Below are 41,540 nucleotides of genomic sequence, written 5' to 3'. Positions count from 1 at the left end.
CTTGCGGGCAGCGGCAAGGATGTGGCGCGCGCGCGAATAGTAGCCCAAGCCTTCCCATAAAAGCAGCACGTCTTCTTCATGCGCCGCTGCCAGCGTGGCGACATCGGGGAAGCGTTGCATCCAGCGCAAAAAATAGCTGACCCCGCGCTCCATTTGCGTTTGCTGCAACATGACTTCTGAAATCCATACTTCATATGGCGTATAGCTGGCGCGCCAGGGCAGGGCGCGCTGGTGAACAGCAAACCAGTCGAGCAGGGCTTGTTGCAGGCCAGGGATGTGTTCTTCAGGCGTCAGGTGGCGCACCGTGCCAGACGAAGATGGCAGGCAGGACTCTTCAAATCCCGGCAGAAAGCTGGCCGTCTGGCCAGTGTCTGCGTCTTTTTTGGGGACGGCCTTGGGGAGTTTTTTGCGTGTTTGGGGCATGAAGGGTAATCTATACCCAGCGGCAGGCATTGTCATCTTTCGGGGCATACCCTATATTCCGGCTCAGGACGCGTCTCCGGCTTTTTCCGGGGCGCGGGCCATCACCACTAAAGGAGCTATCATGGCTGAAAATCCCACGGTTTTGCTGGAAACCACGTCCGGCGACATTTTGATCGAGCTCTTCACCGACAAGGCCCCGAAAACCGTTGCCAATTTTTTGCAATATGTGGATGAGGGTTTTTACAACAACACCATCTTCCACCGCGTGATCCCCGGTTTCATGATTCAGGGCGGCGGTCTTGGCGCGCGTATGGACGAAAAAGCCACTCGCGAACCTGTCACCAATGAGGCTGACAACGGCGTGAAAAACGAACGCGGCACCATCGCAATGGCCCGCACCCGTGACCCGCACAGCGCCACGGCACAGTTTTTCATCAACCTGGTGGACAACGCTTTTCTTGACCACAGTTCCCCCACACTTGACGGATGGGGCTATTGCGCCTTTGGTCGCGTGACCGAAGGTATGGACATAGTGGACAAGATCGCCAAGGTGAAAACCAAGAGCATGGGCATGCACGAAAACGTGCCCGTGGATATGGTGCTCATCACTGGCTCCAGCCGTTTCGAATAAATCTGGAGCAGATAAAAGACGAAAATTTTCGTAACTATCTGTTGCAAATCAGCAATTAGCTGATTTGTTCTCAAGCCCCCGCTTTGCACAAGGCGGGGGCTTTGGTTATGCTGAAGCAGAGCGGAGCGCTGCCCCGTGCTTGTTCAGCAGCGAAAACGCAGCAGACTTCGCCAGCGCATTGAAGATACACATTTTCAATGGGAACCTGCCCAAAGGAGAACTGCATGTCTCGCGACATTACAAATGCGATTCAAGGGCCCTATCGCCATTCCTGGAGTCTTTTGACCCAGCTTGTCGATACGTGCCCCGACAAAATCTGGAACGAAACACGCGGTGGCTGGCCCTTCTGGCAGCAGGTCGCGCATACCCTTGCGGTACTGAATTTTTTTACGCTTGCCGAAAATGAAGCGCCGTTGTCAGCCCCTTGCGACATGGCCACGCTTATGCTCAAGGTGCAGGGGGCCTGCGCCATCGGCAAGGACGCCATGCGGGACTATGCAGAAGCCGTGCGCATCAGCGTAGACGGATGGCTGGACGGTATTTCTGACAGCGACCTTGTTAAGGTTCATACGGTACTGAGCAAAAAAATCGGGCGCGATGTGACGTTTGGCGCGGCAATAGCCATGCTGGCCAGCCACACCTGCTACCACGTCGGCTCCTGTGATGCCGCCCTGCGGGACAACGGGCTGCCCGGCGTATTTTAGAGCAGGGGAAATATGAAGTGCGCCGCATTTCAAAATTGGCGTTCTGCCGGAACCTGAGCTAGTCTTCAAATGACGCCGAGTTGTGGCGGCCGCACTGCTTGCCGCCCGATGGTCTCGTTATGAAATCGCTCAAAATCCTGATGCAACGCCGTAACACGCCTTTGTTTGAAAAAATTCTCTGGCAGATTGTCTCAAGGGCTTGCCCCGCATGAAAAGATAGCTATGTATTGTGCATAGAGACGGCTGAAAAACAAGGAGAATACCATGACCACATGGAATAATGATCCGGCCCATTCCCGCCTTGGTTTTGTAGTCAGACACATCACCATTACCGATGTGACTGGCAGGTTTGCCGACTTTGTGGTTACTGCCCAGATTGGCAAGGACGACCTTTCCGACGCCAAATTCAGCATGGCTGCCCAGGTTGCCAGCGTTGATACAGATGTGGACGCACGTGACGAACATCTGCGCAGCCCCGACTTTTTTGAGGCTGCCGTGCATCCCGTAATCACCTTTGAAAGCAGCCGGGTACACCTGGAAGCCAGCGGTGAGGGCAAGATCAGTGGCACCCTGACCATTCGTGGCGTGGCGAAAGAGGCTACCTTCAACTTCCGCGCCAGCGAAGTGGTGACCAATCCTATGAATGAAAAGCCCACACGCGCCTTCAAGGTGTGGGGCGACATAAAGAGAAGCGACTTCAATGTCGGCAAGGGCGTTCCCTCCCTCATCGTGGGAGAGACCGTACACGTGACCGCAGATATGGAATGCTCGCCCGCCTAGACAGCGTTGCCGCCAGAGCTCTTCCCGTTCTTCTGCATTGAGCCCCGGCTTTTATGCTGATGGAGTTACAAAGACTGTGCTCCCGCATAACTGCCCGTTCTTGCAAGGATAACAGGGATTTTGCCTCGAGACGGCATAGCCTGCTGATTGTAAATATGTTTTTTGACGTTCGCGAAAGCGGCCCTTTTCATGCATGAAAAGGGCCGCTTTGTTTGCCTTTGGGGTTCATTGACTTGGAAAAGATTGTTCTCAGGTTTTAAGGGGGGGCTCCATTGCCCCGGCAGAAGCCGGGCTGCCATTATGTATTCCGTAAAAATTGAGGCCCGCCCACAAGGGGCGGGCCTCTAACCGCGCTGCCAACCTGGGCTTAAGCCTTGCGGCGTCGGCGCCACAGCACGGAAATTGTTCCTATGTTCAGCAACAGGCTAACGCCCAGCAAGGCCCGCAAGGGGGTAGAAAAACCTCCCCACGCGTCTGCGGCGGCACCAGCCGTGGGTGCGGTGCCGCCGCTATGGGCCACAGTAATCTCGTGCTCAACCCTGTGGCCCATATTGTCGGCCATAATCACCCGCCATTGGCCTGGGGCATTAGGCACAAAGGCGAAGCGTCCCTGGGTGTCGGTTCGGCCGTTCTGGAATTCAAGCTTTGCATCAGCAGGGCTGTAAACTTCCACTTTTGCATAGGCGGGCACTTCACCCGTAGAGTAGGCAAACTGCACGACTATGGCATTGTCCTGTGGAATTTCCGCAGCCCGCAAAGCATGTGCCGAAACTTGTCCCACGCCTGCCAGCGAAAGGCAGGCGCAGAATAGAAAGACACAGCATGTTTTTGGGGGCACAATAAATCTCATTGGCGGTCTGCCTCGCTAGGGACTGTTTCTAAATAATTCTCTTGTCCCTGCCCTTGGCGCAAAATCATTTATTTAGGGAAACGCTGATTTATTCTGTTTGGCTGCGTTGCTTCACTTTTTTTGAGACAGTCGAGGACAGAAGAGTCCACTCCTGCTTCAAAAAAAATCGCGCCTTGCCAAACGAAATAACTGTGCGTTTCCAGGAGGCTCTTTAACCAGTGCTTCCTTGGAAGCAGCCCCTGGAGCAATTTACGTAATGAAATGAATCAATTGTTCTGCAAGGGTTTGCGTGCAAATTCTTGCCACGAAATAGGCCTGGGCGGTATTTGCTCACCGTAAAATGGCTATTTCAAGTGCAAAATGCTCTACCGGACAGGAAAAACGTAGGTTGCCCGCAGATGGTGTTCGTCTGCATCAGTTCCCGGAGTTTTTTCAACCGTGGCGGTGCGGACCATCCACAGGGCTGGTTTGTCCACCGCAAGAGCTGCTTTGCCCTGGGCGTCGGTGGTGGCCGTAACCTTATAGGTATCCTCTTCCTTGCTGAATTCATCGTGCGTCAGGCCCACTGCGGCGTCAGCCAGAGGCTTGCCGCGCAACAGAACCTGCACGTTCATTGTGCCGCCCGGCTTTATGGTTGCGGGGTTGTCCAGCAGAATGATTTCAAGCATCTGATCTTGAGGCGTCTTGTACAGGCTGTCATTGACCGCAGGATTGAGCAGGGTTTTGGCGAATTTTTCGTACTTGCCTACCGAGCGGACCTTCTTGCCCTGGGCTTCAAGCTGTGCGCGGTTGCCTTCAAGCACGCCTTCGGTGGTTTCACTCCATATCTGGGGCAGGCGGTGTCCCGCCAGCAGGGCGGGGGCAGTGTCTGCCAGCGTAATATCGCCCACAAGGGCGGCAAGGGCCGCGTCTTCACTCAGGTTCACAGCAGAAGCTTTGCCGTTTTGCAAAATTTGCAGGCGCACTGTTGCGGGATTTTCCGCTTCTTCGCTGATCATGAAAACGTGTGAAGCCTGCGCCTGCACACGGGTTTTCTGCCCGACGGGCGGCGTTGCAGTATCAGGCTTGAGAATGAATTCGTGCGCTGCGGCGGGCAAGGCCGCACCAAGAAGAGCCGTAAGAGCCAGACCGCCAAGAAAAGGTTTTGCCTTATGGCCTATCTGCTGCAAAAGGGTCATGGGGGGCACTCCGTGTTGAGGTTCGGCATAAAATATTGTGTTACGAACTTTAAAAAGATGCTACATGTGGCATGTGGTTTTGGCAAGCTGAAAAACACGATTTTTATAATCGTGTTACGATGAGATTAAAAAAAGCCCATAAAGAGCCTTAGAGTTGTGCCTTTAGCTTGATTCGTGAAGCAGTTGTTGGAATCGGCCTGCTTAGAGGCAGTGGGGAGTCTGAAAGCCGTTGCTTGTGACTCCCGTTTCAGACTGGAACATCACAGTGGCTTATTGGAGTAAAACAAGGATTTCAGGGCGTGGTCGTGGGGTGATTCTGTTTGCAACAGGGCCTTTTCCCGCAAGGCAGTTCAAAGTTTAAGTCCTGCCGCTGTACAAGAGGACCGCAGCGCAACGCAGTGTGTCAGCTGATCGTTACTTTTTTCGGCTGAATAACAGCTTTGAAATGTGAAAGCTGACAAAGCTCATCTGTCGTGGGGGGCGGCTACACAGATGGCAGTATTCAGTTCATGCTCAAAAGCTGAATGGCGGCCAGATGTTCCAGTTCTTCGGTCAGGCAAAGGGCTTCTGCCAGATGTTCTCCGGTACAGCACAGGCCATGTCCGGCCATCCAGATTGCCGGATGTTCCAGGCTAGCTTTGGCGACGGCATCGGCCAGCTCTGTGGTTCCGGGGGGCAGGGCAGGGGCAAAGCCCAGGCGGGCGCGCCATACGTCTGCCTCAAAGAGGGGAAGCCGCAAAAAGTCTTTCAGGCCGTCTGTCTGCTGCCCGTCATGCTGACCTGACTCAAGCCGCAGGCTGAGGGCCAGAAGGCGGCGCGGGTGTGTATGCAGAATGGCCTTGCAGTGGGGTTTTGCGCGGTAAATAGCCAGATGCATGCCGGATTCTGTGGATGCCGGGCCGCCATGCAGGGGCGCGGCGCTGTGCAGATCTACAAGGCAGCAGTCCTGCGGGGCGAGGCGGCCCTTGGCCGCACCGCTGCGGGTGAGGCATACAATAGTGTCATGCGGCGCGGGCAGGCGGCAACTGGCGTTGCCGTTACAGCCGGAGAGCAAACCCTGTTCCCACGCATCGCGGCAGACGCTGCGCATCTGTTCCGCATAAGGGGCCATAAGTTCCGGGGCCAGCGCCTGAAGGTCCTTGTGCATGTGTATTCCCTGCCAGTCAAAGGCCGCTATCTGTTCGTGAAAAATCCATTTCTGCGCCACAACGTGCCGGGTTACGGTGCTGACAAATCACAAAATGAAGCCAGCTCAGACCTCGAAGTGGTCAAAGCCGCCGCCAAGACTGTCCAGCGGGGCGTTGTTGCACTCTATGCCCCCGCCAGCCGTAACAACGCCAATACTGAACAGGCCGGGAATGGCCGCGTGCAGGGGCGGCAGCATGTCAGGCGCGCAGGATCCGAGCAGCGCGTAATCCTCACCGCCCAGCAAGGCTTCGTGAACGGGATTTTTGCCTGTTTCAGCAGCGTGGCGCAAAAGTTCGGGATGCAGGCGGCCCTGTGGCAGTACTATTTCTGCGCCAAGGCCCGTGCATTTTTCCGGGCAGGTGACGCTGAGTTCACCTGTAAGGCCCAGCAGGCGGGGCAGATCGCGCATGATGCCGTCTGAAAGGTCCATAAGGGCCGGGGGGCGTGCATTGTGACCTGCCCGCGCCAGCATGAGACCTGCATCCACCTGCGGCACAGGCCGCAAATGGGCCGCGCAGGCGGCGGGCCAATCGTTCAGGGCCTGGCGTCCTTGAGCTTCCAGCCGGGTGAGGCCCACGCGGGCCAGACCCAGAGAGCCGACCACAAAAAGAGTATCGCCGGGCATGCTGCCGCCGCGCACAAGAAAATGGCCGGGGTCAGCCGGCTCGCCCCAAACGGTTATGGAAACATGCAGTTTTTCACTGCGCGACAGGTCGCCGCCGGCCAGCGCCATGCGGTGCAGACCAGCCACTTCGGCCATGCCGCTGAAAAACCTGTTAAGCCACTTCATATCCGCCCATGCGGGCAGGCCGAGGCAAAGCGTAAAACCAAGGGGCCGCGCGCCGCACCCTGCAAGGTCGCTGACATTGACGGCCAGCGCCTTGTAGCCCATATCCTCGGGCGTGAAGTAGGATTGGCGAAAATGAATATCTTCCAGAAAAAGATCGCTGCTCACGCAGAGAGGCCGCCCGGCCTTGAGCACCGCGCAGTCGTCGCCCCTGCCCAGCAGCAGCGAGGGGTGCGTCTGGGGAAAATACTCTGCCAGACAGGCAAGAATGCGGTCTTCCGATAGCGGTGCAGCGGAGCCGCTGGTGGAGGAGGCCGAAACCATATCAATTCTCCATGAGCAGATATTCGCTCAAAATGACCTTGAGGCCGAAGCCGGGAAAGTTCACCTGTACCTTTTCGGGCGACAGGTGCTTGATAATCTTGCCACGCCCGAAGATGCGGTGGGTGCAGTAACAAAGCTGCCCCTGGGCGGCATCGCCTTTGGATTCACCGCCCAATCCCCCGGTTGGGGCTGCGCCACTGCCCGCGGCGGCAGCGGCTGGCGCGGGCGCAAAATTGCGTGATTGCGAGAAGCTCAGGCCCGGCGACGATTTTTCCTGTTCCGAGGGCAGCTGGCAGTCATCGTAGGCGGCATGATCTGGCGCGCTCTGCGGGCGGGCCAAAGGCCGGGCCTGAAAGCGTGCCTGATATGAAGGCTGCGCCCCGCCGAAGCTTCCTGCCGCACGGCGCGAAAGAATGCCGCCAAAGCCCTCTATCCATTCTTCCACAAGGCCCGGGGCCAGTTCGCGCACAAAGGGGCTCTGGTTCACGTGCTGGCTGCCGCGCTCTGCCCTGTTGTACAGTGATGCCGGGGCGTAAAGATCAAGGTTCTGGCGGGCACGGGTGCAGGCCACGTACATGAGGCGGCGTTCTTCTTCAAAATCTTCGGGCCTGGCCAGCGCGTGCCGTGAGGGAAAACGGTCCTCAACAAGATCAATGATGCACACGGCGTTCCACTCCAGCCCCTTGGCAGAATGCACGGTGGAAAGGGTGATCTTGCCTTCGGTGTCGTGTTCGTCTTCTTCGGGCGATTCCAGCGCCAGATCGGCCAGAAAAAGGTCAAGATGGATGTAGCCTGAAGCCATCTGTATGATTTCTTCAAGACCCTGCTGGCGGCGGGGCCAATCTTCGGGATACAGGGTTTCAAGACGCGGGCGGTAATGCTCCAGCACGGAGGCCAGCGTGGATGAAGGCGACATGGGGCGCGTGCGCAGGTCATTGATGAAGCGCATGTCTTCCAGAAAGCCCGTATGGCGGCCAAAGGCTTTTTCCGTGGCGGCAGCGTCGCCGCTGCGGGCAACGGCGTAGAGCTTTTCCACCGTCTTGGGGCCGATGCCGCTGTGCTGGGCCGCAACGCGGGCAAAGGCAGGCAGGTCCAGCGGATTGAGCAGCAGACGGGCGTAGGCCATCACGTCCTTGACGTGGGCGGCCTCGGTATAGCGCAGGCCGCCGTATTTGCGAAAACCTATGCCAGCCTGATTGAGCGCCATTTCAAGATTGTAGGAGTGAAACCCCGCGCGAAAGAGTACCGCAATTTCATGCGGCATGTGGTCGTGCAGCAGTTCTTCAATACGGCGCACCACAATCTTGGCCTGACTGGCGTCGCTCATAGGCGTCACCAGACGTACCAGATCCCCCCCCTCCTTGCGGGTAAAGAGATTTTTGTGAAAGGACTCCGCCGCATGGGCCAGCAGACTGTTGGCCACATCCAGCACGGGCTTGGTGGAGCGGTAGTTTTCTTCCAGCCGGATAACTGTGGTGCCCGGAAAAAATTTGGGGAAATCCAGAATGTTGCGAACATTGGCCCCACGGAAGGCATAGATGGACTGCGCCTCGTCGCCCACAGCCATAACGTTGCCGGGGGGGCCGTCTTCCGGCCCGGCCAGCAGGCGCACTATGCGGGCCTGCACCAGGTTGGTGTCCTGATACTCATCCACAAGAATATGGCTGAAGCGCTGGCGCAGGCTGGCTGCGGCCATTTCATTGTAGCGCAGCAGGGCTTCAAGTTCAAAAAGCAGGTCGTCATAGTCCATGAGACCTTTGTCGCGTCTGTAAGAATCGTAGACATCGCCCAGCCGGGTCAGGCTGTCGGCGTGGGGCAGCAGATGAATGGCCTCGCGCCTCAGCACCTCGTCCAGCGGTAATTCCTTGTTGCGGGCCTTGCTGAGCAGACCTACCACAGTCTGTGTTTTGGGAAAGGACTTGTCGCCCTTGCCCAGCTTGAGGTCATCCTTGCAGTGCTTGACCGCCGCCGTGATGTCGGACGCGTCCATAACCGTAAAGGGCCGGTCAGCCAGCCATGAGGGCTTCCAGCGGCGCAGCACGCTGAAAGCAAATGCGTGAAAAGTGCCGCCCTGTACGCCGGTAAGCCCCTGGTTCAGCAGCAGGCCCGCGCGGTGCAGCATTTCCTGCGCCGCTTTGCGGGTAAAGGTAAGCAGCAGCATGGCGTCTGGCGAGATGCCGTTTTCAGCCAGCCAGGCCAGACGGTAAACAATGGTGCGGGTTTTGCCGCTGCCCGCGCCAGCCACCACCAGCACGGGACCATCGCCGCTGGTGGCTGCCTGATATTGGGCTTCGTTGAGCGCTTGTGCGTAATCAATCATAGCGCGACCCTAGCACAAGGCCTTCCGGCCCGCCAGAGTGCCCTGCGGCATATGCCCGCCCCGGCGCAAACTTGACTTTGCGGCCAGCCGGACTGAGTATCCCGTAAAATCGAGGAATACCGCCGCATGAGTTTCAAGCAGAATGACATTGTTGTAGGCCCGGGTGTTCGATTAAGCCGATCCCGCAGACTTTTTTTCGCGCTGCTGCTCGCCATGCTGGGAGCCTTCGGCCCCCTGAGCATAGATACCTATTTGCCCAGTTTGCCCCAGATAGCCGGGGATCTGTCCATTTCAACGGCGACAACCCAGATCACCATCACCGCGTTTCTTCTGGGTATGGCCATCGGGCAGGTTTTCATCGGCCCCATTTCAGACAGTCACGGGCGGCGTGGGCCCTTGCTGCTGGCCCTGGCCTTCTTTACGCTGGCGTCGTTTTTTTGCGCGCGCGCCACGTCGGGCGAGAGTTTTATTGCCCTGCGTTTTGCGCAGGGGCTCAGCGGGGCTGGCGGCGTGGTGCTTTCACGCGCCATTGCCTGCGACCTTTTTCGCGGGGCGGAACTGACCAGCTTTATGGCCGTTCTTATTGCCATTCAAAGCGTGGCCCCCATTATGGCTCCTCTTTTGGGCGGCGGGCTGGCAATTTTAGGCGGTTGGCCTGCGGTTTTTGTTTTTCTGACAATTTTTGGCCTGCTGCTTGTGTGCCTGTGCGCGTGGCGGCTGCCGGAAACTCTGCTTCCAGAGGCCCGGCGGCCCGGCGGCGTGTTTGCCGCCCTGCGCTATACCGGCACACTGTTCAAGGAAAAGGCCTTCATGTGCTTTGCAGGCGTGCAGGGCTTCACTATGGCGGGGTTTTTCGGCTATGTGGCGGCGTCGCCATTTATTTTTCAGGATATGTACGGCTTTTCCCACACGGCCTATGCAATGATTTTTGGGGCAAACGCGCTCAGCCTTTCCCTGATGGCTGTGATTACCGGGCGTCTGGCCCACCGGGTCAAGGAAGAAAAATTGCTTGTGGCGGGCAATGTTTTGCGCTGGATAGCCTGCCTTATTGTTCTGGTGGTAACCATTGTACGCCCGGCTTCGCCCTGGCCTCTTATTGCGGCCCTGTATTGCATGATTACGCTTCAGGGAGTGACCTTTGCCACCAGCTTTACGCTGGGCATTGCAGCGCAGGATGTGGGCGCGGGCGCGGCTTCCGGGGTGATCGGCGTGGCGGCATTTATTTTTGGGGCTTTTTCCTCTCCTCTTGTGGGATTGGCCGGGCCGGAAACCGCCGTGCCTCTGGGCGTGGTCTGCGCTGTGACAGGAACCGCCACCCTGGTTCTGAGCCTTATGGGCAACAAGGCGCTGCGCCAGCGGCGCGAGCGTATGGCCGCCGCGAAACAGCCGGGGAATTGAGGCCTGACCGGGCTTTGCGGCGATTCGCATTGACGCGGGCTGCACCCGATAGTACATATAAAAACGCTTGCGATATTTTTCTCTAGGGGCTGTTTCGAAATAAATACTTTCGCCTTTTGGCTGTGCCAGATTGCGTTTGTTTTTAGGCAGGACGCCAGCTTTGTAGCGCACAATCTTCAAAGCTGACTTGGTCATGTTCTGGTAGCGAGCCGGGCCTGGCTATACCGGGCCATCAAAAAAATTAAGGAGTTTCCATGCCTGAACCACAGAGCCAATTCCAGAGTGCAGTCGCCGCTATGATTGAAGCGGTGATGTTTGAAAACTGGTTGCGCTTCTATTTTATCAGCGAAAAGCCCGAAGCCGCTCCGGTGGATGGCGAAGCGCCGCTGTTTATGGCCGTGCCGGTCAAAGGTATGGAACGCATTGCCGAACTGTATCCTCACCTGCTGCCCCTGGCCGACGAAATGAATGGCAAGGAAGTGACGTTTGAAATGTCGCAGCGTGCCATCTGTAATTTTGTTGCCACCCACGTGGAAGGCAAAAGCATAGCCCGCGACAGCGCGGCAATGATTTTTAACAGCTCTACGTTTCAGGTGCAGATGCAGCTTTTCAACACATGGCTGCAAATGCATGAAGACCAGCTTGACCGCGGCTTCACGGAATTCGGCGCATGGCGCAAGCTGTTTGACGAATGGCGTCAGAGCCCCGGAGCTCGCGAACTTGCTGAGAAACTGAGCATCAGTATTCAGGGTTCGCCTTCCGCAAGCGGCAAGGAAACCGTGCAGTAGCCCTTGCGCTATGCCGCACATATGCCCAACAGCCTTTTTCGGGGCAATTGGGCGGCAGATGATCCGGTTCGTCTGGCATCCATCAGGGTCGTCTCTTTGCCTGGCAATTGCCTTGCGCCGTAAAGCTCGGGCATACGGCTGTTGCCGGGCGATCTGCATATGGCAAGCGGGGTAATTCTGGCTGATGGGCGTGACGAGCCGTACGGCAGAACAGAAATGCAAACTATTTCAGTAATAATTCTGTCGACAGGGATAACTTGCGCAAGAAGATAATTTTTTGTACAGCGAGACCCCCACAGCAAGGAAGCCGGGTTGAGAAGTATAAGTTTTTAAACTAAACAGGATTTGTTCCTGAAATAAAAACTTAATTATTGCAATATATTAAAGAAAGTTTTTCTTGGGTTTAGTTTGGCACGGCCATTGCAGAATAGAAAGTACCTTCCTTTCTTTTGCTGACAGCCTCCTCCAAATAAGACGGCCTGCCTCCCCAAGCGGGCCGTTTTATTTGGTTCATCCACGCAGTCATGAGGATAGTCATGCAGCATTTTCTTGCATCAGAGTACAGCCCGGTTCGGCCAGATCAGGCCGCCTTTCATATCATTCCTGTTCCGCTGGAGCAGAGCGTTTCCTATGGCGGGGGTACAGCTCACGGCCCGGAAGCTCTGCTCACGGCCTCGCAGCAGCTTGAAGCCTGGGAATGCGGGCACACTCCCGGCGAGTCAGGTTTTTATACTGCGCCGCCTGTGGATTGTAGTGGGCCTATTGAAGGCACCCTTGACCGCATTGAGGCTGCTGCTGCCCATGCCCTTTCCTGCAAGGCCATGCCCGTGGTGCTTGGCGGCGAGCACACAGTAAGCCTTGGGGCGTTGCGTGCTTTGGCCAAGCATGCCCAAAGCACGGGCGAACCCTTTGGCATTGTGCAGTTTGACGCCCATGCCGACCTGCGCTCAAGCTATGAAGGCAGCCCGTACTCGCATGCCTGCGTTATGCACCGCGCGGTGGCAGATCTGGGCCTGCCGCTGGTACAGTTTGGCGTGCGCGATTTCAGCCGAGAAGAGGCCGAGGTACGCAAGGCCCACAACGTCACGCATTACGACGCCTATTTTATGGCCCGCGTGGGCCTGCCCGAACTGCCTTTTCCCGAGGATTTTCCCCGGCGTATATACATCACCTTTGATGTGGACGCTTTTGACGCCTCCCTTATGCCCGCCACGGGCACGCCGTCCCCCGGCGGCATGAACTGGCGCGAAGCCCAGTTTATTCTTGAGCGTTGCGTGGAAGGGCGGCAGGTCGTCGGGCTGGATGTGGTGGAGCTTGCGCCTATTGCGGGCCTGCACCATTGTGATTTCACGGCGGCCAAGCTGACGCACCTGCTTATGGGCCTGGCTCATGACGCCAACAATCGTTTTTGTGCGGAATAATACAGTCTGAGCCATGTGCTGTTTCTAAATAAACGATTTTGACCCAAGGGCAATGAAAAAGGTCTTTTTTACGAAAGGAGTGTACTTTTATGGTACATGACTGGAGTAAAAAATGGCCTTTTGACGCAGTCAGTTGGGCAAAAGAATTATTTAGAGACAGTACCTAGTGTAACAGTTTTTCCCCGGCATCTGCCCGCACGGTTTTATCAAGGAGCATGTATCATGAAGAACACTGTGGTCACATTTCGCGCTGCCAAGGGGCAAGACAAGCTTGTAGTGCTTACAGCCTATGACTACAGCACGGCCCGTGTTATGGACGCTGCCGGGGTCAATGCCCTTTTGGTGGGAGATTCACTGGGCATGGTCATGCTGGGGCACGATGATACGCTCAGCGTCACAATGGACGACATGATCCGCCATTGCGGCGCCGTTGCGCGGGCAGCGGAGCAGGCCCTTGTTATCTGCGACATGCCCTACATGAGCTACCACACAAGCGTGGACGACGCTGTGCGCAATGCTGGCAGACTGGTGTGCGAGGGACGCGCCCAGGCCGTCAAGCTTGAAGGCGGTGCGGAATTTTGCGACGTTGTCAGGGCACTTGTGCGGGCGTCCATTCCCGTCATGGGACATCTGGGCCTCACGCCCCAGTCTGTAAATGCTTTCGGCGGCTTCAAGATGCAGGGCAAGACGCACAGCGCGGCCCAAAAGCTGCTGGACGACGCCCGCGCCCTTCAGGACGCCGGAGCCTTTGCCGTGGTGCTGGAATGCGTGCCAGCGGTTCTGGCCGCCCGCATTACCAAGGAACTTGCCATTCCCGTCATCGGCATAGGCGCAGGTGCGGAATGTGACGGTCAGGTGCTGGTCTGGCAGGATATGACTGGCCTCAATACCCGCCCGCTGCCAAGGTTTGTCAAATACTTCGGTTCAGTGGACAACGCTTTGCGTGACGCCATCGAGGGGTATACACGCGAAGTGCGCGCCGGGGCCTTTCCCGGTGAGGAACACTGCTATCCCTTGCCTGAAGGTATGGAAAAAACCATCAAAAAACTCAAATAGCATGGCCTGCCTGTAGGCTCATAAAGAAGCACACAACCAAAGCCCCTGCATATCAATGATATGCAGGGGCTTTTTGCCGTGGTTTCAGCGGGGTGAGCGCCAGAGCGTATTCTTACGGTACATAACTGGAGTGAAATGCCTTTGGCCCCGCCAGTAGTCAAAAGAATCGTTTAGAGGCCGCCTAGTCTTCGCCCAGTTCTTCAAGCAGTTCTGCCGAAGGAACGAAAAATAACGTGCCTGTTGCCGCTGTGCTGAAATCCAGCAGCCGGTCCGTGTTGCCCACGGGTTCACCGATGAACATGTTTTCAAGCATCTTGCGCGTGGTGGAAAATTTGCCGGCATAGCCGATAAAATAAGTGCCGAATTCGCCCTTGGCGGGGTTGGCGAAAGCCATATTCGCCCGCACGATTTTCAGCTCGTTTCCATCCTCGTCTTCAATATTTGTAACGGCATTATGTGCGTTTTCTGGTTTTTCTTCGTCGCTGAGCTCAACGTCGTTGAATTTTCGCCTGCCAATGGTTTTTTCCTGCTCTTCAGTGGAAAGGGCATTCCAGGCATGCATGTCATGAAGATACTTTTGCACAAAAGCGTAGCTGCCGCCTGTAAAATCCGGGTCATCTCCGCCGATTGTGGCTGATGCCAGCCGTGCTTCATTTTCAGGATTTTCAGTGCCGTCAACAAAGCCGATTATGGCGCGCCCATCGAAATAGCGAAAGCCCTGAACCTCATCAATGGGGTACACCGCCCCGTGAAGCTTGGAGCTGATGATGGTTGCCGCTTCAAGGCATACATCAAGCCGTGCCGCGCGGATATGAAGGAAAATATCACCCGGTGTGGAAACTGCGGTGTATTTGCCTCCCTTGATTTCTTTGAAGACTTCAAGCTCGTTAGGTTTGCCGCGTTTCGGAAAAAGCTTGCCCCAGGCTTCAGCGCCGAACCCCATTATGCAACTGATTGCCGAATCTGGCAGCCGGGTGCGCATGCTTCTGGCAACGGCTGTAAAATCGGCGCACAGGTCTTTTACTGTTGCCAGAGCTTCAGCGCCGTCCTGCAAACCGAAAATCATGAAAATAGCGTGCTCGCCCGGAGTATTGGTGACGTCTTGCGGTTTCATAAGAGTCCCTTTGTGGTTATGGGAAAATATTTTGTTTACGGAAACGCTGATTTATTCCGTTTGGCTGCGTTGCTTTATTTTTTTGAAACAGTCGGGGACGGAAGAGTCCACTCCTGCTTCAAAAAAAGATCGCGCCTTGCCAAACGAAAAAAACTGTGCGTTCGCAGGAGTTTTTTAATCAGTGCTTCCTTGATACTAGCGCATAGTAAGTTTGAAAAATAGGGGCTGTTCTATTGCAGCCGTGTGCTGACAGGCCCGGTTATCTGCCATGCGGAGCACGCAGGTCCACGGGTACACGCACGCGCGCCCCTGCCTTGTTGGTGAACAGCAAATGGCCGTGCTCCAGACCGTAGAGGTAGAGGCGGCGGGTCAGGTCCACATCCATGCGGCAGTAGGCGGCGATTTCGTTCATCTTGCCTTCCTTCCACCAGCGCAGGGCTTGCAGGCCATCGGCGCTCTTGGGCGCTTCAAGGGTGGCCTGCCCCAGATTGTCCAGCGAGATACGGTAACTCAGGCGATCTTTGATGCGCTGCAAGATGTCGAGGCTCGGCAGGTTGCGCAGGTCAAAGGGCGCAAAGGGCGCCAGTACGGCATAGTCAAAGCGCAGGCTGTTGAAGCCCACCACCAGGCCGCATGCCCGCATACGGTCAAACAGGGCGGGCAGCTCATCCTGCGTGTAGTTGAAAAAATCATCGGCGCGGCTGTCATAGGCCACGGCCACGCTCACACCCATATCGCCAGCTTTGTGCCAGCCGCCCACTTCGGCGGCGGAGCGGCGCGTTTCTACGTCAAAAACCACAAAATGTTCTGGCGGGGGCACAGATATGTGATTTTGCAGGTCTGTCATGAGGGAACCTCCATCAGTACAGGCAGGCGCGGCACTTGTGCCATGCTCTGTTGCCTGTTCCGTTACACGCCCTGTCGCATGTCCTGTCATATCCTCCACAACATGTGACGCCGCGCGGACTGTACTCCCGGTGCCCGAACCTCTGGCCGCCGAGCCGCTTGCCAAGGCGGACCGGGTACTGTTTGCGGGTGTATCCGCAACGTTGCCCGGGGAAGCAGCAATTTCGGGCCTGGAGTTGCCGTCCATCATGGCCGTGTCAGCCACAAACTCAAGTTCAGGGCGTGGCGGCGGCGGGCTCATGACCAGTTTTTCGCGCAACAAGTCGCCCTCATTGCCGGGGGCCAGCAACTGGCGCAGCAGTTCCAGAGCTGCCCGCTTGTCGATGGGGCGGTTGCCTGAACCGCATTTTGGCGAATGCACGCATGAGGGGCAGCCGTCCTCACAGGGGCAGGCCAGCACGGTTTTATAGGTGGCCTCCAGCAGGGCGCGGGCATCGCCAAAGGCCTGGCGCGTCAGGCCAGCGCCGCCGGGCAGGCCGTCGTAAATAAAGACAGCGGGCAGGCCAAGCTGGGCATGCATGGGGGTGGATATGCCGCCAAAGTCATTGCGGTCGGCCATAATGAGCAGGGGCAGCATGCCGATGGCCGCATGCTCCAGAGCATGAATGCCGCCCATAAAGTGCATGAAGTTGTCTTCCATCTCTGCGCGGATATTGTCGGGAATGACAAACCACAGTCCCTCGGTTTCAAAAACCTGCGGCGGCGCGTCCAGCGGTGTGATGGTCAGCAGGCGGTTGCCCGAGGTGGAGCGCTTTTCGTAGCCCGTCACCGTGTCAATAATGCGCAGCCGCCCCCGGCACACAAGGGTGCGCCCCAGCGACAGCCGCTCGGTTTCTTCAAGAATGTCTGTGGCTTTTTGCCCACGAGTACGGGTAAACCAGCCCACTTTGGCCTCTTTGGCCATAATGCGGGCGCGCGCCGGATCCATATCATCAATAATGTAGCTGCGGCCCCGGTGCAGGTAGACCGCGCCGGGATGCGTCTCGCGCCACGCGCGAAAGCCGTCCACAGAGCCGATGATGTGCCCCTGTTCGTCCTCGATGCTGAAGGTCTGCCCTGTGCCGCGCAGATCCACATGGCGCTGGGGCCGCTTGCGTGATGCCAGCAGCTGTTTGCCATCTGCCGACTGCAGCAGCAGACCCTGGGCATTGAGTTGCCGGGCGGCGGCCAGAGCTGCCGGACTTGCCAGCATGGCTTCGCCGAGGCGCAGGGGCATTTCAGCGGCGGCGCATTCCAGATGCCGGGCCAGAATGACCTCGTTGTCTGGATTGACTACGGCTTTTTCTGGGGGGCGGCTGAAAAAATCTTCGGGATTTCTGGCGAAATACTGATCCAGCGCGTCCTCGCCCGCCACCACGATAACGGCAGATTCCTGCTGCGCCCGGCCCACCCGGCCACCACGTTGCAAGGTAGCCATAACCGTGCCCGGATAGCCTACCAGAATGCAGACATCCAGCCCGCCGATGTCGATGCCCAGTTCGAGGGCGCTGGTGCTGACAACAGCCAGCAGGTCGCCGCTGGCCATGCGCGATTCAATGCTGCGGCGTTCTTCGGGCAAAAAGCCTGCTCTATAGGCTGAAATGCGGCTGGCAAAAGAGCCGGACTGCCCGGCCCACAGGCTGATAAGTTCGGTCATGCGGCGCGAGCGGCAGTAGACAATGGTGCGCAGGTTGCGTGCCAGAGCTGCCTTGAGCAGGTCAATGGCCGCCGTGGCAGGGCTTTGTTCCGGGTTGAGGAATACAAAGTGTCTTGGGCCTTGCGGCGCGCCGGATTTGTCGATGACAACAGGCGGCGGCGTTGCCGGGTTCACGGTCTGGAACACCGGGGCGGTTGCTGTACCGCTGGCTGCGTTGCTGACAGGATTGCCAGCTGTGCTGTTGGCCTGATTTTCATCTGTACCGCCGCCTGCACCGTCTGACGCAATGTTCTCTTCCGTGGCAGGATACGCCGTGCCCGTAAGCGCGGCCCCCAGTTCGCCGGGATTGCCCACGGTGGCAGTGCACAGCACATAGACGGGCTTTGCGCCGTAGCGCCCTGCCAGACGGTTGAGCCGCCGGAATACCTGCGCCATATGCGCGCCAAACACCCCGCGATAGGTATGGGCTTCGTCCACCACCACATGCGTGAGCCCCGCCAGAAAGGCTGCCCATTGCTCGTGATGGGGCAGAATGCCCAGATGCAGCATTTCGGGATTGCTGATGAGCACCGCAGGCGGATCGCGGCGAATCTTGCGGCGAAAGTGATCCGAGGTGTCGCCGTCGTACAGGGCGGCGGCGGGGCGGGCGTCCTTGGGCCATGTGGCAGTAAGGGCGTTGAAGGCGGCAAGCTGATCCTGCGCCAGAGCCTTGAGGGGAAAAAGATACAGGGCGCGCGCGTCAGGGTCGCGCAGGTGGCGTTCCAGCACGGGCAGGTTGTAAATCAGGCTTTTGCCGCTGGCCGTGGGCGTGGCCGCAACAATAGAGTGCCCTGCCCGGATGTGGTCCGTGGCCAAAGCCTGATGGCTGTACAGCCCGGCTATGCCGCGCTGCTCAAGAATGCGGTTGATGGCTGCGGGCCAGGGCAGACGCGTTTGGGCGTACTGAGGCTCGGCGGCGGGCAGCAGGCGGTGGCAGGTAACCTGCCCGCCAAGCTTTTCTGATGCCAGAAGTGCGGAAATATAGGAACCGACAGACATTTAGACTTCCATGCTAGGGGGCTTCCACGCAGGAAGCGCTCATTACGCGTCTCCCCCATGCGGGGTTTCGGTTTGCCCGGCGGGTCTTGCTTGTCCGCCGGGTTGCGATGCGGCTGCACGGTCTTCATTGGGAACAAGAGAACGCAGCACGCGTGCAGGCGACCCTGCGGCAAGGCTGTGCGGCGGCACGTCTTTTGTCACCACGCTGCCAGCGCCGATGATAGCCCCCTCGCCAATGGTGACGCCCTTGAGGATGATGCAATTGAGGCCAATCCAGGCGTAATCGCCAATGGTCACGGGCCTGTCGCCTTCCATACCCGGTTCAGTGGCGCGGGCTTCTGGCGGCCAGTGGGCGTGAAAATCTGAATCCACAATAATGCAGTTGGGCGCGATCAGTACCTGCCGTCCGATGCTGATGGCGGTGGAGCGGGCTGTGATGGACGTGCCGCTGAGTTGTGCGCCGGGGCCAATGTCAATGCGCGCACCGGGGCCAAAGGTGCGCAGGCGCACGGGCGTTGCCAGGGCTGATGCCGTGGCCCGCCGCCAGGATGAAACAAGGCTGGTTCCGGCTTCAATGGATATGTGGCTGCCCGGCCAGCGCATGAGGCCCACAGGGCCGTGGGCAGTAACACCTGCGCCAATGGGCACACCCACAAGGGTGGCCTTGCAGCGCAGGCGCAGTGTGCCCCAAAAGCGCCCCCAGCGCGTCATCACCTGAAGGCAGGCGTAGCTTATTATATTGGTGGGGGTGAGGCCCCGTTCCAGAGCTTTCCGCAGCATGCTCATATTTGATTACCTCTGCCAGCCCTGGCGGCAATGCCGCAGTTTGTTCGCTTGGGTCTGTTCGCATTGCATTTGGAAAAGACTGGTGGCGGAGTGTGCAGGCTGACTTGGATGTCCAGCATGCCAGACTTGGCTCCGGTGGTCGAGAGGCTGACACAGGAGTGGTTTGACAGGGCAGAAATAATTTCTGCTATATACTGAAATAACAGGAATAAATACTTGTCTGCCAACTTGACTGCCACCGCTCGCTGGACTAGATTGAAAATGAAATTTGTTTTTATATTGAGGGCGGGCGTCATCAAAACTCAAGCGCCCTGCCAACGTGGAAGTAGTGCCCTCGGGCGCAGGTACAGCATCTTGCTGGCAACAGTGTTTTCAGTTGTAGTTTTTGCTGATGAGGCTTCTATGGACAAGTGTGAAGGTATTTTTCCGCTCACGGCCCTCAAGGTTGGCGAGCCTGCGTACATCGTAAGCATCAATGCCAGGGGCGAACTGGCCCGCAGAATACGCGACATGGGGCTCGGTTCGGGCATGCCTGTTTCTGTGGTAGGGTATGCCCCCCTGCGCGACCCTCTGGCCCTGCGTTGCGCCGAAGCTACCATTGCCCTGCGGCGCAGCGAGGCAAAATCCATCATGGTGCGGCACCACGCTGAGGCGCAGCCCACAGCATCCTCCAAATAAATTTCAGGCGCGCAGGGCGCGCCGCAGCTTCCACATGAGTAAAAGTGTCTCCGCATGAAGCAAAGTGCCTCCGCATGAAGCAAAGTGCCTCCGCAAGATAATCCATGCCTTCCTTGTCTTGGCCCTGCATTGCCGCAAGGGCAAACTGAAACCCCGCTCCGTCATGACGGAGAGGGGTTTCAGTCACTGGCTGTACCAGCGATAATCATGCATTGCAGCGGGCTATGCCACCCATGCTGGCCTTGCAGTAATCAGCCCGCATCTTCTCAGCCGAAGCGCAGCAGGCGCTTTGGCTGCCTTGCGGATATGCCTGGTTACTTTTTCAGTTGCCGTGTCCACTGGGCAAGGGCCTGCATGACTTCGGCAGTCTGCTTGGTGAGCCCTTCGTCCACCACGTTGCCCTGGTCGTCAAAGCTGGGCGTAAAGGCGTTGGAGAACAGCTCGGGCTTGTTCAGCACATGCAGGTTCAGGTACACGCAGACCTGACGCAGATGGTACTGGCTACGGCTGGTGCCCATGCCGCCTCCGGCGCCCACAATGCAAACGGCCTTGCCAGAAAGCGGCGCAAGGTTGGGTTCACGCGAAACCCAGTCCAGCGCGTTTTTCAGGGCAGGGGCCAGAGAGTAGTTATACTCCGGGCAGGCCAGCACCAGGGCGTCTGCCGCAGTGACCTGCGCAATGAGGTCTTTGGCGGCCTGGGGTTTTTCGATGTCTTCATTATAGAAGGGCAGGCTGGAGATATTGGCGATCTCCATACGGACGCCCTCGGGAAGATGGGCAGCGCAGCAGCGCAGCAGGCCCGTATTGCGTGAAGCGCGGCGCAAACTGCCGGAAATACCCAAAAAGGTAAGATTGCTCATAAGGATTCTCCTTGTGTCCGTCTGTACGAACGCTTTCAGCGTAGCAATTTTTATGGCGAAAGCCTACGGATTAGCTTGCCTATTTTTCGCATGGCGTTGCCAAAACATTTTGACGTTGATCTGTTCGGAGATCAGCAGCCACAGTCCTTGCGGTGGCGGGTGCGGCTTTCAAATTTTTCCTTGTGCACCACGACGCGCTCGTGAAGGCCTTCGCCTATCAGCCCAACCTCGTCACGGGCGCTGACCTTGAAGGTCAGCCCTTTGCCGTTGGAGGACATGCCTGTCAGTTCAGCGGTAAACGTCACCTGCATGCCACAGGGCGTTGCCGCCACATGCGACACATCCACTTTTGTGCCTACTGTAGTCATGCCTTCCGGCAGGACATCCTGCACCACGGCCACGGCGGTGGCTTCCATCCAGGCTATCATCATGGCTGTGGAAAAAACCTCCACCAGACCGCTGCCGACGCGGCAGGCCAGCATGTCTTCGCTGACAGTGATTTCAGACGTGCCGGAAATGCCCGGCTCCAGAATTTTTTTCATTCTCGCCTCGTTTGCCTCCCGCAGTTCTGTCCCGGGCGGGAGTGCGTGCGGCGGAGGGTTGCCTTGAGCCCGCTTTATGGGCGTGTGTGCAGGCATAGTAAAAAAGATGCGATGCGCTATCAAGTGCGGCGCATAAATGGGTCCGCCCGGGAAGCCAATGACTTTCCCGGGCGGACTTGTTCAGACAGGGCCTGTGGAGGGCTATGGCTGGTCTGTAATTACTTTTCCTGACTGCTCTTGGAGGTCAGGCGATCCTGGCCTTCCCATACCTGTTCAGCCTTGGGCAGGGCAGGCAGCAGCTTGGTCCAGGGGTTTTGCTTGAGGAATTCAGGGTCCTGCTGAAGCTTGCGGCTCATGTTCAGAATGGGCGGCACAATTTCCTTGATATCGCCAGCCAGCATGGGGGCGATGCCGAATTCCGTGGCCTGGGTGGCCAGGTCAACGGCCTTCTGGCTGCATTCCATACTGGTCATGAGCGTGTCGAGCGCCTTGGTGGGGTTATGGAAGCCCACGCTGTTTTCAGCGGAGACGTAGTCCCAGAACAACTGGCCCTTGCGCACCATTTCGCGCGCTTCAGTCATAAGGGCTTCATAGTTGGGCGCGCGATGGCCTTCGTAAGCATTGGCAAGACGCACGGCTTCATGAGCCTTGACGGATATTTCCTGCGCCTTGATCAGCTGATCATAGGTCTTCTTCTGGGTGTTAAGCACACGCTGGCGCAGGTATTCGCCGGTCTTGTCGGCGTGGCACTGGCGGCAGGCGCGCATTTCGGGGTCCTTCATGGGCGAGGTAATCCAGTGGCTCGTCATCTTCTTGCCGTCTTCACGCACGTACTGCATGTGGCAGTCGACGCAGGAAACACCGGCAGCGCCGTGGGGACCGTCCTGGAAGGTTTCGTACTCGGGGTGCTGCATCTTGATCATGGGCACCTTGGAGGCAGCGTGCACCCAGTCAACAAAGGGGCCGGGCTTGCCGTCAGCGTCCTTGGCTCCGTGACCCTTGTAGTACTGATACATGTCTTCGGGGTTGAAGCCGTTATCCCAGGGGAAGACGGGTTTGGCGGCCGGGCCGTTGTCCTTGTGGGTAAAGTAGTATTCCACATGGCACTGGGCGCAGACGAGAGTACGCTTTTCGTTGCGGCTTATCTTCTGCCAGTCCTTGCCGCTGCGCTTGAGCCAGTCCTTGAGCGGTTCGGAATACAGGCGCAGTTCCATCGTGCCGGGGTCGTGGCAGGTGGCGCAGCTTATGCTTTCTTCATGAGCGTTGATTTTGTCTTTGGCACGGAATTCATTGACGTCCATAGACCAGAATTTATCGCCGTACTGGCCGACCCATTCCATCATCTTGGGAGTCTTGCAGTTCCAGCAGGTGGCGGGCAGGTTGCCCTTGCCGTCAGCCCCAAAACGGTTGATGCGGTCAATATTTACAAAATCGTCAATGGCGTAGGTATGACCACGCGTTTCATTGTATTCATACATGAAAGGATAGCCCAGCCAGAGATTTTTCAGGTAGGGCTGGGCATGTTTGAAGCCCTTGGGCAGGGGATTCACATTGTCATTTTTATTGTAAGGCACAGACCCTTTATAGTCGGTCATGACCTTGTCTTCGTTATTTTTCATATACGAAGCATACTGCTGGGGAAATGCGCCCTTGAAGGCCGACATCTTGAGTTCTGTTTCAGGAATGCCCGTTTTATATTTGGGGGCCTTCAGCTCGGTGGATACATCCTGACAGCCGCTGAGCAAAGCAACGCCCAGCAGCGTGGCCAGAGCCAGGGCCGTGGTCACAATTCGCTTATTCATAGGCTACCGTCCTTGTACTGATAGGCTTCATACGCATGTGGGCCACGCCCCTGTGGCAATCCACACAGTAGGGCTTTGCGTCCATGCTGGCCACGTTGATGTTGGTTTGGGCATGGCACGCCTTGCAGTTGGCGTTTACCACGTCACGCGTGTGCAGACTTAAGGGACGCGGAATATCGTGCCCCATAATGTTGCCCACTACATCGCGCAGGCCTTCTTTTGCCTTGAACGGCAACTTGACCAAAAGATTGTGCGGGGCGTGGCAATCGTTGCAGGAAAGATTGGCGTGCGTGCCCATCTTCTGGGTAACGGCAGCCTCCTGCATGATGTGACAACTGGCGCAGAACGGTCGCTGGTCGGTGGTCGTCATAGCATATGCCAGAACTCCCATCAGCACCACTCCCGCCGCAACGCCGCCCATCAGCCATTTTAGCCAGGGTCCATTGCGGGGTATACCCATAGAGCCTCCTTCACTCGCTCCTAGTGCAGATGCGCCCTGAAAACCCACATTTTCAGGACGTAGTATCGCCCACGGGCAGGCTTTGCAGCCTGTTTTTCATGAGCTTTGGCAACCCGAAGGGGATCGCCGGACGGCCATTGGTCCAGGCAGACCGTCCATTGCGCAGCCACCACGGCGGCACAGTTATGATCCCTATAACATCAAGAATTGTACCATTTATGTGAAATATTTTGTAAAGAAAAAACTTTGATAAACGTGAGTGTTATGTGATTTTTTTATCAGGCGGCCAATAGCGGCATTGAAAGATCCAGATAAAGATGACAAAATTCATAAAAATATGACAACAGATGGGGCTTTTGTCTCATTTATCTCTATGAGGCTTCTATGACATCTACAGATGCGAAGAAACCGGGTCCGGTGATCTGGGTTCCCCTATTGGCCTGTTTTTTTTGGCTTGTGCTTACCCTTGCCCTCTACCGGCAAGCCTCGCAGGTTGACGAAGCCCATAGACTTGAGTTGGAGCATACCAGACTTTCAACCGTTGCGCGACAACTTATGGATGCGCGTAATTGGAACGCGACCCACGGCGGTGTGTATGTGCTGAAAAGCGAATACGGGCAACCCAATCCCTGGCTGCCGGAGGGCGAACGTACCCTTGCCACCGAGGACGGCCGCACGCTTGTGCTCATGAATCCGGCATATATGAGCCGTCAACTGGCTGAACGCAGTTCAGAACCTGGCATTGGAATCAGCATCATAAGTAACGTGCCTCTGCGGCCGGAAAACAAGGCTGATACCTGGGAATCTGGCGCTCTTGGCCAGTGTACGGAAGAGGCGCGGGAAGTTTTCAGCGCTCCCGGAGAGGATGGGCAGGGAAAACTGCGTCTGCTCAGCGTGCTTGTGGCACAGGAAAGTTGCCTGCGTTGTCACTTGGGGCGCAAGGTGGGCGAAGTGCTCGGGGGCATCAGCGTCAGTCAGGATGCAGACGTTTACCTGCATAATGTGGAGCAGCAACAGCGCAACATGCAACTGTTGTACTCCCTGCTGGGGCTGACAGGCGTTCTTGCCATTGGGGGGCTGACTCTCAATCTTACGCGCCGCCGCTGGCTTGCAGAGGAAACCAGCCGCATGAAGAGCGCTTTTATGGCCCGCCTGAGTCATGATATGCGCACCCCGCTGACAGCCATACTGGGCATGAGCGAGCTGCTGCAACAAAAGGGCATGCAGGAACAAGACCGCAAAAAGGCCTTGCGCTATCTTTCCCAGGCGGGCAGCGCCCTGCTGGAAATGGTGCGTGACGTGACAGACCACGCAAGTCTGGAACAGGGGGCCCTGCAACTGCGGCCAGCATCTTTTGCCCTGCGCGCCGCGCTTGAAGACTGTATGGCGCTTTTCAGGCCAGTGGCTGAAGCCAAGGGGCTGGATATTGATCTGGACGTGAATCCGGATTTGCCCGATGCCGTGGTGGGCGACTGCTTTCGCCTGCGGCAGGCCCTGGGCAACCTTGTAAGCAATGCGGTAAAATTTACTGAGCTGGGGCGGGTGCGCGTTTGTGTGGAGCCCGCCGGACGCAAGGCAGGGGGCATCAATCAGGGCGCGGCTGACATCCTGCGGCTTAAAATTATGGTGCAGGATACCGGGCCGGGGCTGCCGGAGGAAGACGCCGAGCGCATATTCGAAAGTTTTCAGCGTGGCAGTGATAATCCCAGCGTGCCGGGCACGGGCCTTGGCCTGTATATATCGCGCACCATCGCCCGCCGTATGGGCGGTGATGTGACCGTTATTTCCTCGCCGGGGCGCGGATCATGCTTTACCCTTGAACTTTGCCTGCAACTGCCGAGCTGGACAGACCAGAAGAAAAAGAATGGCGAGTGCGGCCAGCAAGAGCCAGAAAGTGCAGCGGGTGAACAGAACACGGATGGCGCGCAGGCTTCGGCCTGCGGCAGTGTTGGCGGCCCTGCATTGTCTGTTGCCTCTGCGCCAGACTGCCGGCCCGCTTCAGGGTGTGACCGGAAAATGGACACAGTGCCTGGCCCTGAGTCTGGCCCTGAAGCGGGCTCTGACCTTGGCCCTGAATTGGGCCCGGAAATGAGCGCAACGTCTGGTTCTGAATCTGCCCCCGCGGCTGACCCTGAAATTTTTTCAGAAGCCAACACAGAAATCGGCTCAGAAGGCCATTCTGAACCAGAGCAGACCGCGCAGGACAAGCCCGTCCCACAGCAACCTGTTGTCCCTGTAACAGCGCCTTCCGTCACAGCCTGCACCGTACAGGGCAATGGGGCTGGCGTGGCTATGCATGCGCAGGCGTCTTCTGCGCAAAGTGGCTGTTTTGAGGGCCGCCGGATTCTCGTGGCTGAGGACAATGAGGCCAATCGATATATTATGGAGCACATGCTACGGGCAGAAGGCGCTTGCGTGCGTATGGCCCGTGACGGGAAAAGCGCTCTGGCCGCTCTGGATGATGGCCCGTGGGATATGGTCATTCTTGATGCGCGCATGCCCGACATGGGCGGGCTGGAGGTTTTGCAGGCCGTGCGTGCAGGGCACACCGCTGTTTCACCCCGGCAGAAAATCATCATTTACACCGCCGCCCTTGATGCAGAAGACAGGCAACGCAGCGCAGATCTTGAGGCGGATATGGTTCTGCTCAAGCCGCTTACCTTTGCAAGTCTGCGCAAGGAGCTGGCTTCGCTGCTGCCAGCCAGAGCAAGAAACGGTATGGGGCAAGATGGTGAGAGCCCGGATCGTAAGTGCCAGAACAATGCGCCTGCGTGTGGGCAGGCGGCCTCTGGTGCGCCCGGCATGCCCTGTGAAGACGTGTCTTGCACTGAGGCCATGCTCGCACCTAGCAACGCTGCCTGTTGCTCCGGCCCGCATTCTGCTTCCGATAGATGTGCGGCCGTATCCGTTTCAAACGCCCCCCATGAGGAGGCACTCATGCCCTGGAACAGGCAGGAAGCGCTTGCCGCTCTGGATCACGACCCTGAACTGCTGTTGCAACTGGCCGAGGTTTTACGAAAGGACCTCCAGACCCGCGGAGCGCACCTTGAGGCAGCCTTGGGCGCAGGTGATGCTTACAACCTGCGGCGTCTGGCGCATGCCGTAAAAAACTCGGCCGGAACCATGCGCTTTGATGTGCTGCACGCGCGGGCTGGCGACACTGAAAACGCGCAGGAAGCTGATCTGGAGCAGGCTGCGGCGCATATGCGCCGTGCTCTGCAAGAAGCTCTGGCCATGCTGGACGAGTATCTGGGCGTTGAGCCTGATGCAAATTTTGCGGCAGGCAAGGCTGCTGCCCCGGAATGTGACCCGGCCTCGGCGGGCCGCAAGGGAGACTGCTGATGGCCCGTATTCTTGTGGTGGATGACGAAGCTCTCATGCGCACTATGGTCGAAGTGGTATGTACACGCATGGGCCATGAGGTTTTGCTGGCAGAGAGCATCAGTCAGGGGCTGGAGATGGGCCGCAAGGGCGTGGACGTGATACTTCTTGATGTCTGGCTGCCCGACGGCAGCGGGCTTGAGTGGCAGGCTGACTTCGCACATCTGCCGGGCATGCCCGATGTTGTCATCATCACCGGGCACGGCGACGGCGACGCCGCCGAAGCTGCCCTGCGGTCAGGAGCGTGGGAGTTCTTGACCAAGCCTTTGAAAGTTCGGGATATTGAGCAATGCCTGCGTCATGTCTTGACCTTTCGCCAGAACAGGGTGCCGGGTCCGGAAGCGCTGCTGGTGGACAGCGGGCACATCCTTGGCGCAGGCATGGGGATGAGCCGGGCTTTGAAGCTGCTGGCCCAGGCCGCGCAAAGTGAAGTTAACGTCCTTTTGCTGGGTGAAACTGGCGTGGGCAAGGAAGTTTTTGCCAAGACGCTGTTTCGCAACAGTGCGCGGGCCGCGCGCCCCTTTGTGACCGTGGACTGTGCTTCCCTGCCGGAAAATCTCGTGGAAAGCCATCTTTTCGGGCACAGCCGAGGGGCGTTCACCGGAGCAGACAGAGCGCGGGACGGGCTTTTGCTGGCGGCACACAAAGGCACGCTCTTTCTTGACGAAGTGGGCGACCTGCCGCAGTCCATGCAGGGAGCCTTTTTACGCGCTCTTGAGTTGCGGCGGTTCAGACCTGTGGGAGAAGTGCGGGAGGTCAGCAGCGACTTTCGCCTTGTGGCGGCAACCAACAGAGACATTGAAGGCATGACCAGCGACGGGACTTTTCGCTCTGACCTGCTGTACCGGTTGCAGGGCATCACCATAGTCATACCGCCCCTGCGGGAACGGAGAGACGAAATTCCCGCTCTGGCCCAGCAGGCGGCAAGCCGCTTTTGCCTGCACAACGATTTGCCGCCCAAGGCCATTTCCGGGCAGGTGCTGGACATGCTTATGGAGTATTCCTGGCCCGGTAACGTGCGGGAACTTATCAACAGCACCGAACGCGCCTGTCTGGCTGCGGGGCAGGGTGATCTGCTTTTGCCCGTGCATCTGCCCACCCGCATGCGTGTTGATGAGGCGCGCCGCCGCATGGGGCGTGGACAAGAGGGCGGTTTTGGCGAAGCGGTGGGCAGTGTTGCTCTTGGCGCAAACGGAACTTCCGGGGGGCAGGCTTCGGAAACACAACCGGGGGGCACGGCGCCCGCAACCGCGGGCCTGCCGCAGCTGTCTGGCGACGAGCAGGATTTGCCGCCTTTGCGCCAGTGGAAGGCTTTGGCTGAAGAAAGCTATGTGCGGCGCATCTGGGCCGTCAGCGGAGCTGACGCGCGCAAGGCCGCAGGAATGGCTGGCATATCGCGCGGCCACTGGTATGAGCTGATGAAAAAGTGTGGCCTTTGATGCGTCAGGGCAATTTTTCTTACCCCGTTGAATGCTCCAATCGCTTGGCAGAGTAGCGTTTGCGCAAAAAAAGTCAGATCGGGGGCGCACGGGATATTGCATCACCGCATGAAAGGGGCTATAGCGAAAAAAATCCGCTTATTAAAGGCAATAAGACAGCATATGAACAAAAGTTCCCTTACCATCAAAGGATACGTTACGGCGTTGCCCCGCTCTGTTGATGCAAGGCAGGCCAGGGTGGCTGTGGTCCAGGACGACGTGGAATACCGCATCGTGCCGCGCGGTGCTGGTGTGGATATGGACGACGAAGTCAGTCTCCCTGTGGAGGTTTCCGGGCTGCTTGAAGAGGTGGACGGCGTGAATTACCTCGTCGTGCGTGGCTACACAGTGCTGGAAGACGATTCCTGGCTTGAAGAAGAATAGCACTTTTTCTTTTCTGTAGTCAGAACGCAGTTCAAGGGATTCTTCGGCAGGCGAGGCGTATCATGACCGCACGGCGGCGGCATGCTCCCCTGATCGGTAATTACAGGTTCCAGCAAATGGTATTTGAGGTGGATCGGGTGCAAGTCCGGTCCATCTTTTGCGTTCGAGCGCTTAAGCCTTGAGACAGTATACTGTCCGAATGGTGCTGCCCGGGGGAGTTCTTGGTTCAGGTCAGAAGATTTTCTGTCATTTATTGAAATAGCAATAAAAGTTTCAGGAGAAGGGTAAGAAATCCTTTTACAAAAGAAGCCCTTCTCCACAAAGCAATGTAAAGTAAAGCTGCTCTGGCACTGCCTGGGCCAGCAAAATGCCCCTTCTGCCGGGTCAGGCAGAAGGGGCATTGTATTTATTCAAGCAGACGAATTTGAAATGCTTCACATTGCAACGTTGGCATTCAGCAGAAAAATGCAATTTTTGGCTGAATCCATGCGTGGTACGGCGCTTAACTACGCCGGATGGATTTATTTTTTCATTTCGCCAATGAGGTCGCTCAGGCTGTGCGCCTGACGCGCCAGATCGCTGACAGACCGGGCAGCTTCGTTCATTGCCTCGGCCGTCTGCTGCACCACTTCGTTGACCGAGGTGATGGAGCGGTTGATCTCCTCGCTGGCGGCAGACTGTTGCTCGCTGGCGGCGGCAATGGCATTGACCTGATCTGCCGTGGCTTCGACGGTGGTAACAATTTCACTCAGGGCAAGACCGGACTGATTGGCAAATTCCGTCGCCTGATTCACCTGTTCCGAAGCGCTTTCCATTGCGGCCATACTTTTCGCGGTGCTTTCCTGAATGGCCTTGATGGCATTGCCCACATCGTGCGTGGAGGCCATTGTTTTTTCTGCCAGCTTGCGCACTTCATCGGCCACCACGGCGAAGCCGCGCCCGGCTTCACCAGCGCGGGCAGCTTCAATGGCCGCGTTGAGGGCCAGCAGGTTGGTCTGGTCCGCAATGTCGGAAATAACGTTCATGATCTTGCTGATGGCCTGGGCCTGATCGTTGAGCTGCCCCATATTTTCCGTAAGACGCAGTGAAACCTCGTGTACCTGCCCTATGCTGTGCACGGCCTGTTCCACAATATGCGCGCCAGCCACGGCCCTTTCGCGTGTTTCGCTTGAGGCTATGGAGGCTTCGGACGCGTTTTGGGCCACACTCTGCACTGTGGCGTTCATTTCATTCATGGCTGTCGCCGCGTCGGTCAGGCGGCGGGCGGAATCCAGCGCACCCTTGTCGGACTGTTCGATCTGCGCCGAAAGTTGCGTTGAGGCCGTGCTGACCACATGAGCCACCTGTTCAAGCTTGTCGGCGGCCATGAGCATGGCTGCTGCCTTGGCCTGCGCATCCTTGCCCGCCTGTTCTGCTTCGCTTTGGGCAACTCTGGCTTCGGCTGCGGCTTCGTCAGCCTGACGGCTTTTTTCCGCCGCCTGATTGATAAGCTGTTTCAGGTTACCGACCATGTCGCGCAGGGCCTGTTCCAGAATAGCCACTTCGTCCTTGCCAGTGGGAGCGATATGCACGTCCAGATCGCCCGCAGCCACGGCGCGGGCCTGCCCGGTGATGCCGCCCAAAGGCTTGGTGATGGACGTTACCAGATGGTAGGAAAGAGGAATGACGATGAGCAGCAGAATGGCCAGAAAGCCGCCGCCATAGGTAGTCAGGGTGCGTGTGAGCAGACCCTGCATGGTGTTGCGCAGTTTGGTCTCGTCTCTGTCCACGTTGTCTATGTAAACGCCGGTGCCGATCCAGTAGGGCGTTCCCGCAACATTTTCAGCGTAGCCGAGCTTGAATACGTCGCCTTCGCCGGGCTTGGGAAAGACAAAGTCAACAAATCCGCCGCCTTTGAGCGAGGCTTTATGCAGTTCAGTAACGTAGTGCACGCCCTGTTTGTCAGCTGTGTCGGACAGATCTTTGCCGATGAGCTGCTTTTGCGTGGGGTGGGCCACGCTGATTGTGCCTTCATAAACGTAGAAATACCCTGACCCGTCGTTTTCAAAGCGGGATTTTTCAACATAGTCCGCAATGATGCGCAACTGCTCCTGCTTTGGCAGGTCTTTTGTCATAGCGGCCAGTCCCAGAGCAGAGGCGTGGGTCACGTCCTTGATGCGCGCTCGCTGCGAATCAAGCAGCTGGCTTCTGGCAACAGCGGTTCCCTCGTTGATGACGCCGCTGGTCATGAAAAAAGACAAGATAGCCATACTTATGGTCATAGTTATCATAAGAATGACAAAGCAGGTTATGCGTTGCGAAATGCTGATGGCTCTGAGCATGGCGATTCTCCAGGGTGGTCCGGGTGGACGCAGCCGCCTGATGGGACCGGGAAAGACAGCGGGTCTTGTTAGTTGGGTCGGGTATTTGGCCGGGGCAAGTCTGCACCGGGCATGCGGTCATCATATGACAGTTTCAAGGCAAACAGGCGTCACGTCCCCTTGGGCGGCGTGTCGGGAGGCGGGCTGAAAAAAGGGCGCAGCAATCCATGCCGTAACATGGGCGCGGGTGGCCGGACACAAACGGCAGGTGATGCCGCCGTATTGCCCGTATGCGGGAAAGCCCCGCACGTATGCGTGGATTGTTGGCTCATGATGCTGGATGGGTGAACAGGCCATACCTGCACAAACGCAGCACTTCGCCGAAAAACCCCTGTAAAAAGGTAGCCCCGGCGGCGCATGGCAGTTGTCTGAAGCCGGGCTTGCCCGGCATCAGACAACAATTAATCAGAAAGATTTACTGATTGTACTCTTCATTTCGCATCTCTGCAATAAGAGATGTTAGGGTCCGGGTTTGCCGCGCCAGATCGCCAACGGCTCTGGAGGCCTCGTTCATTGCTTGGGCTGTTTGCTGTACGGCATCGTTGACCGTGGAGATGGAGCGGTTGATCTCTTCGCTGGCAACGGACTGTTGTTCACTGGCAGCGGCGATGGCGTTGACCTGATCTGCTGTGCCTTCGACGGTGGTGACTATTTCGCCAAGAGCCTGGCCAGACTGGTTGGCGAACCCTGTGGCGTTGTCGACCTGCGCGGCAGCCAGATCCATAGCGGCCACACTTTTTGCCGTGCTTTCCTGAATGGCCTTGATGGCGCTACCCACATCGTGCGTTGAGGTCATAGTTTTTTCGGCCAGCTTGCGTACCTCGTCGGCCACCACGGCGAAGCCGCGCCCGGCTTCGCCAGCGCGGGCAGCTTCAATGGCCGCGTTAAGGGCCAGCAGGTTGGTCTGATCCGCAATGTCCGAAATGACATTCATGATGTTGCTGATGGCCTGGGCCTGCGTGTTGAGCTGGCCCATATTTTCAGTGAGGCGCAGCGAAACTTCGTGTACCTGCCCTATGCTGTGTACGGCCTGTTCCACAATGTGCGCGCCTGCCACAGCTTTTTCGCGTGTTTCGTGTGACGCTGTGGAAGCCTGCGCCGCATTGTGGGCCACATTATGCACTGTGGCGTTCATCTGATTCATAGCGCTGGCCGCTTCAGCAAGCCGTTGGGCGGAAGCAACCGCGCCCTTGTCGGACTGTTCGATCTGTACCGAGAGCTGGGTGGAAGCCGCGCTGACGGCCTGGGCGACCTGCTCAAGCTTATGGGCGGCGGCAAGCATGGCCGCGGTTTTCTTTTTGGCGTCTTCTTCAGAGGTTTCAGCTTTGTGTAACGCTTCCGCAGCCATATGCGACTGTTCAAGTGCCTTTTCTGATTCTTGCCGGGCACGTTCGATATGGCTTTTCAGGGCTTCCACCATCGCGACGATATCGCCGTACACTCCGCGCCGGGAGCCGTCGTCGTCCATGTGGTAGTCGCCTCCGGCCACACGGCGGGCAACAAGGGCGAGCTGGCCGGGGTCCTTGCCAAGCTGTCTGCTGACTGACCGCGTAAGAAGCAGGCAGATGCCGACCGCACACATGAGGCCCACCCCGGCAAGAATCAGGGATGTGGCTCGGGCCTGCTCGCCGATGGAAGAGGCGTCGCCCGCCGCCTGCTGGCTGCCGTTGACGCTGCGGTTGAGCAGTTCGCCGTATGCCTCGGCCATCTTTTCAAAAACGGGGCGATACTTGCTGTCAAAGTTGGATACCGCCATGCCGCGACGGCCATTGAGCATGCCTTTGACCAGGCTCTCGCGTATTTCGCCCGCTTCGGCAGACAGGGCGTCAATGCGCTCTATAAGCTCTTTGTCCTGTTTGCTGATGCCGCCCGGCAGGGACTGCATGAGCGTAAGAAGTCTTTCGCGGTTTTCCTGCAAGACCTGTAGGGATTGCTGGATTCTCGTTTCATACTTACGTATTTCGTCTGCGTAATTTTGCGACATGATGGCGGCGAGGTCGGCCCGCACAGCATTGATCTGTATGTTCATGCTCTGGACGGTGATAACCGCCGGCAGCCACGTGCTGTCGATTTCATTCACTCTGGAGTTCATTGCATCCAGATTTTTGATGGCTACGCCTGAAAGAATAAGAAGTATGGCAATAACAGACAGAAATGACAGCATGAGTTTGACGCCCAGCTTCATTGGCGTTCCCTCCACGATGGCCGGTGTACGACGCGGGGCAAAGCCCTGCATCTGACAAAAAAAGCCCGACAGACCATACTGCGGGCTACTTGGCCATTCCGCCTTGCTGCGGAATGTGGGGGGTGCCTTTCCGCTGGTGCCCCGAACCTGGTTGGCGGCGACAGGAGGGCGCGGATGGGGTGGGGCGGGCCTGATGCCCGAATCCCTGTAAGCATTACTGTGGTCTATGTTTTTTGTAGCAGCCTCTTTGCGGTTTCGCAACTGGCTGTATTGGGGCTCTGGTACCGAAATGGTGAAGCCGGGGTTTGTCTGACGAACCCCGGCTTTCTTTGTTGGCTATTAAGGAAACGCTGATTTATTCCGTTTGGCGGCGTTGCTTCACTTTTTTTGAAACAGTCGAGGACAGAAGAGTCCACTCCTGCTTCAAAAAAAGATCGCGCCTTGCCAAACGAAATAACTGCGCGTTTTCAGGAGGCTCTTTAATCAGTGTTTCCTTAAAATTAACAGCTTGAACCGCCGTTTTAGGCGTTTTCCACCATCTGCCGGGCAACTTCGCCAGACACATCGGCGCTGAGCGTTTCCTGCTCGGAAACTCTGGCCCCGGAATCTTCGCCGGAAGAATCCCGCGACTGCGCTACGGAGGCCACAGGCAGGGCAGCTTCCTTCAGGGCGGCGGTATTGGTCAGGTCAACAAGGTCTCTGGCGTCAACCATATGTCCGCCAATGGTTTCTTCAGTTGCGGATGCGGGCTGGAGCACGCTGTCCAGGCTGTCATCGCCTTCGCGCAGTATGTCATCCATTTCCACAAGGGACTGCCCGGGAGTGTTGTATCCTTCATGGCTGTCCAGACCCGCACGTTCAGTTGAGGAAGCGTCCCATATGCCTGTTTCGGAGTAGTTGGCATCCATCGCATCGTCGTACAGGCTTTCATCCGCATCAAGGAAGTCGCCGCCATCACTGGCAAAGAGCAGGGTGGAGTAGGCGTCGCTGTCAAAGTCGTGGTGCAGGGGGTCAATGCCGTCGCCAGAGTCATGACTGCCAGCGCCGTCGTGACCGGGATCATTGTGCCCGGGGGCATCGTGATCCTGAAGAGCGTCGGAGACGACGGAGAACGGTTCCGGCTGCGCGTCCGAAGGGCTGGTGAAGGACACCTTGTCCCCGTCCACCTTGCTCAGGAAGTCGGAAAGAGCGTCCCGCAGGGCGGCTTCGTCCGCACCGGACCATTCTCCGTCGATCTGGAACTGAACAGAAGTCAGCCCCGCAAAGAAGTCGGCGTTGGTCAGGCCATTGAGCCAGTCGGCATAGCGGCTTGCAAATTCGTTCATGTCGCTGGCCTGCAAGATCAGGGTAAAGGTGTTGTCCGCATTGGCCACGATGTTGAGGCTGCCCAGGGCAACACTGCCGGCTACGGTCACCGTGTTATCAGAACCCGAGATCACGATCTTGTTTTCACTGGCCGCATTGGCGTCGGTTGTGATGTTGCCCTGAATGGTTATCTGGCTGCCAGCGCCAAGCGATATTTCATTTCTGCCGCCAGTATTGGCGCTCAGGGCTGTACCCTGACCGTCCTGCGCGGTGATGCTTACACTGCTGTTCTGGCCCCCGTTGATGATGTTCAGCGAGCCGCCGCCCTTGGCCCACATGGCTATGGCGTTGCCAGCCGCTGCTGCCGTGGCGGTGATAGACACAGTCACCGAGCCGTCGCTGCTGATTTCATTATGGCCGCCGTTCAGGGCAGACATGGCCGTAGCATAATTGGTTATACCCGCCGCATGATTGGCCGTCACGCTCACGCTGCCGGAATCAAGGCTGATGCTGTTGACGCTGCTGGCTCCGTTGGCTTGCATGCCGTAAAGCTCGCCTTCAACATTTATGCTGCCGTGTCCGTCAATGGAGACATCATTGATGCCGTGCCCTGTAACATCCATACCCCGGGACCCCGCGATATGTATGGTGCCGCCGTCGGTCGCAGTAATCTGGTTGTCGCCGCCGTTGGACACAAACAGCCCTGCGCCTTCCGTCGGCGGGCCAGTGGGGGACGCTTCCTGCCTGGCTCCGGCAATGTCGATATTCTTGCCAATGATATAGTTGGCCCCTCCGCTGGTGGCAGACAAGCCGTACTGACCGGAGACATTCACCGTGCCGTTTACAGCGGTAATACTGTTGGCTGAAAGAAAACCGTCAGCGGACATGCCGTCCAGGTCACTCGTAACGGTGATGATGTTGTTGCCCTTGCCGGATATGCTGTTGCGCCCGCCGCCAGAGGCATTCATGCCCGCATTGCCGCCGGAAATGGTGATGTTGCCGTCACCTTGGGCGGTGATACTATTGTTTACGTCGATATTGGTGGTATTGGCGCTGGCGTTTACTCCGGAGCTCTTGCCGGAAATGGTGATGTCGCCGCCTGTGCCTGTAACGGTATTGCTGCCCACACCAGAGGCATTGAGGCCTGAGGATGAGCCGGAGATGTTCACATCCCTGCCAGTCACTTCATTGCTGCCATCCGCCGCCAGAAGGGCGCTGCCGTTACTGGCGGTAACGGTGACTGTGCCCTGTTCGGCGGTGAGCTTGTTGTTGGAGCTCTGGTTCAGGGCTCCAGCGCCAAACTGCTGGCCCGTAACGGTAATATTGCCCTGGCCTTCCACAGACACGTCATTGCTGCCGCCTGAAATGGCTTCCAGCCCACGGTGCCCCGCGACGGTCACGTCTCCATTCATTGCAGTGACTTCGTTGATGCTGCCGCCAGAGGCGAAGATGCCAGCTGCGCCGGATATTCCGCCGCCTGGCAGCGTTTCGCCCGAAGCGCCCGCGATGTTCACATTTTTGCCAATGATGTAGTTGGCGCCGTTTCTGGTGGCGGAAAGTCCTTCGCCGTCCTGCCCCGTGACGTTGACCGTGCCGCCCACAGTTACGATGCTGTTGGCTGAAAGTGCGCCGTCAGCGGACATGCCGTCCAGATTACCCGTGACGGTGATGACGTTGTTGCCCTTGCCAGACACCTCATTGCGTCCGCCGCCAGCTGCGTCCATGCCAGCGATACCGCCCTCAATGGTGATGGATGTATCGCCCTGGCCAATAATCGTGTTGCCCACATGAGCGGCCCCGCCAGTATTGGCGCTTGCGTAGACAGCGCTGGAATCGCCCTTGATGGTGATGCTGCCGCCTGTGCCTGTAACGGTGTTGCTGCCCACACCAGCGGCATTGAGCCCTGATGAGGAGCCGGAGATGTTCACATCCCTGCCGGTCACTTCATTGCTGCCGTCCGCAGCCACAAGAGCGCTGCCGTTGCTGGCGGTAACGGTAACCGTACCCTGTTCGGCGGTGAGCGCATTGTTGGAGCTCTGGTTCAGGGCTCCAGCGCCGAAAAGTTCGCCTTCAACCGTAATGTTGCCCTGACCCATCACTGACACGTCATTGCTGCCTCCGGTAACAGCTTCCATGCCGCGGTGTCCCTTAACGGTCACGTCTCCGTCCATTGCAGTAACTTCGTTGATGCTGCCGCCAGAGGCGAAGATGCCAGCTGCGCCGGATATTCCGCCGCCGGGCAGCGTTTCGCCCGAAGCGCCCGCGATGTTCACATTCTTGCCAATGATATAGTTGGCTCCATTTCTGGTGGCCGAAAGCCCTTCGCCGATCTGTCCGGTGACGTTGACGGTGCCGTCCACAGCTACGATGCTGTTGGCTGAAAGGCGGCCGTCAGCGGACATGCCGTTCCATTCGCCAGTGACGGTAATAACGTTGTTGCCCTTGCCGGACACCTCATTACGGCCGCCGTCTGCTGCATCCATGCCTACTATGCCGCCAGTGATGGTGATGGCGGTATCGCCTTCGCCAATGATCGTGTTGCCCACATGTGCGGCCCCGCCAGTATTGGCGCTTGCGTAGACAGCGCTGGAATCGCCCTTGATGGTGATGCTGCCGCCTGTGCCAGTAACGGTGTTGCTGCCCACACCAGCGGCATTGAGGCCTGATGAGGAGCCGGAGATGTTCACATCCCTGCCGGTCACTTCATTGCTGCCATCCGCAGCCACAAGAGCGCTGCCATCGCTGGCGGATACAGTAACCGTACCCTGTTCAGCCGTGAGGATGTTGTTGGAGCTCAGGTTCAGGGCTCCAGCGCCGAAAATTTCGCCTTCTACCGTAATGTTGCCCAGCCCTTCCACGGACACGTCATTGCTGCCTCCGGTAACAGCTTCCATGCCGCGGTGTCCCTTAACGGTCACGTCTCCGTTCATTGCAGTAACTTCGTTGATGCTGCCACCGGAGGCGAAGATGCCTGCTGCGCCGGATATTCCGCCGCCGGGCAAGGTCTGGCCCGAAGCGCCCGTGATGTTCACGTCCTTGCCGAAGACATAGTTGGCCCCGTTGCCAGTAGCAGCAAGGCCTTCAAGTGTCTGGCCAGTGATGTTTACGGTACCCTGCAGGTTGGAAATATGATTGGAAGACCCTGGGCCTGTGGCGTACACGCCTTCGTCTCCACCAGTGATAGTAAGGGTTTTGTCGCCAGTGTTAATTATGCTGTTCTGACCGCCATTTTCGGCGTAGACGCCCGTGCCGCTGCCCTCTACAAGAACCTGATTGCCGGAAATGGTGTTGCTGCCCTGGCTGGCCGACACGCCGTGGCCAGAGGTGTTGCTGATGTGGATTTGCCCCTTGCCCATATCTATGGAGTTGGAGGCGTTGCCACCCTCGGCACTCACACCGTCATGCACGCGCAGGGTGCCGTCATAGGATGTGACGGCAGTTGCACCGCCAGTGTTGATCACGCCCTTGTTCATGAGAATGGTATTGAAATCGTGGCCCATGTCAGACGGGTTGCCGCTGGCGTGGACGTAACTGCCGCCAATGAGGCTGTCGTTGAGCACGATATCGTTATTCTTGGAGGATGAGGTGATGTGGTAGCTGCCGTTTTGGCCGGAACCTTGGTGGTATTCACCAATATAGTCCGTGCCAAGGCCGGAAACCGCGCCGTACTCTTCGTCATAGTCTGCTGAATTGAAATAGGTGCCCTGGGTGCCCACCACTTCAACTTTATACTCGGAAGTTTGGCCGTTCATGGTCACGGTTACGGTTACAAACCCGCGCAGAAAGGAATCGTCGCCAGTTTGTTGCAGCATTTGCAGGCCTTGGGGACTCAGTTTGAAAACCAGCTGGCCGTTTTCCACAACAGGGTCAGCAAGCCAGCTGTTGTCCCAATCAGCCGGAAAAGACCAGGCAACAGCATAGGAACCTGCGGGCGCGCCAGCAAGGTTTACTACGGAGCCGTCGGCATTTTTGAAAAAGATGGGCGTGGTCACAACATGGTCGGCGCTGTTGGGGCCCGTGTTGTACATGACAGCGCGAACGTCGGCCGCAAAGCTCTGTCCAATGGGCGGAACCGTGGGCGGCCCTGTAGGGCCTTCGCCAGAAACGGGGCCTGAATTGTTGACCGTGCCAAGATTCATGAGAGGCGCAGTCAGTTGGTTTTCCATACTGACGGCTGAACCGGGGATGCTCATGTCCAGACCATCCAGGTGATCTATGCCAGAGGCCAGGTCGGCATTGCCCATTTCGTTGTAGCGGGCGCTGCGCGCGGCTTCGGGTCCAGCAGCCGGGGCAAGGTCAGGGCCAAGGGAGGCAAAGAAGTCCGAACCGGAGACAATCTGGCCGCCGACTTCAAATTCGGGCAGGTTCTCTCCAGTAAAGTCTACGTAAAAATCTTCTATGAGAATGCTGGAGCCGTCGTCAAAAACGAAAACAAGGTTTTCTCCCTGACGCTCAACAGTCGCTTCTTCAAGCACGAAATCCATGCTGAGTCTGCTGCCAGGAATGGCTTTTACTGTGGTGTGCTGTCCAGCCGTGGGGTGAGCAAGTATGATGGTGTTCATGAGTTCTCCTGCATACTGCCATGTGCGGTTACGCTGGCGGTATGATCCAAAATATCTGGGGCTGCCTGGCCGTTACGGCAGTACTTGTCGTTTTGTTCTGGTGGCTGTCCTTCAGCTATGCCGCATAATTGCGGTTTGCTGCTCGTGGGCATTCCTTCAGGTACAATGGCACTGCTGTAAAAAGCCGCCATGCGGCAAAGTAGTGGCTTTGGGAGAGGGAACAGGAATGAGGCTGTTCCGTGTTCCAGGCGATGACCTTTTCAGGCATGGCCGGACTCGGAGTTCTGTGAAGATTCCGAGCGTTGAGGCTTTGGGCAAGGTCTTGGGGCACCTTGCGGAAGCAGGGCAGCGAGCGCATAACCACATGCTTACATGCTGTAAATTGCAACGTTTCGGGGTATTGTCAATGATGTTGCGAATAATTATCAATAGTATGCCCTATATTACCATACTAACCAGCTAAAGTGCTTGATGTTTTATTTTTAAAAATACTTTGTCATGTGAATATATTGGTATCTATATTACCAGTGGTCGGAACTAAATTCCCAAATATGGTCTTGTGTACGCGCGTGATTTTATTTGTTGGAGCTTAGATAGCTTAGAATAGTTATACTGATTGTGATATTTTGAATATTATTAAAAATATCACTGCTATAAGATATACTTATTGCATGTTCTATGGTTGGTTATTAAGTTTTTTTAGTAGTATAGTGTTGGCTAGTGCGTGTTTTAAACAGATATTAAATAATTTTTATGCCAAATTATGGCTGAAAGCAGTATGTACTATACGGTTTATTGGGTTTTCGTATTGTTATGCACAACATAAATCATCAATAATTGTCTGCTCAGAAGAAAATATACGTGCGAGACGCTATAGATTTTTCTAAAGGCGATCGTCTGTTGCATCGGCCGAGCGCGTGCCGTGCGCATATTCATGTGTGGATTGCCTGGCGCTAATTGTCAGAAAAATTTAACGAATGCATTTGGTTGTGATATTCAAAACCGCAATGATATGGTTATGTATGCTCTTGCTGTATGGGGGGTTTGCATAACACAATTCTAAGTTGCGCGATAAAAGTAAAGATTTAGATATTTCTGTTGCGGGTTTTCTTCATTAATTCCTTATCAATCAGATATAGTAGTTGAACTAAAGAGTGTCCGTGTGTATTTTTTAAAATACTAGGCTACGTAGCCTGCTGAACTGTAAGATATGTAGTAATTAAAAAAGATTGGAGGGAACATGTTTAAACGCGTTTTTCTCGCCACACTGCTGTCATTGGCACTTTCTGTCCCAGCCTTTGCGGCAGATAATGGCTTCTATATGGGCCTGAAATTTATTGATTCCATCCAGAGCACGGGTGATATTTCAAAAGGAGGAGAAGCCAGCACTGTCGATATAAACAGTTACTCCCAGAACACCATCGGTGGCGGCGCTTTTGTCGGCTTTGACTTTTTTCCTATGTATCAAGTGCCAGTTCGCGCGGAAATTGAATACGCTATCCGCACTAACAGCGAGACTGAATGGGACTCCAAGTACGATCGCGATGCGACGCTTAAGGGGCAGTGGAACTTGCAGACCCTGTTCCTGAATGCGTACTGGGATTTCCATAACGATACGGCCTTCACACCATATATTGGCGGTGGTGTCGGCATGGGCTTCATTCAAAGCAAATACAAGGCAGAAGTCGCAGGTTTTGGCAGTGAAAGCTTTAACGAAACCAACACTGTCTTCGCCTGGAATGCTGGCGCTGGCGTAGCCTATGCCATTACCGACAACCTGTCGGCGGACCTTGCGTACCGTTTCGTGGGCCTTGGCTATCATGAAAATGAAAAGACCGTAGAAAATGAAAAGTTCAAGGTCGGCATGGCCCCGTATGCCAACGAATTCAGCCTTGGCATTCGCTATACGTTCTAAAAATCAGTGTTTCTGACAGTCCTGACAGGGCCGCCTTTTGGCGGCCCTGTTTTTTTGTATGCAGAAAATTCTTAGACTGGCGGGGCCTTTTGGGGCAAGGCGATGCACAGCGGCCCTTATTTTCAATAGAGCAGTGATGCTCAGTATAACAGAGGTTGCGGCAAACTGAGATTGCTTGCACCAGCTTGGCGGCAGTGATTTGCGGCAAAGAGTGGAGCGTGCCTCAAAGGCGAGGCGCTCGCATTCAGTCTGCTGCCGTAGGGGGCATCTGCGGAAATTCAGGAGAGATCGTTGGCTGAT

General features: G+C 56.9%; 29 protein-coding genes and 1 pseudogene. 12 read left to right on the top strand and 18 right to left on the bottom strand.

All coding sequences use genetic code 11. The features are described 5' to 3' along the window. Positions 1 to 423: pseudogene (locus QM579_RS04475) on the bottom strand (A/G-specific adenine glycosylase); the annotation flags it as partial. Between the two features lie 121 nt (positions 424 to 544). On the opposite strand from QM579_RS04475, the gene QM579_RS04470 reads away from it, so the two are divergent. From QM579_RS04470 to QM579_RS04460, 3 genes are all read left to right on the top strand, one after another. Then, positions 545 to 1,054, top strand: coding sequence for a peptidylprolyl isomerase (locus tag QM579_RS04470; protein WP_414998007.1), 510 nt, complete (start codon positions 545 to 547; stop codon positions 1,052 to 1,054). 224 nt (positions 1,055 to 1,278) lie between these two features. Further along, the gene (locus QM579_RS04465) at positions 1,279 to 1,758 is read left to right on the top strand and encodes a DinB family protein (protein ID WP_414998006.1); all 480 of its coding nucleotides are present in this window, start codon (positions 1,279 to 1,281) and stop codon (positions 1,756 to 1,758) included. Between the two features lie 264 nt (positions 1,759 to 2,022). Further along, the gene (locus tag QM579_RS04460; RefSeq protein ID WP_414998005.1) at positions 2,023 to 2,538 is read left to right on the top strand and encodes a YceI family protein; all 516 of its coding nucleotides are present in this window, start codon (positions 2,023 to 2,025) and stop codon (positions 2,536 to 2,538) included. A gap of 367 nt (positions 2,539 to 2,905) precedes the next feature. Here QM579_RS04460 and QM579_RS04455 read toward each other — a convergent pair whose 3' ends face one another. The 5 genes from QM579_RS04455 to QM579_RS04435 form a co-directional block, all read right to left on the bottom strand. Further along, the gene (locus QM579_RS04455; RefSeq protein WP_414998004.1) at positions 2,906 to 3,319 is read right to left on the bottom strand and encodes a hypothetical protein; all 414 of its coding nucleotides are present in this window, start codon (positions 3,317 to 3,319) and stop codon (positions 2,906 to 2,908) included. A 434-nt stretch (positions 3,320 to 3,753) separates the two neighbouring features. Then, on the bottom strand, positions 3,754 to 4,566 hold the full coding sequence (locus QM579_RS04450; RefSeq protein ID WP_414998003.1) for a DUF4198 domain-containing protein: 813 nt from the start codon (positions 4,564 to 4,566) through the stop codon (positions 3,754 to 3,756). Positions 4,567 to 5,068: 502 nt separating this feature from the next. Then, on the bottom strand, positions 5,069 to 5,773 hold the full coding sequence (locus QM579_RS04445; RefSeq protein WP_414998002.1) for a class II aldolase/adducin family protein: 705 nt from the start codon (positions 5,771 to 5,773) through the stop codon (positions 5,069 to 5,071). A 45-nt stretch (positions 5,774 to 5,818) separates the two neighbouring features. Then, positions 5,819 to 6,865 (bottom strand): thiamine-phosphate kinase, encoded by a 1,047-nt coding sequence (gene thiL, locus QM579_RS04440; protein WP_414998001.1) that lies wholly within the window; start codon positions 6,863 to 6,865, stop codon positions 5,819 to 5,821. A gap of 1 nt (position 6,866) precedes the next feature. Next, entirely contained in the window at positions 6,867 to 9,185 is a 2,319-nt protein-coding gene (locus QM579_RS04435; RefSeq protein ID WP_414998000.1) for an ATP-dependent helicase, read from the bottom strand. A gap of 126 nt (positions 9,186 to 9,311) precedes the next feature. Between QM579_RS04435 and QM579_RS04430 the strand changes: the two genes are divergently transcribed. From QM579_RS04430 to panB, 4 genes are all read left to right on the top strand, one after another. Further along, positions 9,312 to 10,583 carry a multidrug effflux MFS transporter gene (locus tag QM579_RS04430; protein WP_414997999.1) on the top strand — a complete coding sequence of 424 codons (1,272 nt, stop codon included), beginning with the start codon at positions 9,312 to 9,314 and terminating at the stop codon, positions 10,581 to 10,583. 254 nt (positions 10,584 to 10,837) lie between these two features. Further along, positions 10,838 to 11,371 carry a hypothetical protein gene (locus QM579_RS04425; protein WP_414997998.1) on the top strand — a complete coding sequence of 178 codons (534 nt, stop codon included), beginning with the start codon at positions 10,838 to 10,840 and terminating at the stop codon, positions 11,369 to 11,371. A 536-nt stretch (positions 11,372 to 11,907) separates the two neighbouring features. Then, positions 11,908 to 12,792 (top strand): agmatinase, encoded by an 885-nt coding sequence (gene speB, locus QM579_RS04420; protein ID WP_414997997.1) that lies wholly within the window; start codon positions 11,908 to 11,910, stop codon positions 12,790 to 12,792. 222 nt (positions 12,793 to 13,014) lie between these two features. Next, on the top strand, positions 13,015 to 13,848 hold the full coding sequence (panB, locus tag QM579_RS04415; RefSeq protein WP_414997996.1) for a 3-methyl-2-oxobutanoate hydroxymethyltransferase: 834 nt from the start codon (positions 13,015 to 13,017) through the stop codon (positions 13,846 to 13,848). Positions 13,849 to 14,029: 181 nt separating this feature from the next. Here panB and QM579_RS04410 read toward each other — a convergent pair whose 3' ends face one another. From QM579_RS04410 to QM579_RS04400, 3 genes are all read right to left on the bottom strand, one after another. Further along, entirely contained in the window at positions 14,030 to 14,962 is a 933-nt protein-coding gene (locus QM579_RS04410) for a Dyp-type peroxidase (RefSeq protein ID WP_414997995.1), read from the bottom strand. Between the two features lie 259 nt (positions 14,963 to 15,221). Next, positions 15,222 to 18,542, bottom strand: coding sequence for a DEAD/DEAH box helicase (locus QM579_RS04405; RefSeq protein WP_414997994.1), 3,321 nt, complete (start codon positions 18,540 to 18,542; stop codon positions 15,222 to 15,224). 42 nt (positions 18,543 to 18,584) lie between these two features. Further along, a complete protein-coding gene (locus QM579_RS04400) occupies positions 18,585 to 19,328 on the bottom strand; it encodes an acyltransferase (RefSeq protein WP_414997993.1) in 744 nt (247 codons plus the stop codon). Between the two features lie 402 nt (positions 19,329 to 19,730). Between QM579_RS04400 and QM579_RS04395 the strand changes: the two genes are divergently transcribed. Then, complete coding sequence (locus QM579_RS04395; RefSeq protein ID WP_414997992.1) at positions 19,731 to 20,006, top strand: FeoA family protein; 276 nt, start codon at positions 19,731 to 19,733, stop codon at positions 20,004 to 20,006. A 314-nt stretch (positions 20,007 to 20,320) separates the two neighbouring features. On the opposite strand, the gene QM579_RS04390 is transcribed toward QM579_RS04395, so the two are convergent. The 5 genes from QM579_RS04390 to QM579_RS04370 form a co-directional block, all read right to left on the bottom strand. After that, positions 20,321 to 20,866: an NADPH-dependent FMN reductase gene (locus tag QM579_RS04390; RefSeq protein WP_414997991.1), complete on the bottom strand. Its 546-nt coding sequence runs from the start codon at positions 20,864 to 20,866 to the stop codon at positions 20,321 to 20,323. Between the two features lie 131 nt (positions 20,867 to 20,997). Beyond that, positions 20,998 to 21,408, bottom strand: coding sequence for a thioesterase family protein (locus QM579_RS04385; protein ID WP_414997990.1), 411 nt, complete (start codon positions 21,406 to 21,408; stop codon positions 20,998 to 21,000). A 218-nt stretch (positions 21,409 to 21,626) separates the two neighbouring features. Next, positions 21,627 to 23,210: an ammonia-forming cytochrome c nitrite reductase subunit c552 gene (locus QM579_RS04380; protein WP_414997989.1), complete on the bottom strand. Its 1,584-nt coding sequence runs from the start codon at positions 23,208 to 23,210 to the stop codon at positions 21,627 to 21,629. Further along, positions 23,203 to 23,670: a cytochrome c3 family protein gene (locus tag QM579_RS04375; protein ID WP_183720414.1), complete on the bottom strand. Its 468-nt coding sequence runs from the start codon at positions 23,668 to 23,670 to the stop codon at positions 23,203 to 23,205. The genes QM579_RS04380 and QM579_RS04375 overlap by 8 nt, the downstream gene beginning before the upstream one ends. A gap of 52 nt (positions 23,671 to 23,722) precedes the next feature. Further along, positions 23,723 to 23,851 (bottom strand): hypothetical protein, encoded by a 129-nt coding sequence (locus QM579_RS04370; protein WP_414997988.1) that lies wholly within the window; start codon positions 23,849 to 23,851, stop codon positions 23,723 to 23,725. 203 nt (positions 23,852 to 24,054) lie between these two features. Between QM579_RS04370 and QM579_RS04365 the strand changes: the two genes are divergently transcribed. The 3 genes from QM579_RS04365 to QM579_RS04355 all read left to right on the top strand — a co-directional run bounded on the left by QM579_RS04365 (position 24,055) and on the right by QM579_RS04355 (position 28,913). Then, on the top strand, positions 24,055 to 27,012 hold the full coding sequence (locus QM579_RS04365) for an ATP-binding protein (protein WP_414997987.1): 2,958 nt from the start codon (positions 24,055 to 24,057) through the stop codon (positions 27,010 to 27,012). Further along, on the top strand, positions 27,012 to 28,490 hold the full coding sequence (locus tag QM579_RS04360; RefSeq protein ID WP_414997986.1) for a sigma-54-dependent transcriptional regulator: 1,479 nt from the start codon (positions 27,012 to 27,014) through the stop codon (positions 28,488 to 28,490). Before QM579_RS04365 ends, QM579_RS04360 begins: the two co-directional genes overlap by 1 nt. 162 nt (positions 28,491 to 28,652) lie before the next feature. Next, complete coding sequence (locus QM579_RS04355; protein WP_414997985.1) at positions 28,653 to 28,913, top strand: hypothetical protein; 261 nt, start codon at positions 28,653 to 28,655, stop codon at positions 28,911 to 28,913. Positions 28,914 to 29,434: 521 nt separating this feature from the next. Here QM579_RS04355 and QM579_RS04350 read toward each other — a convergent pair. From QM579_RS04350 to QM579_RS04335, 4 genes are all read right to left on the bottom strand, one after another. Beyond that, complete coding sequence (locus QM579_RS04350) at positions 29,435 to 31,234, bottom strand: methyl-accepting chemotaxis protein (RefSeq protein ID WP_414997984.1); 1,800 nt, start codon at positions 31,232 to 31,234, stop codon at positions 29,435 to 29,437. 120 nt (positions 31,235 to 31,354) lie between these two features. Continuing rightward, a complete protein-coding gene (locus QM579_RS04345; RefSeq protein WP_414997983.1) occupies positions 31,355 to 31,570 on the bottom strand; it encodes a hypothetical protein in 216 nt (71 codons plus the stop codon). A gap of 118 nt (positions 31,571 to 31,688) precedes the next feature. Then, positions 31,689 to 33,458: a methyl-accepting chemotaxis protein gene (locus tag QM579_RS04340; protein WP_414997982.1), complete on the bottom strand. Its 1,770-nt coding sequence runs from the start codon at positions 33,456 to 33,458 to the stop codon at positions 31,689 to 31,691. Positions 33,459 to 33,979: 521 nt separating this feature from the next. After that, the gene (locus QM579_RS04335) at positions 33,980 to 39,325 is read right to left on the bottom strand and encodes a beta strand repeat-containing protein (protein ID WP_414997981.1); all 5,346 of its coding nucleotides are present in this window, start codon (positions 39,323 to 39,325) and stop codon (positions 33,980 to 33,982) included. 1,240 nt (positions 39,326 to 40,565) lie between these two features. Between QM579_RS04335 and QM579_RS04330 the strand changes: the two genes are divergently transcribed. After that, positions 40,566 to 41,240 carry an outer membrane protein gene (locus QM579_RS04330; RefSeq protein ID WP_414997980.1) on the top strand — a complete coding sequence of 225 codons (675 nt, stop codon included), beginning with the start codon at positions 40,566 to 40,568 and terminating at the stop codon, positions 41,238 to 41,240. The last annotated feature ends 300 nt before the right edge of the window (positions 41,241 to 41,540 follow it).

This window comes from Desulfovibrio sp. (assembly GCF_047607245.1).
Taxonomy (GTDB): domain Bacteria; phylum Desulfobacterota; class Desulfovibrionia; order Desulfovibrionales; family Desulfovibrionaceae; genus Desulfovibrio.
This window is presented reverse-complemented; position numbering and strand designations above follow the sequence as displayed.

What these genes read in the sequence shown, in the direction of transcription:
- QM579_RS04470 (WP_414998007.1), top strand. Translation starts at nt 545, where the DNA reads ATGGCTGAAAATCCCACGGTTTTGCTGGAAACCACGTCCGGCGACATT.
- QM579_RS04465 (WP_414998006.1), top strand. Translation starts at nt 1,279, where the DNA reads ATGTCTCGCGACATTACAAATGCGATTCAAGGGCCCTATCGCCATTCC.
- QM579_RS04460 (WP_414998005.1), top strand. Translation starts at nt 2,023, where the DNA reads ATGACCACATGGAATAATGATCCGGCCCATTCCCGCCTTGGTTTTGTA.
- QM579_RS04450 (WP_414998003.1), bottom strand. Translation starts at nt 4,566, where the DNA reads ATGACCCTTTTGCAGCAGATAGGCCATAAGGCAAAACCTTTTCTTGGC.
- thiL (WP_414998001.1), bottom strand. Translation starts at nt 6,865, where the DNA reads ATGGTTTCGGCCTCCTCCACCAGCGGCTCCGCTGCACCGCTATCGGAA.
- QM579_RS04435 (WP_414998000.1), bottom strand. Translation starts at nt 9,185, where the DNA reads ATGATTGATTACGCACAAGCGCTCAACGAAGCCCAATATCAGGCAGCC.
- QM579_RS04430 (WP_414997999.1), top strand. Translation starts at nt 9,312, where the DNA reads ATGAGTTTCAAGCAGAATGACATTGTTGTAGGCCCGGGTGTTCGATTA.
- QM579_RS04425 (WP_414997998.1), top strand. Translation starts at nt 10,838, where the DNA reads ATGCCTGAACCACAGAGCCAATTCCAGAGTGCAGTCGCCGCTATGATT.
- speB (WP_414997997.1), top strand. Translation starts at nt 11,908, where the DNA reads ATGCAGCATTTTCTTGCATCAGAGTACAGCCCGGTTCGGCCAGATCAG.
- panB (WP_414997996.1), top strand. Translation starts at nt 13,015, where the DNA reads ATGAAGAACACTGTGGTCACATTTCGCGCTGCCAAGGGGCAAGACAAG.
- QM579_RS04410 (WP_414997995.1), bottom strand. Translation starts at nt 14,962, where the DNA reads ATGAAACCGCAAGACGTCACCAATACTCCGGGCGAGCACGCTATTTTC.
- QM579_RS04405 (WP_414997994.1), bottom strand. Translation starts at nt 18,542, where the DNA reads ATGTCTGTCGGTTCCTATATTTCCGCACTTCTGGCATCAGAAAAGCTT.
- QM579_RS04400 (WP_414997993.1), bottom strand. Translation starts at nt 19,328, where the DNA reads ATGAGCATGCTGCGGAAAGCTCTGGAACGGGGCCTCACCCCCACCAAT.
- QM579_RS04395 (WP_414997992.1), top strand. Translation starts at nt 19,731, where the DNA reads ATGGACAAGTGTGAAGGTATTTTTCCGCTCACGGCCCTCAAGGTTGGC.
- QM579_RS04390 (WP_414997991.1), bottom strand. Translation starts at nt 20,866, where the DNA reads ATGAGCAATCTTACCTTTTTGGGTATTTCCGGCAGTTTGCGCCGCGCT.
- QM579_RS04385 (WP_414997990.1), bottom strand. Translation starts at nt 21,408, where the DNA reads ATGAAAAAAATTCTGGAGCCGGGCATTTCCGGCACGTCTGAAATCACT.
- QM579_RS04380 (WP_414997989.1), bottom strand. Translation starts at nt 23,210, where the DNA reads ATGAATAAGCGAATTGTGACCACGGCCCTGGCTCTGGCCACGCTGCTG.
- QM579_RS04375 (WP_183720414.1), bottom strand. Translation starts at nt 23,670, where the DNA reads ATGGGTATACCCCGCAATGGACCCTGGCTAAAATGGCTGATGGGCGGC.
- QM579_RS04365 (WP_414997987.1), top strand. Translation starts at nt 24,055, where the DNA reads ATGACATCTACAGATGCGAAGAAACCGGGTCCGGTGATCTGGGTTCCC.
- QM579_RS04360 (WP_414997986.1), top strand. Translation starts at nt 27,012, where the DNA reads ATGGCCCGTATTCTTGTGGTGGATGACGAAGCTCTCATGCGCACTATG.
- QM579_RS04355 (WP_414997985.1), top strand. Translation starts at nt 28,653, where the DNA reads ATGAACAAAAGTTCCCTTACCATCAAAGGATACGTTACGGCGTTGCCC.
- QM579_RS04350 (WP_414997984.1), bottom strand. Translation starts at nt 31,234, where the DNA reads ATGCTCAGAGCCATCAGCATTTCGCAACGCATAACCTGCTTTGTCATT.
- QM579_RS04345 (WP_414997983.1), bottom strand. Translation starts at nt 31,570, where the DNA reads ATGGCCTGTTCACCCATCCAGCATCATGAGCCAACAATCCACGCATAC.
- QM579_RS04340 (WP_414997982.1), bottom strand. Translation starts at nt 33,458, where the DNA reads ATGAAGCTGGGCGTCAAACTCATGCTGTCATTTCTGTCTGTTATTGCC.
- QM579_RS04335 (WP_414997981.1), bottom strand. Translation starts at nt 39,325, where the DNA reads ATGAACACCATCATACTTGCTCACCCCACGGCTGGACAGCACACCACA.
- QM579_RS04330 (WP_414997980.1), top strand. Translation starts at nt 40,566, where the DNA reads ATGTTTAAACGCGTTTTTCTCGCCACACTGCTGTCATTGGCACTTTCT.